We start from the raw sequence: 56,370 nt of genomic DNA on the forward strand, positions 1-56,370 counted from the left end.
GAAGTTGCCCATGATCGTTCTCTCTTTCTCTTGTCGGATTTGGTGTCCGGTAACTTGTGAGGCGCTGCCCGGGAGAACGTCGACCGCATGCGCGGTCTTCTGTGCCGGGGTCGCCGAGGTCAGGCGCACGTCTCAGTTGTGCGCCGGGCCGGGCCGAGGTGCGCCGGGGTGTGTGCGGCCTCCGGCGATGGTGATCGCGGAGGCCGCGGCGCACAGGATCGCGGTCCACGCCAGGGTGGCCTCGGTCGAGGTGTGATCGGCGACCATGCCGGCGATCCACGGCCCGGCGGTCTGCCCGGCCGCGAACACCGTGGTGAAGGCCGCCAGCGTGGCGGTCCAGTCGGCGGGCGGGACGTTGCTCTTGATGAGGGCGGTGATGGCGGCGGGAACGCCCATGAATGTCGCCCCGTAGATGATCGCGGAGGCGAGGACGACCGGTGGCGTGGGTGCTGCCAGCGCGAGCGCCGCTCCGCCGGCCAGGATCGCAAGCAGGGTGGCCAATGCTCGGGTGGCGGCCCACTCGGCGGTGGGGCGGCTCCACAGCGCGGGCGCCGCAATGACGGCCAGGCCCAGCGCCGTCCAGGTGAGCACCACCTGCCCGAGCGAGGCGTGTTGGTCGGCGAGGTAGGCGGACAGGAAAGTGATGTAGGTGATGTACCCAGCGGCGAACAGCAGGTAGGCCAGGGCGGCCCCCCACAGCGGGCGCACGCGGACCCGGCCGGCCGCGGCGGCATGCGCGTCCTCGCCCGTGCTTGCCGCGCTCCAGCTCGCCACGGTCGCCAGTGCAGCAGCGACGGCCAAGCCAACCCAGGCCAGGCGCCAGTGCTCCCCGAGCGCGGGAATGCTCACCCCGCTGACCACGATGCCCAGCCCAGTGCCGGCGAAGTACACGGTGATGGGCGCGCTGGAGGCCGCGCGGGCGGCGACGCGCGAGGCGATCACGCCGCCGGCGACGAACACCACCGCCCCCGCCGCTCCGGCTGCGGTCCGTGCGGCCAGCAGCGCCGGGTAGGCGTCGCTGGCCGCGGTGGCAGCCAGCGACACGGCCGTGAGTGCCATCCCGATGCGGAAGGCGGCGGCGGTGCCCCAGCGGCGCACGACCGCGGCGGTCACCAGCGCGCCGAGGAGGTAGCCGAGCCCGTTGGCGGTGCTCATCGCCCCCGCCTCAGCCAGGGTCCAGCGCAGGTCCTCGCGCATGGCCGGCAGGAGCAGGCCATAGGCGAAGCGCGCGAGCCCGAGCGCCGAGGCGGTGCCGAGCGCCAGCCGGCCCGCCTGCCAGGCCGCCCGAGGCTTCGCCTTCGGTGCCGTCTGCGTCATCGGTCCCATCTCTCGGCGGCACCATCGCCGCGAGGGGTCGCATCCCGCACGTCCGAGACGTTCCGGATTCGCGGGGAGGCGAAAAGGTCTGGCATGACACTCCAAAGATCGAACCGATCGGTACGAACTCGGATGCTAGCAGTAGAACGAACCGACCGGTACGATCTAGGGCATGCCCGTTCCCAAAGGCTCGACGATCGACCCAGAGCGCACCCGAGCGGCCATCCTCGAGACGGCCACCCGGGAGCTGTACGCGCGTGGCCTGGACGGCATCGGCGTTGCCGAGCTGTGCACCCGCATCGGAGTGTCCAAGGAGACGCTCTACCGGCACTTCGGCACCAAGGACGCCCTCGTGGAGTCCATGCTGCAAGCGCGCAGCGAGCGGGTCACGAGCTGGCTGGCCGAAGCCGCCGCAGCCGCCGGGGACGCCCCCGGCGAGCAACTCGCCGCGGTGTTCGACGCCCTCCAGCGGTGGTACGACGACCCGGTCTTCCGTGGCTGCGCGATACTGAACGCGGCCGCCCAGCACCACGTCGACGCCGTTCGCACTATCACCGCGCGCCACCTGGACCGCTACCTCGACCTCCTGACCGGCATCGCCAGCCGTGCCGGAGCCGTCGATCCGCCCCTTCTGGGACGACAACTGCTCATGCTGGTCGAGGGGGCGACCGTCATTGCCGCGCATCACGACGCAGCCGACGCCGGCGAGGCCGCCCGCAAGGCCGCGCTCACCTTGCTGTCCGCCGCCGCTCGCCCCAGCCTCTAAGACTGGCCTTCCTAGCTTCCTGTCTCAGCCGCCGATGCCCGGCCAAGTGGGAGAGCCGGTCGCGGGTCAGCGCCTTCGCGCCGCCGATGACCGGGGTCATCCCGACGTTGCAGCCGTGCGCCACCAGCAGCGCGGCAATCGAGATCCGCAGGTCGGCCAGCCGGGCCGCCTCCTGGTGATGGAGGTGAACGCCGCATCGGCGCCGGTCCAGGAGAACACCTCCAACACCACCTCGGGTAGATCCACCCGCGGCATCATCGCCTCCACCGCCGCCCGCAGCGCCACCAGGCTCGCCGGTTCGGCAACGGCGTCCAACGCCGCCAGGTGCAGCCGACCGTCGGTGCCCATGCTGGCGCTGGTGTTGGCCGGTAGCCGTCCGGCGACCGACAAGGACTCGACCGGCAATGCGAACCTCCACCAGGTCTATGACAAGACCTCCGAAGGTTCTGGCAATGATGATCGACCGGTCAAACCAGGAATCACCAGGACAAACGCTTAGCGCACGATCCGGTTCCGATGTTCCTTTGTTCCTCAGACCCCGAGCAGACCACGTGTGATCGCCGTGATGGACTCCGGTGGTGCGGTCGAGGTGCGCAGCGCGGCCAGTGCCGCGCGGGCAGCGGCGTGCAGATCATCGAGCACCTGGTGCACCGGTGTGAGATCGGCGCGGGTGCGCCGCGCGGCCAGCAGGGCGGTGATGGTGATGTTGACGTGGTGCTGGGCGCGCAGGAGGGGGCCGTCGGGGTCGAGGGAGACCGAGTCTGCCTCCGGCAACGGGAACAGGCAGGCGGGTGGTCCACCGCGCGGCGAGTTCTCCGGGAGGGCGAGCCCCAGATCACCGAGGTAGGGCGAGCCGGCAAGCTCGGTGCGGGTCCAGGCGTGGCGGCGTCCGCAGGCCGGACAGGCGTCCAGCAGGAGCGTGTGGTGGCGGGTACAGGCGAAGCTCCAGGCCAGTAGCGTGACAGGACAGGGCCCTGGTAGCGGTGGCCGTCGATCTCCACGCCGTAGTGCTGGATCGTGCGCCACTCGGTCTTGAGGAACTCATAGCCCAGGTCCGGATGTCGCGGGACCTCGATGTAGCCGGCCCGCGCGATACCGTGCTCGAACATCGTGGCCAGCGACATGCGCAGCTTGGGCAGATGCGGATCGAGCAGGCTCGCGTGCGGCCTGTGGTGATACACGGCCGCGACCCATTCACGGATGATCGCTTCGAGTTCGTCGAGGAAGAAGAACGCCTCCGCCTCGGGACTCAGGCCGCGGGAGTGGACATCCGGCCCTTTGCAACCCGGCAGCGCCTGCACCAGATCCTCCCGTAACGTGCGGAAGAACCGTTCCACCGGCCCCTTGTCCCGGCCCGTCCTTGACCGAACCGGCTGAATCGAGATGCCCCACCGGGCGCACGCACCTGGTCAGATGCTCCAGCACATAGATCTTGCCGTGGCCGACCACGATCGTCTCCGGCACCACCGCGGGTGACGCCGCCCCCGGCCGCTCGATCACGAAGGGGTCCAGCAGCACCGCCCGTGCTGGGGCCAGACCTATACGGCCCGGCGTTGGGCTCCACACCAACCTTTGGCGCCTGATCTCATCCAGGCGCCAAACCGAACACCGCAACGACGCGGTCAGGCAGGCTCGCATGGCCGGGGACGATCCTGCCTGACGCACGAGCCGCGGGCCGGGCAGGAGTCCCGATCATCGTTTCAGACGCGCCGTCCCGCCCGCGCGACGATGTCGGCCGCCGCCGGGTCGGCCTTGATCGCTTCGTCAAAGGTTTTCTTGGGCAGCACGGTGTTCCCGGCCACGGTCACCGTCTTGGGCGGGTCATCGTAGCCGTCGGGCCGGACGTCCCAGAAGTTGCCGATGAAGGCGACATTTTCCATCGGAGGGCCGACCTGCAGCACGATCGGGGTATCGGCCCGGCACACGACGTTCCCGATGACGGTGATCCACGCGGCGCCGTAGTCGGTGTAGAGCCCGAAGTTGTAGGACGTGAGGACATCGCGGATCACGTTGCCCCGGACCACCGCCCCGCCGGCGAACGACGAGCCCTGCGGTGCGGACAGGTAGATCCCGCCGCCGTCCATCAGCACCCCCATGCTGCGTTCGACGAGGTTCGCGACCACCTGGGTCCCGTTGGCTCGCTCGCCGCCGGTGATCACGATGCCGTTGTGCGGAACGTCGTGGATCTCGTTGTGCGCCACAGTGGTCTCTTCGGATTCGACCACCAGGATGGCGGGGGAACCGCGGTACTCGGTGCCGATGTGGTGGACGAGGTTGTCCTCGACGGTAACGCGAGTGGCACCCTGGATCGCGATCCCGCTGCCCGAGATCTCGTCGAAGACGTTCCCCCGGACCTCGACGGCGGCGCCGCCCTCGATCGCCAGTCCGCCGGCGCCGAGGCGGGTGAAGTGGTTGCCCTCCAGCACGATCCGGCTGACCCAGTCGAAGGCGACGTTGGCCGGTAGCTGGGTTGGAGCCGCCGGAACGTGGACGTAGCCCACTTCGGCACCCATGTCGATCTTCTGGAACTCGCCCTGCTCGTGACGAGCGTTGCCGTGATAGTGCAGGTAGCCGCCAGTGCGGGTGGGGCCAGACCAGTTCGCCTCGGCGAAGGTGAGGCCGCGCAGCACGATGTCGTGCACGCCCTGCCCGCTGACGAGGGTCTCCAGAACGGGCACGATCGCGGTGGTCTTGCCGATCTCCTCGCCGGGACGCGGGCGGTAGTGCAGGACGTGTCCGCCCGGTTCGGAGCGGTCGACGGCGAAGGTGCCCGGCTCATCGAGGAAGGCCACGTTGTTCTCGAGCACGGATGGCGCGGCGAGGCCGTCCCAGGTCCCGTCACCACCTGCGCCGTACCACTTCGAGTCGTAGAGGGACTTGGCATTGTCGAAGGCGGGCTGGGCCATGGTGATGGTGGTCGAGGAGCCGTCTCCGGAGATCGCGGCGACCGCCAGGCGAGCTTCGGACCACGGGTAGACGCCGGGGTAGACGAACTCCAGTCCTGAGGGATCCGGCCAAGCCTGAGGCTCCATGCTGTCCGTGACGTAACCAGTAGCTGTTTTCGTCACGCTTCCTGGGAGCCCGGTCGTGCGGGCCGCCCGGGACGCGGGGCGGCCGTCGACGGAGAGCCGTCGCGGCTCCAGTTCGCCGATCGGGGCGGTCCATGCGCCGTCGGCGCCCGCGGACCAACCGGTGATCTCGCGGCCGCCGCTGAGCACGGCCTTCTCCTGTTCGGCCGTTCCGTAGCCGTGGGCCTGGTAGACCACCCGGAAGCCGTTGGTGCCGGAATCGGCAGACGTGTCGTCGAAAGTGAGCGGTTCTTCGAGGTGGTAGACGCCGGCTCGGAAGGCGACGACGATGTCGCCGGTCATCTCGGTGGTGAGCGCACGGACGGCTCTCTGAGCCGCGTGCGGGGTGGCGAACGGCCGGTCGAAAGTGCCTGACCAGTCGTCCTGGCCGTCGGGGGACACGTAGAACCTGTTTTCGGGCATGGTGGAGCTCCCCTGCGAGATGGTTTATAGGATATACTGAGGTTTATCAGCTAAACACGAAAGAGTGACAAGCGTCAAGGGAGTAGCGGTGGCTGAAGACGACGCGCAGCCGGATCCGGAGCGTGCGATCGAGCTGCTATGGGGCGCGCACGAACCGGACCGGCCCGGGCTGAGCCTCGGCCGGATCGTCGCGGCGGCGATCGAGGTCGCGGACGCCGAGGGGCTCGGCGCGCTGTCCATGCGCAAGGTCGCGGAACGGTTCGGCACCACGACGATGTCGCTCTACCGGTACGTTCCCGGCAAGGCGGAACTGGTGGAACTCATGCGAGACGCCGTCTACGGGGAGGCGCCCCTGGAGCCCGCGGACGGGCTGGATTGGCGCGCCGGCCTCGAGCGCTGGGCGCGGCGGGCGTGGGAGATCTACCAACGGCATCCTTGGCTGGTCTACAGCGCGGGAAGCCGCCGCCTGCCCGGGCCGAACATCATGGCCGGGTACGACCACGCGCTCGACGTCGCGTCGCGCAGCGGTCTGGAGCCGGCTCAGGTGATCGCGGTCGTGAACCTCGTGGGTGGGTTCGTCGAGTCGGTCGCGCGTCAGGCGGGGGAGACCGCGGAACTTCAGCGGCGCACCGGGATCTCCCATGAGCGCTGGTGGAGCGAACGCGAGTCTCTGTTCGAGCGATTGGACGCCTATCCGGCCTTGGGAAGGCTGTGGGAGAGCGGAGGGATGGACCAGCCGCTCGATCCCTTCGAGTTCGGGCTGCAGCGCACGCTCGATGGCGTCCAGGCGCTCGTCGCAAGCCGGGGGAGTGAGGTAATGCGTGACGAAATTGGGGGAGCGGAGTGCGCGATGTGCGGGAAGCCTGTTGACGAGGGAGGGCGGGGACGGCCACGGGACTACTGCTCAAGGGCCTGTCAGCAACGTGCCTATCGCCAACGTCAGTCGACTCGGTCTTGATTCTTCGTCAGCGCCGTGGGTGAAGTAGGTCAAATCCTCGGTCAGCTGACGGAACAGAAACGCGTGACCGATGGAGGCCGGGCCGGTGGCGAGGATGCCGATGAGCTCATCGCGCACCTCCCAGCCGTGGCAGTACGGGCAGTGCACCACACTGTGCCCCCCCCGTGCTCGGCGAGCCCGCGGCGCCTCCGGCAGCACATCCGTGAGGCCGGTGGCCACCAGGATGCGGCGGGCGGTGATGCTGCGACCGTCGGCCAGGGAGACGGTGAACCGCAGATCCCCGTCCACCGACGGGGCGGCAGACTCGGCCGAGACCACCTCGCCGAAGACGATGCGCCCGCCGTACTGGCGCACCTGCTCTCGGCCCCGTCGAAGGATCGCGGGAGGCGGGGTGCCGTCCAGGACAATGAAGCCGTGCACGGCCTGCGCGGGCCCGTTGCGCGGAGAGCCGCTGTCGATCACGACGACCGAGCGTGTGACGTGCCACAGTTAGCGTCGCTATTCCTGCCACGCTTTGTCGTGTCGGGATGCCCAGGTCTCGTGGTCATAGGTCTTCGACGTAGCCGGCGGCGATGTCGTCGGGTGGGTTGGTGTACAGGCGCAGGTAGCGGTCGTTGGCGTGGCCGAGGCGGCGTTCGAGTTCGGCGCGGTTGTGGCCGGAGGCCTGCGACAGACCGAAGGCGAAGGTGTGGCGGGCGTCGTGCGGGCGCAGGGCGCCGAGTTGACGGTCGGGGTCGGTGGTCTGGGCGTCGTGCAGGCGGCCGACCTCGCTGACGATGGTGTTGATGGAGCGGGCCGAAAGGCGGCCGTCGGGGCGGCGGGCGGCGATGGAGGCGGCCGACAGCAGCAGCGCGGCCGCTGCGGTGCTGGTAGCAGCGTCGCCGGGCCGCTCCTGTTGGAGGTAGTCGGCCAGCGCTTGGCGGGCGTCGCGGCCGAGGAACACGGTGCGGCTGGTGCGGCCCTTGCCGCGCACGCCGGTCAGGCGCGCCTTCTTGGCCTGGCGCAGCCGGTGGGGGTCGGCCGGCTCCAGTTGGTCCAGGTCCAGGCCGACCACCTCGGCACGGCGTAGCCCGGTGCCGAACAGCAGGTAGACGATGGCCCGGTCGCGCAGCGGGCGGGCGTGGGCGTGCACCCGGGGGCGAGGCAACGCCGCGGTGCCGGCGGCCCTTCAGCTCGTGGAAGGTCTCGATCCGGTCCACGACGTTCTTGATGGTGCGCACCTGGGCGGCGGCCAGCGCTCGCGGCTGCGGGGCGGGCAGTGGTAGCGGGGCGACTTCTTGGTCGGGTCGCCGTGGCGCAGCAGCCCTTCGGGGGCGTGCGCGGTGATCCAGGTGAACAGCGCCGACAGGTGCGCGAGATGGTTGTTGACGGTCGCCGGCGCCATCGGCGCGGGCGTGTCGTCACGGCCGCGGTTGCCGGCGGCGGCCAGGTGGTCGCGCCAGGCGGTGACCTCGCGCACGGTGACGGCCGAGAGCCGGTCGTGCCCGAGGCCGTCGGCGATCCAGGCGCCGAAGCGTTCCAGATGCCGGGAGATCTTGGCGATGACCTCCGTCGAGCGGGCTCCGCGCACGGCCAGATCGAGGTAGCGCTCCATCCACACCGGCAGGCTGTCGTCGGCCGGATCGAGGCGTTCGGGAAGCCAGACCACCTTTCGTCAAGTGATTTCGGCGTGATCCTGCCCGGCAGGCCTGGACGCCGAGCTGGGGGTGGAGGACGGCATGGAGCCACATTACTTCACGGAAGGGTCATTTCCTGAAGTGAATGTCCTCCCGTCAGGGGCGCCGACGGGACCATCCGGGTTCGGCCCTTCGCCGCGGCGGGATAGCCGCGAAATTCTCCGCCCTGGCGCGAAATGATGGCCTGACTCCCTACATAGGCACAGATGTCCGTACATCAAAGCTATGAAGGAGGCGGCCATGGGGATGCCGAGGAGACCAGGCGCGGGACCAGCCCGTGGGTAGTGAGCCGGCCAGGTTCGAGTCCGTTTACCGGGAGACGTATGGCCGGATCACGGCGTACGCGGTCCGCCGCTGCCACTCGCCGCAGGATGCGGCGGACGTCGTGGCGGAAACCTTCGCCATCGCCTGGCGGCGGATGGGTGAAGTGCCGGATGGAGAGCAGGCCACGCTGTGGCTGTATGGGGTGGCGCGCAAGGTGCTGGCCAACCACTATCGGGTCGAGGTGCGCCGCCAGGCCCTCAATGTGGAGCTCGACGCCGAAATGGCCGACCTGTACCAGGCCGCTCCTGACAGCGGGGTCGAGCTGACGGCGATCGCGCAGATCTTCCGGGCCTTGCCGGACACCGATCGGGAGCTGTTGTCCCTGGTCGCCTGGGAGGGACTGGACCGGCAGCAGATCGCCGCCGTGCTCGGTATGTCGCGCAACGCCGTACGCATCCGACTCCACCGCGCCCGCAGGCGCTTCGCCCGCGCGCTCGCCGAGGCGGGCGTGCACTTCACATCGGAAAGCCGGTTGACCCCCGCGGAGGGACATCTGTGATGAAGAACATCGACGACATCGACGAGATCACGCGTGCGCTGGCGCGGGTGGAACCGGGCAAGCCGGGAGGGCACGCCTCCGATGCGGGGGCGCGGAAGCTGCTGGTCTCAATCGCCGCCGAGCAGCCCGGCCCATCCGCCATCCGCCTGCGCCCTGCCCGGCGCCCTGCCCAGCGGCTGGCCCTGGGGCTGGCGGGCGCGGGGCTGCTCGCCGTGGGCATCGTGGTGGGGCCGAGCCTGCTGAAGGGCAGCGGCACCCCCTCCTACGCGGTCACCAAGGAACCCGACGGTGTCGTATACGTCCAGATCCGGGATTTCCGCGACAAGGCGGGGCTGGCGAGACGGTTGAAGGAACTCAATGTCCCGGCCACCGTCGACTACGCCCCCCCGGGCAAGTGGTGCCAGGAACCGCGCGGAACCTCGGTGCAGGACATTCCCCGCGGCCTGTACTCCGTGCCGGAGAACATCCCGGGGGAGGAACACAGCCTGGGCTGGCAGATGCGGATCGACACCAAGCTCTTCAAGCCCGACCAGACGTTCGTCTGGACGATCAGCGACCACGGCACGAGCACGATCCTTATGAGCGGCCCGGTCGCCCCGTGCGTTCTCGTGCCCGACAAGTCAAACGAGCCGAAGGCGGGGGACAAGGCCGACTACCGGCTGGCAACCACGAAGGGCCGCTCACTCGCCGGCTTCCGGGTGGACGAGAAGACCGTCGGCGAGGTCCTGCCCGAGCTCAAGAGGCGCGGGTTGAAGGTCGAGTACCTGATCATGGCGGTCGCGCCGGACAACCCGGGCGGCTTCGGCGAGCTCCGCACGCAGACCGAACCCGTCGGCGACGACTGGATCGTCTGGGAGGCGGAGGAATCCATCCTCAAACCGGGGCTGATCCGCCTGCTCGTCACCGACAAGCGCTTCGACAGGAACCCTGTCTACGGTGGTCCACGCGACAACGTCGTCAAGGAATAAGTCCTGCCCGGGCAGCCATGACACATCGGCCGGCTGACACACCGGCGCTGCAGCCGCTCCCCACCCTCGACCAGGCTCGCAATGGGGAATGGCGCTGGGGCTCGAGGCCGTGAGCAAGTGCCACGGCAAGCTCGCCGGCCACCTCGATGGCACTCGCCCCGTCGGCTCCACCGGCGAGACCTCGGCCGGGCAGATCCTGGCCGCCCGCGCCGTCATGTACACCCCCAAAGTCCACAACACCCCGCACAACCTCGACAAAGAGAGCTCATTCCTGTGCGATCGCTCGGCTGGAACGTCGACTCACCGTCCGCCTCGTCGGCCAGATCGAACGCATCCTGAAAATCAACGACATGTCCACCGTCACCAAAGAAGTCGTCGAAACCGCCCGCAAGAACCTCGTCATCGGCTCGATGTGACCACCCCACACCAAGCACACCAAATCGCGCACCACCACAACAACATCGCGCAAAAGGCCGTTGCCCGGCCCCAAGGACTCGGGAGCCGGGCAACGGCCTTTGTAAGGCCCACCAGTCCATCACCAGCTGCCGAACCACCACGACAAGAGCGCGGCAGAAACAGCGTCATTAACCGTGGCACGTCACAACCGAGCGGCGGGAGCGGGCGAGCGTAAGTGCACCGTTCAGCCCCGCGGAGCCCCGCCGATCACCACCGCGTCGACGGTCCCCTCGGGCAGTGCGTCGCTCGCGTACGGAGAAGTCGTCACAGCCATGGCCTCCTGCTTTTCCTTGTGCGTGGCCGCCCCACACGTTGCGGACCATCTGCACACGACGCTAAGCCAGATATGCACTGAGGGCATACGATGTTGCCTATGACGCAAGAGGATGGAGATTTGGACAGCCTCGTACGCAAACGCCTCCGCGCTCTGCGGGTGGCACAGGGCTGGTCCCTGGAGGAGCTGGCGAAGCGGGCCAACCTCAGCCAGTCCTCACTGAGCCGCATCGAGAACGGTCAGCGCCGCCTCGCCCTGGACCAGCTCGTCACCCTCGCCCGCGCGCTGGACACCACCCTCGATCAGCTCGTGGAGACCGCCACCGACGACGTCATCACCAGCCCGACGATCGATGCCGCCCACAGCCGAATGCGCTGGACCATAAGGGCCGACCCCGGCATGAGCGTGGTGCGCCAGCGCCTGACCGAACCACCCCCCGAGAACCAGGCGCGCATGCGTGCCCACCCGGGGCGCGAATGGCTCGTCGTCCTGTCCGGCACCGCCATCCTCATGCTCGGCCACCGCCGCTTCCGCCTCGAGGCCAACCAGGCGGCCGAATTCCCCACGATGATGCCGCACGCGATCGGCGCCGAAGGCGGACCCTGCGAGATCCTGGGCATCTTCGACCGCGACGCCCGCCGCGGCCACCAGCGCGACGACGGCGACGGCGACGAGAGCACTCCCGCGTGACGGCCAGATCCGCGGCCTGCGTAGAGACGGACTCTTGCGCGTCAGGCAGCACACCCGGTCATCGCCTTGCGCGAACCGGGATATCTAGTGCCACAGACGCATAGCCGCCCTAGGGTGAAAAGCATGAGCCACGCACACGCCCACACCCCTCACCGCGGCGCCGCCCACGGCACCGACCGCGACGGCCAGGCGGAGATCCTCGACCTGGACGCCGAGGTCCTCGCCGAGCACACCGCCTCCATCACCGCATGGCTGCCGCTGAAGACCGGCCCACACCACATCGTGGATCTGGGCTGCGGCACCGGCGCGGGCACCTTCGCCCTCCTCGACCGCTTCCCCGACGCGCGCATCACCGCCGTCGACGCCTCCGCCGACCACCTTCAGCGCCTGCGCACCAAGGCATGCGCGCGCGGCCTCGAGGACCGCGTACGCACGGTGCAGGCCGACCTCGACGAAGCCACCTGGCCGGACCTCGGCTCACCCGACCTGGTGTGGGCGTCGGCCTCGATGCACCACATGGCCCAACCCGACAGCGCACTGCGCACCGTCCACGACGCGCTCGCGCCCGGCGGCCTGTTCGCCGTCGTGGAACTGGCCGGCCACCCCCGTTTTCTGCCCGAGAACGCCCCTGCGGACCGGCCCGGCCTCGAAGAGCGCGTCCACGCCGCGGCCGACCGCCGCCAAGCCGAACACCTGCCCCACCGCGGCGCCGACTGGGGCCCGATGCTGACCGCCGCAGGCTTCACCATAGAGGGCGAACGCACTATCGCCGTCAACATCGAAGGTGACCGCAGCGAGGCAATCGGCTGCTACGCCGTCGGCGTCCTGCAGCGCATCCGCAGCGTCATCGCCGACCGGCTCACCCCCGACGACCTCGCCGCGCTCGACCAACTCCTCGACACCAGCAGCCCGGACAGCATCCTGCGCCGCGATGACCTGACGGTACGCACCGAACGCACTGTCTGGGCCGCCCGGCGCGCCTGACACCGAGCGCGGCGGTGCCACGTCCGGCGCGGTCACGCGGAACCAGGCCGTCGCATCCGCGTGAGGCAAGGGCACTCTCACAAACGACCGGTTGTGACAGTTCTGCGGGTGCCACCGGAATACGGCAGAAACGGGCCGCGTAGCTAGATGATCGCTGGTCAGTGCTGTGCAAGTGCTGCGCAGGCGTGGATCTCGAGATCTTCAGCGTGCGGGCCGCCTCGGTCACCGATTTGCCATCGTCAACGAGGCGGCAGCGGGCCTGGCCGTCTCCATCCGCACGGCTCTGCGATTCCTCACAGTTTCTCAACTGAGCATGCCCCGTGCTGGTCAAGAAGACCGTCCCATACGATGATCTCTGCATGTCGTCCCGTACGTCCGCCACGCTGGCGGGCTTAGCCCTGGCGGTCCTGACCGCCGGATGCGCCGATCCGGAGGCCGACCGGGTGTCGCTCGTCAGCACGCCCCAGCCCCCGGCGTCTTCGCCACTGCCGTCGCTCACGGTGGTCCCGCCGCCCTCGCCCATGCTGTCCTCGGGTCCGGTAAAGCACCCGTTCCCGATGGCGACCTCCTTGACCGACCCCATGGCGACCGCAGCGCCCCTGACCACGACGGGCCCACCGCGGTTCTTCGTCTCTGCGCGCACTCCACTCACCCGTTTCCCCGGCCAGTCCAAGACCGCTGTCTTCACCCCGGTACCGCCGGCCGTGCACAACGCCGAGACCGGGGCGTTCATCGCCAACATCCCGCTGCCGCCCGGCATCGCCGGCTCCTGGCACCTCGCGGCCGCCGCCCGGGACAACCGCACGTTCGCCATCGCCGGCTGGACCGGGTCGACGAACCCCTCCATTCGCTTCTTCCTGGTACACCTCGATGAGAACGGGCGACCCGAGCAGCCGGTGGCCCTCACGCCAACCGACCCCGACGACCTGACTCTGGTCCACGACCTCGCCCTCAGCGCCGACGGCACCCGGCTGGCCTACTCCACACCGCTCATCGGAGGCGGCGCCAAGATCTCCGTGCTCGACGTCGCCACCGGCCGGCGCCGGGACTGGAAGACGATGACGCACCCGATGGTGAGCGGCCTGTCCTGGGCCCCGGACGGCCGCTCGCTCGCCTACGTGCTGGGTGGCCGCGCCATCGCTCTGCTCGACCTCACCGCCCCGGACGGCGCCACATCCCGGATCATCAAGGCCGCCACGGGCGCCCTGCCGATGGAGTCGCTCGCCTACACCCCCGACGGCAGCGCGCTGATCTACGCGACCGGGCACACCGTCGAACGCATCCCTCTGGCGGGCGGCCCGGCGCAGGTCCTGGCCCGGCCGGAGCTGCCGCCCGACGCCTCACTGAGCCTGCGCTTCAGCGTCGACGGGACGGGAGAGCACCTCCTGTACGTGCACGGGTGGCGCGCCTACCATGCCGACCTGGCCGACGGCGCGGTCACCTCGGTGCCGATCACGGTCCACGAGCGTCCAGGTGAGGGCAACTCTCCGCGCGCAACCTGGTGACCACCGGCTAAGCGGCCGCCAGGCCGCGCCAGCTCGGCGCGGTGCCATATTGATCCCAATCCGCCCGTGGGCTGTGCTCGGTCCTCCAGCGGACCTGTGGAACGCGATGGAACGTCAAGGACCGGGTTGGACCGCCTCTTCTGTTGAGGGAGCACGTCGAGTCCGGAGGGATTGGACGCCCGCTCGCGAATCCACCAGAAAAGGTCCGAACGGAGAACGACATGCGCATCACCATGCCCCGGGCAGCGAGCATCCGGCGAAGCGGCGCCCTGGCGCTGACCGCCATCGCCACAGGGGTGCTGCTCTGGCCCGTCGCCGCCCAGGCGGCCACCGGCAGCGAGCTGGGAACACCCGTCGCGCAGACCGACACGAGCAGGGGACTACCGCCAGGCATCACCTCCGCCCTGCCGGTGACGTTCACGGCCGGGGACTGCCGGCAGTTCGGGAACGGCACCACCGACAGCCTGAACTCATCGGTGCGCCTGGACAGGCCCGACGCGAACGGCAACTCCCGCGTAACGTGGGTGGCCCACACCGCCACGCGAAAGACCAGCAACGCCGACATCTGGCATGCCAACTTCGTCTTCAAGACCGCGTTCGGCACCCGGATCCTGACGACGGGTACGTTCGACTCGGTTCCCATGACCGCGATCAACTTCCCCTACGCGACGGTGAGAAGCGCGCCGGTGAGGGTCGACCCCGCCTTGTTCTTCGCCATCACCCAGGTCGACTGGTTCGGCGACTGCTGACGGGCCCAGGATCTCGCGGGCGCGGGACATCGTCTTGCCGGCGTCCGGGTGGACCGGAATCGTCCACCAGGCGGGCGTCGACACCGAGTTCGGCGACCACGTAGCGCAGGACGCGCACCCGCATCCGTTCACCGCGCCGGGACGGCAACAGCAACGACGGCCCGGGCCGCCAGGCTTCCGGATGAGCCGTGAAGGTCAAAGATGCCATGGGCCCCATGGTCAGCGTGGGGGAGCGGTGCCGCCACGCCCCACCCGACCCCGGCCCGGCCTGCCCGGCGGCCGGGGTGGTGCCGGCTGGAGGAGAGGCCCTGCCCCGTCTTGGTATTCGGGTGGGGCCAGGCCTGGAGCCACCCGCAGGGTCGATCTCCTCCGAGGGCAGCGCCCTATAAGGGGGTGCTACCAGTAGAGCGCTCAGTCGTGTCGGTAGCGGTCTAACTGGTATGGGTCAGGTCGAGGACGACTCACGCGGGCACCGCGTGCCGTCGCAAGCTGCACGACAATCACGACGTTGTCATTCACCCCTAGTGGAAATGCACCGGCAGCGATCGCGCCGAATTCTCCGCCATGATCCCCACAATGGCCTGAATAGCGGCCACTCCCTGACCGCTTCTCCTGCGACCGTTGTCGCGTGCCAGCCAACGACAGCAACCCAAAGGGCCCGAACGCCGTGACCGCCACCACCACCACGAGCCTCGCCGAGCCCCCGGTGCGGCGCCGCCAGAGCGACCACATCGACCTCTCCCAGACCCGCCACCCCGACATCGCCGACGCGTGCGCCGCGGCATGAGCCGATGACCGTTCTCGACACCCGCGCACTCAACCGCGCGACCCTCGCCCGCCAGTTACTGCTCGATCACGCCGACATGCCCGTCCTCGACGCCATCGCGCACCTGTGCGGCTTGCAAGCACAGGAACCGCAGGAACCGTTCGTCGGACTCTGGTCGCGGCTGCGCACGTTCGACCCGGCGACGCTCTCAGACCTGCTGACCCGGCGAAGCGTGGTACGGACCCACCTCATGCGCCGCACCGTCCACCTCCTCACCGCCGACGACACCCTGGCCTGGCGCGCCCGCCACGACCTCATGCTGCGCCAACGGGTACTCGGGACCTACCGCCGCGAGCTCACCGGGGTGGACCTCGACGAGCTCGCGACGGCAGGCCGGGCGGTGATGGCCGACGACGAGCCCCGCTCCATGACCGAACTCGCGCGGGCGCTGACCGAGCGCTGGCCCGCACCGGGACCGCGGCCACTGGGCGAAATGCTGATCGCCGCCCTCATCCCAATGGCACAGCTACCACCGCGCGGGCTGTGGCGCACCAGAGCCGGAGTGCGCAACGTCCTGCTCTCCTCCTGGCTGGGACGCGAGATCGACCCGCCGGCCCCGAAGGGCTCCGATCCGGTCGGCGAAGCGCTGGTACGGCGCTACCTAGCCGCGTTCGGCCCCGCCGCCACGGCCGACCTGCGCGCCTGGTGCGGCCTCGCCGGACTACCGGCAGCAGTGGCCGCGATACGCGAGGAACTGGTCACCTTCCGCGACGAGCATGGCCGGGAACTGCTGGACCTCCCCGACGCGCCGCGCCCCGACCCCGACACACCCGCCCCGGTGCGGTTCCTGCCGGCGTTCGACAACGCGCTCCTCGGCTACCACGACCGCAGCCGGATCGTCGACGACGCCCACCGCGGCCTGTCGGTCGCCGGCGCTCGCGTTGTCCTGGTCGACGGCCGGGTCGCCGCGACCTGGAGCGTCAACGCCGGCACCGTGGTCGTCACCCCGCTGCGCCGCTTCTCTCGAACCGACCGCACCACCGTGGCCGAGCAGGGGCGGGCGCTGGCCGCGTTCCTCTCCGACAACGACAGCCACCGCGTACAGATCGCCGCGTCTCCCCGCTGAGCGGCACACCCGCAAGCCACCGGCCACGCCGACAACCGGCCACGAACCGACGGACACCGCCGGCGCCTTGCGAACCGCCTCCGGCTCCCCAGTCGTTCGGATCGCGCCCGCGGTACTCCGGTTTGAGGTTCTCCTGACCCCATGATCCCGTCATCGACCGCTCCTTCATTTCAAGGTCGTGGTGGCGGCAGACGGTCACGCTCGCGTCACGGCGCCGTGGCGGGGGAGTGGACACCATGGGCGTGTGGCGACCCACCCCCTCGGACACACCGGGATCGGACACACCGGAAAGCCCTCACGGAAGGAACCGCCCATGGTGAGCAGACGACCCCTCGCCCTCCTCGGCCCGGCGCTGCTGTCGCTCACGCTGTGGCCCGGGGGAGCGGCCCAAGCCTCCGCCGATCCCGCGAGCACCCACACCGACACCGCACGGGCCCCAGCCGCGACACCCGGCGACCCCGTGGACTACCGCGAAGGCTTCACCGACGGCTACCAGGACGGCAGGAGAGACTGCGAGGTCAAAAGCCCCATCAGCAGAAGAGACATCGGCCTGCTCGAAGGGGACTACGAGATCGGATACACCGACGGCTACGACAGCGGCCGTACCGCCTGCCGGGACAGGTCCGACACACGCGACGAGGACGAGAGCTGACACGCACAACCCGGCCCCGACGCGGCACCGGTGCGGCCTTCACTGCGGTGCCGAACCCGGGGGAGTAGCCGGCAGGCGGTTCACCGGCAGCCGCTGCCCAGACGGCCTCGAACGCAGGACGATCCACGCGACGGCCGCCATCACCACCATCTCGCACCCCAACATGACCGCGTACAAGCCCGCACCCGGGGCGATGAAGCTCCCCGCCGCGATGTTGTGCCCCGCGTGCACGCCGATCGGCAACCACAGATCCCCACCCGCGATCCGGCACACCACCAGCAACCCGCCCATCACCGCCGCCTGCGCCACGTACAACACCCGCTCGGTCAGCGTCACCGCCTCGCTGTGAGACACGATGTGCAGCACCCCGAACACCAGCGAGCTGACCACCAACGCCGTACCCGGCCGCCACACCGCACTCAAGTTACGGAACAGATACCCCCGGAACCACAACTCCTCCGGCACCGCCTGCGCCAGCAGAGCCCCCGCGACCACGACCACCACCCGGTCGGCCGTCAGCCTGACCTCCCACCGCGCCGCGCCCAGCACCACGCACAACCCGTCGGCCACGACGATCACCAGGAAACCGGCGGCAAGTCCCACGAGCACCTGGGGGACAACCCTCGCAGTGAACCCCAAACCCGGCTCACCTCCCGGCCGGCGATCCACGAAACGCCGCGCACCGCCGACCAGCGACACCGCCAGCAGCGCCATCACCACGTCCACGCCCACCACGGCGGCGACCTCAGGAACGCCCGGAACCAGCCCCGCCGCCAGCGCCGCCACCATTCCCGCGACCACCGACGCCACCAGCCCGCCGACCGCCATCAGGCAGTACCACCCAGGCCTCAACCGCCCGCCGGTCGTACGGAAGATCCTCATACGCCAACGCTAGGAACAACGGCACCCCACGCGCACGCCAACACCACCAACAACGGCACTATCCGCGCACCCAACCTGCGATTTCTCCCACCATGCCCCAAACGCGACCGGGATCAGCCACCGACCTTGAACGTACTTGGCGACATCGAACGCCTCTGTTCGCCGGGGGAGAGGCTCTCCCTGAGCGTCCTTGGAATGCAGGTCCATGATCGCCACCATAGAACCTCACCAGGCCCGACCGGGGTCTCCCAGCGGGCGCGGACGCCCGCAATCTCCCTTGTTCACGGCGCACCCGGAAAGAGACCCGCCCAGAAAACACCTTTAACCGTACAGAAGCGCTATTCTGTCTGGTTTAGCATCTGACGCCTACGCCCGCCCTCGCCGACGTCCCCCGACCAAAATCGTTCACGGGTGAACGGCAGGACACCTCGGTCCATCCCGACACGACCACCCACCCCCTCCAGCAGGGGAGCATCCACGGCCCGGCCACACCACACCGCACAAGAGCGGCTTCGGGGGTCCTACATCATGCCGTTCTCCACGAACCGCTCCCACGGATACGGCCGGAGGTCCTTGGGCAGCGTGAAGTAGGGCCCCACGCCCAGGGACATCCCGATGGCGTTCAGCATCGAGTAGGTGTCGAAGGTGCTGGTCGCCAAGTTGCGGTCAAAGCCGTACAGCACCTCTCCATCGCGCACGCGGCGAAACCACTCGACCGACTTGTCCAGGGAAAGCCAATGAGCCGATGGACCCAGGGCGTCCAGAAGGTGGTAGTTCCAGACGCGTCCCTGCTGCTGGAAGACCACGTTTCCGCTGCCGCGCAGCGCAAGGAGCTCGCGCGAGGTCTCCGAGTACTCCCGGGTCTTGATGATGAAGTCGCCCAACGAGACGGCCAGCTCCGGATCGTGCTGCCAGGCCTGCCACAGTCTCACCATCGAGCTCCTCGGACGCGCCCGCGCCAGCAGCTCGGCGTCGAACGCCGAGGAGGCGGTCATGTCCACCCACCGGTTGCCGATCTCGCGGACGTCGGCCAGGTTCCGCTCAGCGCGCGGCGGCGGGAACCCCGTCATGAGGTCCAGGCTGCGTGCGGTGTCCAGCTTGGGCTGTACGGCTATGTGAGCCGAGAGGGTGTAACGCTCCTCGGGCAGGAAGCCGTTCTTCACGCCCAGCTCGTTCAGAACGCGCCCGGGGAAGGGGAACTCCACCCCATGGCATTGCACGGGCACCGAGTGGCCCTCACCGTAGACCGACCGCATCGTTGACAGCCGCCGCGCCAGCGACTCGGTCTGGTAGCCGGCATCGTCCCGCAATCTCTGGAGCATCCCCGGGTCGGCCAGGTGCTCGGCTCGTACCTCGGCGAGCCTCTCCGTCAGCTCCAGGTGGCGGATCTTCAGCACGACATCGGGATACTCTCGCGGGGTGTAGACGATCTGCTCGTTTCCCCTCCCGGTGAGCTCCAGGGTCATCCCTCGGAACGGCTGCTCCGAGGGGCCGAGGCGGAACACCTTCTCGATGCGTTCGACCCGTTCGGTCAGCGCCGATCTCAGTTCCTGCTTCGAAAGCGCTTCCATATACCTGTCACCGAGCCAGTGCTGGGCTCGGGGGTCGATCTGCGAAAGCCGCTTGGTCAGCTCCGAGAGCGCGTTGTCGCCCCGGCGAGCGTCTCGGACGGCTTCGCCGGCGCCCGGGCGCGGGGCCTGGGCGTGGCCCCCGCTCGCCGAGGACTCCTCGGTGAGGATGCGGCGGATCTCCCCGGGGCGTCGCCCTGTGAGGTCATCATGGCCGAACCGGCTCATTCGCCTGATCTGGGCGTCGGCGTGCGGCAGCGACTCGCCGGCCTGGCCGGTCCGCTCGTGGACGCGCGCCGGTGCGGCCGTCGGCTCGGCCTTCGCCGGCGGAGTGGGGGCAGGTTCGGCCGCGCGGCGCTCGGGGGCGGTCTCGGCGAGCGCGGTCCGGCGGGCCGCGTCGTCGAGGGCCGATCGCGGGCCGTTCGCTCCACCGGGCCGGCCGTCGGATTTTTCGACCAATCGCATGCCGGCCCGGGCGGAGCCTTCTGCTCCCAGGCCGACCAGGGCCATGCCGAAACCGGTCTCGGCGGCGTGCCGCCAGTCCCAACCGTGGCCGCTGACCCAGCCGGTCGTGGCGATCGCGGCGGTGCCGATGCCGCCGCCGACCACGAAGCGGCCGGCCATCCCGGCCGGGCCGGGCGATTGGAGCCATCCTGCCAGGGTGGTGAGAGCCGGAGAGCGCATGCCGAGCGCGGGGATGGCGGCATGTGCGCCGCCCATGAGCCCGCCGGCGATCCCGCCCTGCGCCATGGCGTTGAGCAGCCGGCGGGGGTCGAACCCTTCGTCCCTGGCGAGCCGGCCGATCGTGTCCAGGCCACCGGAGAAGGCCGCGCCCAGCGCGGCCTCCCTGATCACGCGCAACGCCACCCGCAGCGCCATTCCTTCAAGGCGGATGAAGGTGAGTGCCAGGCCCTGCGCCCACGCCCCGAGGGTGCTCGCGCTGGCGGCCAGCAGTATGACGAACAGCGCCGAGGCGATGCATTGGCGCTGGGAGGCGCGGACGGCGTCGGCGGATCGCTGGCAGTGCAGGGCGAGTGTTTCGCAGTGGCCGGCCAGTTGGAAGAGCACTCCGTGCTCACCGTGCACGTGGCGTGCGGTGCGGGTGAAGGCGTGGGTCGCTGGCCCGCTTCCGGAGCCGGCCACGCGGCCGGCGTGTTGCGCGACGTCATCGGCCACCGGGCCGATGACGGCCCGCATCGCGCGTGCGGTGTCGCGCAGCCGTTCGAGGCCGTCGCCGTCCCCGTCGGGCCAGGCGCATCCGATGCCCACCGATTGCAGCAGCCACAGGGCGCGCATCCACAGCGAGGGGGGTGGTGTGCTGGTCGGCAGGTTGCCGGCGGCGGCCGGTGGCCGGTAGACCGTGAAAGGGGCCGCCGGGCCGGAGTCGTGTGGGGCCGGGAGGGTTTGACCGTGTAGCGGGGCGATGCCGTCCAGGACCGTCTGCTCGGCCCGCTGGTAGCGTTCGCCTGATGTGACCAGTGCGTGGCCCATGCCGCGGAGCAGGTTGACGGCCAGGGACAGGTCGTGGATCGCGCTGTCTCGCATCGCCGCGAAGCCGGGGCTGCCTGCGTGGGCGTCTCCGTTGTAGGCGGCCCGCCCGAGTTCGTCACTGCCGAAGGGCTGGGTGCCGGTCAGGGCCATGCAGAAGTCGTCGACGCCTCGTCCCAGGCGTGGGAGGCGTCGTCGATTCCTTGCCCCGCCGCCAGCCACAGGGCGGGCCTGACATCCAACGCCGTCACCGCATCAACCCGCCCTCACCAGAATCGCGCTCGGAGCATTGTGGCATCGGACCCGGAAATCGTTCGGGTTTCGGTCGATTCGAGCCCTGGATCATTGGTCGATTCGGGCCGGGCGAAAGCCGGCGCGTGAGGACGCGTCGAGCCGGCGGGGCGGCTGTGCCGTTGGTGGCCGGTGATGTCCAGGCGTCGCGCCGCTCAGCCGGGCGCGGTGGCCCTCTCGGCGGGCACTCACCCATGTTTGATGCATAATCGCACTTATGCATCACTTACGCGGATGCCCCCCTGCCGCCACCCCGTAGAGCTCCAGTCCCTGCCACCCCTCCTACGGCACGCGTGCACCCATGACCGCCGCCACCGCCGCGCAGACACTCCTCAGCGAATGGCCGGTCGACCCCGAAGTGATCCCCGCAGACTGATCACCACGTTGACCGGCTGTACCCACGGCGTGTCAACACGCCCGCCTCCCCGGTCTCATGCATAATCACAGACACTTATGTCACGCTTCGAACCTGCTCCCCTGGCCCGGCGCGGAGGCCGCCATGGGTGACCGCGAGCCCCTGGTACTCATGCGCGTACCCGAAGCCATCGCCGAATACATGTCCTCGCTGCGGACCAAGAAACTCTCCCCGCACACCATCGCCGGATACCAGCGCGACCTGCACCTGGTGTCCCAGGCCGCCGCCGAGGTGGCCGGGACGCCGGTCAACGAGCTGGAGATCCGCCACCTGAGCGGACGCCTGGTACGCACCGCGTTCGCCGGCTTCGCCGAACCCCGCTCCCCCGCCAGCGTCAACCGGGCATGGAGCGCTTGGAACCAGTTCCTCACCTTCTGCGTCGCCGAAGGAATGCTGGAGGGCAATCCGATGGCGGCGGTCCCCCGCCCCAAACAGCCTGCCAAGGCCCCAAAGCCCCTGCTGGGCGACGGATCGGCGTCGGCGACCCTGCTGGAGCGGATCGCCGCCGGCGCCCGCAAGGCCCGCGACCCCTGGGTCGAGCGCGACCTGGTGGTCCTGGCGCTGGCGCTGGTCACCGGCATGCGCTCGGCGGAGCTGCTGAGCGTACGGCTCGGCTCGATCGGCGGCGCCCCCGGCGACCGCAGGATCCAGGTGGTCGGCAAGGGCGGCAAGACCCGCTCGCTGCCGATCGAACCGCCCATCGAGCACCTCATCGACGCCTACCTCGACAGCCGCCTGCGCCGCTTCGGCCTCGCCACGCTCCCCCGGTCGGCCGCCCTGCTGGTCGACACCCACAACGCCCCGCTGCAGCGGGGCGGGCTGCAGTACCTGGTGCGCCAGTGCTACCGGTACGCCGGCATCCATGACCGGGTACAGAAGGGCACCCTGGTGCACGCGCTGCGGCACGAGTTCGCCACCCGCCTGGCCGAACGCGGCGCTTCGGCGCACGAGCTGATGGAGCTGCTCGGTCACTCCTCCATCGTCACCGGACAGGCTTATGTCGCCTCCACCGCCCGCGAGGTGCGCAGTGCCGCACGGGGCAACCCGGCGTACGGCGTGCTGGACCGGCTACGGCCGGTCGGCGACGGTGACCACCCGGCTCAGGACCACACCCCGCCGTAGGCGCCGCGGTCTCTGGTGAACCGGCGGCACGGGTCAGGGGATGACGGCCGTCGCGGTGATCTGGACGAGCTGGCCGGTGTACCCGAGGTAGGAGACGCCCAGGCCGCGGGATCGCCCTCTCGGACGAGGGCGCCGTCAGCCATGTCGGCCCGTTCCGGGCTTGTCATGTCCTTTTCGGCCGGTTGAGGGGCCTGGCCGGTGCCGGTGGGAGGTGGAGTGGTTGCGGAAATGTCGGTGGCAGCCGGTACGGTCGGCGAGTTCCCGGCCGAGAGGACTGAGCTGATCGATGCGGCCCGCCGAGCTGAAACGACTCACCGTCGAGGAGTCCGCCGACCGTTATGTGGAGTTAGTGCGTGCGAAGACCGTGACGGGGGCGCTGTCTCCCGCGACGGCCGAGTTGTACGCGCGGGACGTGGCGACGTTCGTGAGCCTCGCCGGAGCCGGGAGGGTGCTCGACGACCTCACCGGTGAGGATGTGGACGCGGTGTTGCTGGGGTTCGCCCGCAAACCCGATGGGCGGCGCTCCTCCCCCGGTGGTGAGTCGCAGAGCGCTTCCTCGCAGTCGCGTTTCCGCCGGTCGGTGTCGGCGTTCTTCAAGTACGCGACGCTGGCCGGGTGGGTGCAGGTCAATCCGATGACGGCGGCGACGGTCATGGCCAAGGAGCGTGGTGGCCTGCGGGCCGAGCGGCGGGCCCTGACCAAGGAGCAGGCGCAGGGCCTGGTGGGGGCGGCCCGGTCGCTCACGGTGGCCGAGCCGGAGGGCGGGCGGCGTGACCAGCGCACCGAGGTGCGTGACGCGCTGATCGTGCTGTTGCTGTCGACGCTCGGTCCCCGGGTGTCGGAGCTGGTGCGGGCGAACGTCGAGGACTTCTACACCAACGACGGGGTGCGCTACTGGCGCATCTTCGGCAAGGGCGGCCGCACGCGTGATGTGCCGTTGCCGGCCGATGTGGCGGGGGTGCTCGATGTCTACCTGTCGGGCAGCCGCCCCGCCACGGCGGAGAAGGCGCTGTTGTTGTCGTGGCGGGGCAGGCGGCTGGCCAGGGGTGATGTCCAGGCGGTGATCGACCGGGTTCAGCGGCGGGTCGATCCGGCGCAGCGGCGTACGGTGACCCCTCATGGGTTGCGGCACACGACGGCCACTCACCTGCTCGCCGACGCGGTCGACATGGACGCGGTCCGCCGGGTGCTCGGGCACAGCGACCTGGCGACGCTGGGCCGTTACCGTGACGAGTTGCCGGGTGAGCTCGAGGTCGCTGTGCGCGCCCATCCCCTTCTTCGCCGTCAGGCGTCGAGCGAGTAGCCGGTCCGGTGTGCTTGGGCGGCTGCTCTCCCCCGTCGCGTTTCCTGCTGAGGTGGCTGCCCTGGTGGTTGCTGGGGTCTGAGGTTCCTATGTGTGTGTTTTCTCAACTCTGACCGCCTTTACATTGTAGATTGATACGGTGCCTCTAGCAGCCTTGGGTCAGCTCATCGGGGTGGACATCATCTGTTCGACCAGTGAGGTGGTGTGCTTGGCGTACCGGAAGAGCGGGTGGGCCAGCACCTCCCTCAGGAAGGCCAGGTCGGTGCAGAGCCCCGGTCCCCTGATCGTGAACTCCTCCAGTGCGCGGTGCGCCCGGGCGAGGGCTTGGGCGCGGGTCGGTGCCCACACCGACACCTTGGCGATCAGCGGGTCGTAGTCGGCGGTGATGCGCTGGTTCGGCGCCGCGTGGGTGTCGACGCGGGTGAACGGGCCGCCGGGTGGGATGAACTCCTCGATGATCCCGGGGGTCGGCAGGAATCCCCGTGCGGGGTCCTCCGCGTTCACGCGGCATTCGATGGAGACGCCGGAGCAGGCGATGTCCGACTGCTCGTACGACAGGCGTTGCCCGGCGGCGACGAGCAGCTGCTCGCGGACCAGGTCGATGCCGGTGACCATCTCGGTGATGGGGTGTTCGACCTGGAGCCGGCAGTTGACCTCGATGAAGTGGCAGGCGCCGTGCTCGTCCAGTACGTACTCGAATGTACCGGCCCCGACGTACCCGGCCAGCTGGGCGGCGCGCACGGTGATCTCGCCGAGGTGTTCGATCGTGGCGGTGGGCAGGTTGGGCGGTGGCGTCTCCTCGATGAGCTTCTGCCTGCGCCGCTGTACCGAGCAGTCGCGGGCGCCCAGGTGGATGACGTTGCCGTGGCCGTCGGCGAGGATCTGTACCTCGACGTGCCGGGCGGCGTCGAGGTACTTCTCCACGTACACCCGGGGGTCGCCGAACAGGGCGATCGCCTCGCGGCGGGTGGTGGCGAACGCGCGGGCGAAGTCGCCGGGTTCGTGTACGACCGTCATCGCTCGGCCGCCGCCTCCCGCCGAGGCTTTGATCACGACGGGGTAGCCGACGGCGTCGGCGGTGCGGGCGGCTTCGGTGGCGCCGGCGGCCGGGCCGGCTCCGCCGGGCAGGACGGGCAGTTTGGCTTGTAGGGCGAACTCGCGTGCCGAGACCTTGTCCCCCAGGCGTGCGATCACCGGTGCCGGGGGGCCGATCAGGGTCAGCCCGTGGGCCTGGCAGATCTCGGCGAATTCGGCGCTCTCGGAGAGGAAGCCGTAGCCGGGGTGGATCGCCTCGGCGCCGGTCTGCAGGGCGGCGGTGACGATCGCGGCGGGGTTGAGGTAGCTGTGTCTCGGGGCCGCCGGCCCGATCTGGATGGATTCGTCGGCCAGGCGTACCGCCGGGGAGTCGCGGTCCACGGTGGAGTGGGCGACGACCGTTCGGACTCCCATTTCGCGGCACGTCCGAAGCACGCGCAGGGCGATCTCGCCTCGGTTGGCGACCAGAACTGTGGTGAACATCGCGCTCCAGGCTCCAGGCTCCGGGGAAAGGGATGGGATCAGTGGCCGTCGGCGGGTACCAGGGCCAGCAGTGGTTCTTCGTATTGGACCGGTGCGCCGTCGGTGGCGACGATCTCGCTGACGCGTCCGCGGTGTTCGGCTTGGACGGCGTTCATGAGTTTCATCGCCTCGATGATCCCCACCTGCTGTCCCACCTCGACCAGGTCGCCGACCTCGACGAATGGTGGCGCCCCTGGTTCTTGGGCGCGGTAGAAGGTGCCGACCATGGGGGCGGTGAGCAGGATCGGGGCCGTGCCGGTGCTTTCTGCGGCCGGCGCCGGTTGGGTCTCGGAGGCGTGGGACTGCGTGCCGGGGGCCTGGGTGGCCGACCATTCGACGTCGATGGCCAGGGTGGCGGTGGAGACGGTGATCCTGCGTAGCGGGGCCGGGCTGGCGTGGCCGAGTTGGGTGGCGTGCCGGACGACCCAGTCCAGCACCTGTTCGCGCTCGTCCACGCGGGTGGATTCGGCTGTCATGCGGTTCCTCCTTCTAGGCGCTGACTCCGAAGTTCTAGGCGCTGACTCCGAAGTCGCGAAAGCGCCTCCTGCGGGCGGACACCAGGTCCGCCGGTTCCATCCGCGTGAGCTCGTACAGCGTCGCGGTGATGGCCTGTCGTACGAGGCGGATGGTGAGGGAGGGGTCGCGGTGGGCGCCGCCGTCGGGTTCGGGGATGACGGCGTCGATGATGCGGTGGTGTAGCAGGTCCCTTGTCGTCAGGCGCAGGGCGGCGGCGGCGCGGGGCGCGGCGGTGGCGTCGCGCCACAGGATGGCCGCGCAGCCTTCGGGGCTGATGACCGAGTAGACGGCGTTGCTCAGGGCCAGGACGCGGTCGGCCACGCCGAGGGCCAGGGCGCCGCCGCTGCCGCCTTCGCCGGTCACGACGGCGACGACCGGGACGCGGAGGCGGGACATCAGCCGCAGGTTGGCGGCGATGGCGTGGGCTTGGCCGCCTGCTTCGGCCTCGATGCCGGCGTAGGCGCCGGGGGTGTCGATGAGGGTGAGGATCGGCAGGCCGAGTTTGTCGGCCAGGCGCATCAGGCGGGCGGCCTTGCGGAATCCGGCCGGGGAGCCCATGCCGAAGTTGTGGGTGACCAGTTCGCGGGTGTCGTGGCCCTTCTGGTGGCCGATCAGCATGATCGGTACCTCGTCGAGGCGGCCGATGCCGGCGACGATGGCGGGGCAGTCTCCTGAGATGCGGTCTCCGCGTAGTTCGTGGAAGTCCTCGGTGAGGTAGCAGGCGTAGTCGAGGGTGGTGGGGCGTCCGGGGTCGCGGGCGAGGGCGACGGTGTGCCAGGCGTCGCGTTCGGGCAGGTCCTCGGGGCGGTGCACCAGGTGGGGGGCGGTGGCCCGCCATGCGTCGGGGACGGTGCGGCCGTTTTTGGCCCAGGTGGCCGTCGAGAGCAGGTGGGCGAGGGCGGGTGTGAGTTCGGCGCGTTTTCGCACGCCGTCGACCAGGCCGCCGGCGAGGAGCGTCTCGGCGGTCTGGAAGCCTTCGGGCAGGGTCTGCTTGAGGGTGCCGGCGATGACCCTGGGGCCGGCGAATCCCATGTGGGCGCCGGCCTCGGCGATGATGAGGTCGGTGAGGGTGGCGAAGGAGGCGGCGACGCCTCCGTAGGTGGGGTCGGTGATCACCGAGATGGTGAGCAGGCCGGCGTCGTCGAGGTCGGCGAGTGCCTGGCTGGTCTTGGCCATCTGCATCAGGGCGAGTGCGCCCTCCTGCATGCGGGCGCCGCCGGAGGCGGTGACGATGACCAGTGGCAGGCGTTGGGCCAGGGCGTGCTCGGCCGCGGCGGTGATGTGCTCGCCGACGGCGCAGCCGAGGCTGCCGCCCATGAATGCGAAGTCCATGACGGCGGCGACGGCGGGGTGGCCGAGGATCGCGGCGGTGCCGCAGGTGACGGCCTCGTGCAGGCCGGTGCGCAGGCGGGTCTGCTCCAGGCGGGTGCGGTAGGGCAGGGTGTCGGTGAACCGCAGCGGGTCGGCCGCGGTGGGCGCGGCGGTGATCGGGCGCATCGATCCGGGGTCCAGGAGCCGGTCCAGGCGGTCGTGGGAGCTCAGCCGGTCGTGGTGCCCGCAGCCTGGGCATACCCGCTGGTTCCTCTGGTAGTGCTCGCCGTACATCGGCCCCTCGCAGCCGGGGCAGCGGACCCACAGTGAGGAGGTGGCTGCGGTGGCGGTCACGCGGCGGCCTGCCTGGTCGCCGCGCAGCAGGCGTGTGCTCGCATGTGCGTTCCTCTCGGTGATGTGCCGGAGGTGCGTTGGTCGTTGGTACGCGCAGCGAACCTCCTGCTTCCGGAACCATGCCTTGAGGCGCTGGTCGATCGCTTGGGGGGCGATGGACGCGCGCTGGTCCGGGTGGGGTCGCGGGGCCTTGGGTGGCGCTGGACCGGTGCTGGGGCGGGGGCGTGGTGGTGCGGGGTTCTCGCCGCAACCTAACGCTGTAATGCCGAAATAAGCTGTTATTTCATATCAAAGCGGACAGGCGTCGGGCCGGGAGTGCACGGCCGCACCAGGACGTCACTATTCGGAAATCCCAGACCAGGTAAAGAATATAGTACTAGACCAGGACTTTTTCGGAGATTTTGTGCTCATGAGCCATTTTTCCGGACGTTCCGAGAAGCGGCACCATCTAAATTCGAGAAGTCCACCAGGAGTCGAGGTCACGCCGGCACCGTGCGCGGGCCATCTGGACGAGGTTGCCGATCAGCTGCGGAGATCACATGGAATTCCGGGTTCTGGGCTCGCTGCAAGTCGTCGACGACACCTCTGAATTGACACCTAGCGCGGCGAAGGTCCGAGCCGTACTGGCGATGCTCGTCCTGCGGCACAACCAGATAGTGTCCACCCGCGAGCTGATCGACGAGTTGTGGGGCGAACGCCCCCCGCCGACCGCCCTGCCCACGTTGCACACCTACGTCTACAAACTGCGCAAGATGCTCGGCACCAGCGGCCCCGCCACGGTCGTCACCAAACCCTACGGCTATCTGCTGGCCACCTCCCCCGAGACCATCGACGTCTACCGCTTCGAACGGCTGGTCGCCGACGGATGGAGCGCGCTGGAGCGCCAGGAACCCGAACACGCCACCGAGGCGCTCTCCCAGGCCCTCGCCCTGTGGCGGGGACCCGCCCTGGCCAACCTGGCCGCGGGGGAACTGCTGTCGGCGCAGATCACCCGCCTGGAGGAGAGCCGGCTGCGCGCCCTGCAGCTGCGCCTGGACGCCGACCTGCGGCTGGGCAGGCACCGCGAGCTCATCAGCGAGCTCAAGGAGCTCATCGCCACCTACCCGCTCAACGAGGACTTCTACGCCAAGCTGATGACCGCCCTGTACCAGGTGGGGCGGCGCGGCGAGGCGCTGGAGGTGTTCCAGAACCTGCGCCAGGTCCTGGTCGGCCAGCTCGGGCTGGAGCCCTCCCCCGCGCTGTGCCGCCTGCAGCAGCGCCTGCTGTCGGGCGACCCCGCCCTGGAGCAGCCGGACCTGGAGCCACGGCCGGAGGCCGCTCCCCGGGCCCCCGAGCGGGCGGGCGCCGCCAAACCGGCGCAGCTTCCCGGTGACATCGCCGACTTCGTGGGGCGCGAGCAAGTGGGCGACCAGATCGCCGCCGTCCTCTCCGGCCCCGCCGAGTCCGGCACCGCCGTACGGGTGATCTGCATCAGCGGGATGCCGGGCGTCGGCGGGACGGCGCTTGCGGTCCACACCGCCCACCGCGTCAGGGCCGGTTTCCCCGCCGGGCAGTTCTTCGCCGAGCTCGGCGGCGAGGGAGCCCCGGCCGATCCGGCCGAGGTGCTGGCCGGTTTCCTGCGGGCCGCGGGGATCACGCCGGGCGACATCCCCGCCGACCGCGACGAGCGCAGCAAGCTGTTCCGTACCTGGTGCAGCGACCGGCAGGTGCTGATCGTGCTCGACGACGCCGGCGGGGCCGCGCAGATCCAGCCGCTGCTGCCCGGGTCGGCCGGCTGCGCGGTGATCGTGACCAGCAGGTTCGGGCTGCACGGGTTCGCCGGCGCGCACATGGTCGAGCTGGACCCGCTGAGCGCCGGCGAGGGTCTGGAACTGCTCGCGAGGATCATCGGCCCGGCCCGGCTGGAGAGCGAGCGCATCGCGGCCGAGCAGATCGTGCGGCTGTGCGGGCGGCTCCCGCTGGCCCTTCGGTGCGCCGGGTCCCGGCTGGCGGCGAGCCAGGGGCTGACGCTCACCAAGTTCGCCGAGCGACTGGAGGACCCCCGCTCCCGGCTCTCGGACCTGTGCGTGGCCGACCTGGACGTGCGCACGGCGTTCCGCGGCACCTACGAGCGGCTGGCCGAGCCGGAGAGGAGCCTGTTCCGGCTCCTCGGCCTGCTGCAGACGCCGCACATCACCACCGGGCAGGCCGGCGCGCTGCTGGGCTGCGCGCCCGACCACGCCGAGCGGCTGCTGGCGCGCCTGGCCGACTGCTGCCTGCTGACCGCGCGGCCGGGGCCGCTGGGCGAGGTGCGGTACGCGATCCACGAGCTGGTCCGGCTGTACGCCAGGGAGTGCCTGGAGAGGGAGCTGGACACCTACGCGGAGCCGGTGGCCGACGGCCATGCCGGCGAGCATCGTATGGCCGAGCCCGCGAGAGGGCCCGCCGCGATACCGGCCCCGGCGGCCGGTGACGTCGAGCGCCATGGCGGCGCCGATGCCCTGGCGGGTGGCGGCCAGGACGGGTCCTATCCCCTGCCGGTGCCCTCCGCCGAGTGCGTCAACGGCGGCGCGGCCCGCGTGCTGGGCCCCTGAACGGCGGCCTTTCGTCCCCCGATTCACCGGCACTAGCGCTGCATCAGCGGTAATCCAGGCGTCCCGGACACCATGCTCCTAGCGACGAAAGGAGACTTGTGGTGCATCGGACACTAATCGTGGCGAGGATGGAACCCTCCGAGACGGAGGCGGTAGCCAAGATCTTCGCCGACTCGGACGCGAGCGACCTGCCGCATCTCATCGGAGTGTCGAGGCGCACGCTGTTCCGCTTCCACGACCTCTACTTCCACCTGGTCGAGGCCGACCAGGACATCACGCCCAACTTGTACAAGGCGCGCAGTCACCCGCTGTACGGGGAGATCAACCAGCGGCTGAGCGAGCACATCCGGCCCTACGACCCTGGCTGGCGCGAGCCCAAGGACGCCATGGCGGAGCCGTTCTACACCTGGGAGGCGGACAGCCGTGACTGAGATCCGCCTGACCAAGGTCACCGTCGACGAGGTCGCGCCCAACCGCCGCCGCGGCGGCGACATCCGCGTCCTGCTCAGCCCCAAGACCGTCGGCTCCACCTCAGGGTTCATGGGCGTCGCCTTCCTGCAGGCGGGCGAGCACTTCGTCGAGCACTACCACCCCTACTCCGAGGAGTTCATGTACGTGGTGCGCGGAACGGTCCTGGCCCGCATCGACGGGCGGCAGGAGATCACCCTGCACCCCGGCGACGGCCTGATGGTGCCCAAGACCGTCAAGCACCGCGTCGAGAACGTGGGCGCGGAGGAGGCCTGCATGGTCTTCCACGCCAGCCCGCTGGCGCCCAGGCCCGACCTCGGCCACGTGGACACCGAACCGGCAGCGAACGACGCCGCGGCAGGGAGCCCGCGGTGAACGTCGTGGACACCCGTCCGCCACACCGGCGCCGCACCCGGGCGCGACCCGGTCCGGGGCGCCGGTCCCGGACGCGCCACAACCGGGTCGTCATCACCGGGATCGGCGTCGCGGCGCCCGGCGGCATCGGGGTCAAGGCCTTCTGGGACCTGCTCACCGCCGGGCGCACCGCGACGCGCGCCATCACGCTGTTCGACGCGACCGGGTTCCGCTCCCGGATCGCCGCCGAATGCGACTTCGATCCCGGCGCGCACGGGCTGTCCCCGCAGGAGATCCGCCGCATGGACCGCGCCGCCCAGCTCGGCGTGGTCAGCGCGCGCGAGGCGCTGGCCGACAGCGGCCTGACCACGGCCGAGGTGGCGCCGGAGCGGCTCGGGGTCAGCATCGGCAGCGCGGTCGGGTGCACCATGGGCCTGGAGCAGGAGTACGTCGTCCTCAGCGACGGCGGCCGCAACTGGCTGGTCGACCCGGCCTACGGGGTGCCCCAGCTGTACGGGTACATGGTGCCGAGCACCATCGCCACCGAGATCGCCTGGGCCGGCGGGGCTGAGGGCCCGGTGGCGCTGATCTCCACCGGGTGCACCGCCGGGCTGGACTCCATCGGCCACGGCTACCAGCTGGTCCGGGAGGGCACCGCCTGCGCGGTGATCGCCGGGGCCGCCGACGCCCCGATCTCGCCGATCACCGTCGCGTGCTTCGACGCGATCAAGGCCACCTCGCCGAGCAACGACGAGCCCGAGCACGCCTCACGCCCGTTCGACCTGGACCGCAACGGGTTCGTGCTGGGCGAGGGCTCGGCGGTGCTGGTGCTGGAGGAGCGCCAGGCCGCGCTGCGGCGCGGGGCGCAGGTGTACGCCGAGATCGTCGGGTTCGCCAGCCGTAGCAACGCCTACCACATGACCGGCCTCAAACCGGACGGCCGCGAGATGGCCGAGGCCATCCGGGCCGCCCTGCGGCAGGCACGGCTGGCACCCGAGGACGTCGACTACATCAACGCCCACGGCTCGGGGACCCGGCAGAACGACCGGCACGAGACGGCGGCCTTCAAAAGCGCCCTGGGCGACCGGGCGTACCGGGTGCCGGTCAGCTCGATCAAATCCATGATCGGGCACTCGCTGGGCGCGATCGGGTCCATCGAGGTCGCCGCCTGCGCGCTGGCCATCAGGCACAACGTCGTCCCCCCGACCGCGAACCTGCACACCGCCGACCCCGAATGCGACCTCGACTACGTGCCGCGCACCGCAAGGGAGCAGCCCGTGGACGTGGTGCTGAGCGTGGGCAGCGGCTTCGGCGGGTTCCAGACGGCCATGCTGCTCGCCCGCGAACCGCAGGGGCGCGCCGGCCGGGGAGGCGACCGCCATGACTGAACGCACCCTCGCGGGGGGTGAGCGCCCCGTGGTGACGGGCATCGGCGTCGCCGCGCCCAACGGCCTGGGCACCCAGGCCTACTGGTCGGCCACGCTCGACGGCAAGAGCGGCCTGGGCAGGATCACCCGCTTCGACTCCGAGCGGTACCCGGTCCGGGTGGCAGGTGAGGTGTCGGAGTTCGACGACACCGAGCACGTGCCCAGCCGCCTTGCCGTGCAGACCGACCACTGGAGCCACCTGGGCCTGACCGCGGCCGACATGGCGCTGCGCGACGCGGGCGTCGAACCGGGCGAGCTGCCCGAGTACGCGATGGCCGTGGTCACCGCCAGCTCCTCCGGCGGCACCGAGTTCGGCCAGCGGGAGATCGAGAAGCTGTGGAGCCAGGGCTCGCAGTACGTGGGGGTCTACCAGTCCATCGCCTGGTTCTACGCCGCCACCACCGGCCAGATCTCCATCCGATACGGCATGCGCGGGCCGTGCGGGGTCATCTGTTCCGAGCAGGCCGGCGGCCTGGACGTCGTCGCGCAGGCCCGGCGGCTGCTGCGCCAGGACGCCACCGTGGTGGTCACCGGCGGCACCGACGCCTCGCTGTGCCCCTACGGGCTGGTCGCGCAGATCTCCACCGGGCTGCTCAGCACCCGCGACGATCCCGAGCGCGCCTACCTGCCCTTCGACGCCGAGGCCTGCGGTTACGTGCCGGGCGAGGGCGGGGCGATGCTGATCGTCGAAAGCCAGGCCGAGGCCCTGGCCCGGGGCGCACGGCCCTACGGCGCGATCGCGGGCTACGGCGCGACCTTCGACCCCCGCCCGGTGCAGGGCCAGGAGAGCAGGTCCAACCTGCAGCGGGCGATCACCTTGGCCCTGGAGGAGGCCAAGGTGATCCCCGACCAGGTCGACGTCGTGTTCGCCGACGCCCTGGGGGTGCCCGAGGCCGACCTGGCCGAGGCGCGGGCCATCTCTGCGGTCTTCGGGCCTTACGGCGTGCCGGTCACCGCCCCCAAGACCATGACCGGGCGGCTGTACGCCGGAGGGGCCGCCCTGGACCTGGCGACCGCGCTGCTCGCCATCCGCGACGGTGTCATCCCGCCCACCGTGGGGGTGCGCGCGACCGCGCCGGCCTACGAGCTGGACCTGGTGCGCAGCGCGGCCAGGGACGGCCCGGTGCGCAGGGCGCTGGTGCTCGCGCGCGGGCACGGCGGGTTCAACGCGGCCCTGCTCGTCACGGATCTGTAGTCAACCCGACCTCGCGACAACGGAGAGCGACATGACCACGTTCACCCTCGACGACATGAGACGCATCATGGGCGGCTGCGCGGGAGTGCCCGACACCGTCGACCTGGCCGACGACATCGGCGAGGTGTCGTTCGTCGAACTCGGCTACGACTCCCTGGCCGTGCTGGAGATGGCCGCGCGGATCCAGCAGCAGATCGGCGTCCGGATCCCCGACGACGCCGTCGATGAGATGAAGACCCCGCAGGCCGCGGTCGACTACGTCAACCGCCGGCTCGCCGCCTGACACCCGGAGGAACGCCACCATGGCAGGACACGCCGACAACGAGATCATCATCGCCAGTCCCATCGACCTTCTGTGGAACATGACCAACGACGTGCGGTCATGGCCCACGCTGTTCAGCGAGTACTCGGCGGCCGAGATCCTGGAGGAGCGCGGGCCGACCACCCGGTTCCGGCTCACCATGCATCCCGACGCCGACGGCAACGAGTGGAGCTGGGTGTCCGAGCGCACCCCCGACCCGGCCACAAGGACGGTGCGCGCCCACCGGGTCGAGCCGGGCTGGTTCAAGTACATGCACCTGTTCTGGGAGTACACCCAGGTGCCCGACGCGGTGCGGATGCGCTGGATCCAGGACTTCGAGATGAAGCCGGACGCGCCGCTCAGCGACAAGCAGATGACCAAGCGGCTCAACGACAACACCGTGATCCAGATGAACCGGATCCGGCAGATCGTCGAGGAGGCCGCCGACAAGTCCCCCGTCCGGACGTGAGCGTCCGGGCCACCTGTACGTCCGGGCCGACTCCGCCCGGGCCCCGGCCGGTCAGGCCCAGGCCTTGCCGGCCGGTCTCCCCCCGCACACCGCCCCCTTCGATGACAGCACGTCCGACGGAAAGAAGAGAGTGGGCATGAACGACAAGGACAACGTGTACCGCGTCATGGTGAGGATGCGGATCCACCCGGGCATGGAGCGCGACTTCGAGAAGACCTGGCGGGAAGTCGCCTCCAGCATCGCCCGCCACCCGGCGAACGTCGGCCAGTCGCTGGCCAAGAGCCCTGATGAGGACGGTGTCTACTACATCGTCAGCGACTGGGAGAACGAGGACAGGTTCCACCAGTTCGAGCACAGCCCCGAGCACGCGGCCAACCGCATGCGGCTGGACCCCTACCGCGACTCAGCCGGGACCTCCATGACCCCCATGCTGGTGTCCTCGCGCCTTGGATCGCAGCCCAGCCCCGGCCGGGTGCGCGTCGCGTTGTACCTCAACGAGCCCGAGTCGGACAAGGGGTCGATCGAGAACGCCTACCACCAGATCAGCACCACCCTGGCGGGCAGGAGCGGGCTGCGCGGCAACGAGTTGCTGCGCTCGCTGCGCGACCCGCGCCGGTTCGCGGTGCTGAGCGAGTGGGACGACATCGCCACCTACCGCGAGTGGGAGCGCAGTCCCGAGCACCTGCCGACGACCTCTCCGCTGGCGAGGTACCACGACAAGGGCCTGGGGATCTTCGGTTCCTACGAGGTCGTGGCCGCCTACTGATCGCAGGCCGCGGCCGCCCGCCCGGACGGTGACGACCGTCCGGACGGGCGGCCCCCGGTCCGCGGGTACCCGCGGCCACCCATCCGGTGCGCACCGGCGCCGGGCACGACAACGGAGGTTTCGATGCCGTACGCAATGATTACTTTTCGCATTAAACCCGGGCATGAGGAGGAGCTCGCCGAGGTCTTCGGCGCCGCCCCGGCCCTGGAGTCGCCGGTCGTCACCGACGAGAACGGCGAGGAGACGGCCCGGCTGCTGGGGACGGCGGTGTTCGTCAAGGACGACGTGCTGGTGCGCCTGATCCACTTCGAGGGCGACTTCGCCGGCATCGCCCGGCACCTGGCCGGCCAGCGGCACGTCCATGTCATCGAGGACCGCATCGTGCCGTTCCTGGCCGACGCGCGTGACACCGCCACATCCGATGGTTTCGCGGCGTTCTTCCGTAACTCGATGATGCGGTGCCTCACACAGTCGTCCAGCGAGACGCACCCCACCCGGCTGTGACATCGGCCGGCGGAGCCGGCGCTCGCCGCTCCGCCCAGCCGGGGCCCGGGCGGTCCGCACGACGCCCCGGGCCCGCCGCCGCGAATGGAGCGACACCACCATGCCCCACGACGAGAACATCGACCTGCTCGAGGCGGTCCAACGCGAGACCACCGAGCTGTTTTCCCAGGCCAACCGGCTGGTGGAGGCGCTGGCCGCGCGGGTTGGACTCGGCCCGGCACACTTCCGCTGCCTGTCGGTGCTGTGCCGCCAGGGCCCGATGCCGGCCCGCCGCCTCGCCGGGCAGGTCGGACTCACCCACCAGGCGGTCGCCGAGGTCGTCGACGACCTGGAGCGCGAGGGCTACGCCGGCCGCCGCCGCGAGGACGGCGGCCACCGCGTCCTTGTCCACCTCGACCGTGCCGCGCATCGCGTATGCGTCGAGCCGGGGCTGCGCGACCTGCGGGAGGCCTGGTATCCCCTGGTCAGGAACCGGTGCGATGACCTTGTCCTCGTCGCGGGGTTGGTGGCGGAGAGCCGCAGGCTCACCGATCTGGTCACGACGCTTCGCGTGCGGACCGACGCCTTTACAATGTAGATCAACAACATGCCGAGCGGGGCCCGTTCTAAGATCGGCGCGTGGACGTGCCCGCCGTACCCAGCCCCGGCCCCGCCCCCCTCGCCCCGGCCGGCGACCCCTACCAGGTCTACCTCGACGCTTTGACCAGCGCCGAGTCCCGCCGCACCATGCGCGGCTGCCTCGACCGGGTCGCCCGCGTCATCTCCGGCGACGAGGCCGCCACCGGCTCGGGGCAGCCCTGGCACCTGCTGCGCTACGAGCACACGGTGCGCATCCGCACGATCCTCACCGAGCAGGGGTGGTCGCCCGCCTACGTCAACAAGCACCTGGTCGCGCTGCGCCGGGTGATGCGCGAGGCCTGGCGCCTTGGCCAGATGAACGCCGAGGACTACCAGCGGGCCGCCGACCTGCCCACCTTGCGCCACACCCGGCTGCCCGCCGGGCAGCACGTGCCGCCCGAGGTGGTCGGCGCGGCGCTTGCCGTCTGCGACCGCGACGACTCCCCCGCCGGCGTGCGCGACGGCGCGCTGCTCGCCGTGCTGTACTCCACCGGCTGCCGCCGCGCCGAGGTGGCCTCGCTGACCCTGGCCGACTACGACGCCGCCGCCCGTTCCCTGCGCGTACGCGGCAAGCGCGACAAGGAGCGCCTGGTCTACCTGACGGCCGAGGCGGTGGCCCGCACCGAGGCCTGGCTGGCCGTGCGCGGCCGCGGGGCCGGCGCGCTGTTCTGCCCCATCAACAAGGCCGGGCGGCTGCGCGCCCCCGCCGGGCGGCCGGCGCCGATGACCGGGCAGGCGATCGCCGACATCCTCGCCAGGCGGCTGGCCTCGGCCGGGGCGGCCAGGCGGACCCCGCACGACTTCCGGCGCACCTTCATCGGCGAGCTTCTGGACGCCGGAGTCGACCTGGCCACCACCCAGGCGCTGGTCGGCCACGCCTCCCCCGTCACCACCTCCCGCTACGACCGCCGCCCCGAGAGCCGCCGCAGGGAGGCCGTCGACCGGCTGCGGATGCCCGACGCCCGTCCCCTGCGCCCCGGCGCCCCCTAAAGGGCCCGCCGCTCGCGCCAGGCGCCCGCCGTCAAGCGGTACAGCACGTGGGATCGCAGCGGGCTGCCCACCTCCAGCTTCGGATGGTCGAAGTCCTCACGGGGATCGCGGGTCATGCCAAGGCGCCGCATGACGGCCTGGGAACGCAGGTTGGTCCGCGCCGTCATGGAGACGATCCACCCAAGGCCCGCGGGGCCGAAACCGTGGTCCAGGGCGGCCGTCGCCGCCTCGGTCGCGTAACCGTGCCCCCAGGCCCCGCGTGCCAGCCGCCAGCCCACCTCCACCGCGGGGGTGAAGTGCGCCTCGAACCTCTGCCACACAAGGCCGGTGAACCCGGCGAACTCACCGCTCTCGCGGACCTCGACCGCCCACAGCCCGAAGCCGTGCTCGCGCAGGCCGTCACTGATGCGAGCGACCATCGCGTCACTCTGCTCGCGGGTGAGGGTCGAGGGGAAGTGCTCCATGACCTCGGGGTCGGCGTTCATCTGGGCGAAGGGGACCAGGTCCTGCTCACGCCATCCGCGCAGGATGAGCCGCTCTGTCACCAGCATGGTCCCCTATTCTGCCCCTCCCCGCCCGCCCGCCTTCCACTGGGATCGGCAGGTCTGGAATAAGAACGGCTGGGAGTGGGTTAGAGTCGAGTAGCCGATGTGGTTTGTGTCCCCCGGGCCGCAATTACCGCCTTCACGGAATACCGTTCGGCTGGAGCCGTGTTGTGCCTCTCGCCGAGGAGGCGACCGCCACATCGGCCTAAACGAAGCGCCCCGCAAGCTCGCCTTGCGGGGCGCTTCGCTGTACCCCGGACAGGGCGCTTCGCTGTACCCCGGACAGGGGGCTTCGTTGTACGACGATGTAACACTTTGTGGGCTGGCGTAGCACAAGGTTTCCTGTCCGGGTCGTATGGTTGGCATTGGCCGTCCGCACACCGGGAGAGTCCGTGCTGTATCGCATCACAAAGATCGTCAGCAGTCCCTTCCTGCGACTGCTGTGGCGCCCTCAGGTGACGGGAGCCGCGAACGTCCCCCGGTCGGGGCCCGCGCTGCTGGCCTCCAACCACCTGTCCATCCTGGACTCGGTGTTCCTGCCGCTGATGCTGCCACGCAAGGTCACCTTCGTCGCCAAGGCCGAATACTTCACCGGCAACCGGCTGATGGCCATGTTCATGCGCGGCACCGGCCAGGTGGCCATCGACAGGGAGAGCGCCTCCGCGGCGCAGACCATGCTCGACTCGGCCCTTGAGGTGCTCAACGCGGGCGAGCTGTTCGGCATCTACCCCGAGGGCACCCGCTCCCCCGACGGCCGGCTCTACCGGGGCAAGATCGGCGTCGCGTGGCTGGCGCTGACGGCGGGCGTGCCGGTGATCCCGGTGGCGATGGTCAACACCGAGCGTGTCCTGCCGCCGGGGGCCTCGGTGCCCAGGATCGCCAAGATCGGCGTCCGCATCGGCGAGCCGATGATGTTCACCGGCGACCCCGGCCGCGCGCGCGACCGGCGGGCGGTCACCGACCAGGTCATGCAGGCCATCCAGCGGCTGTCGGGCCAGGAGTACGTCCCCACCTACGCCACCAGCCAGAAAGAGCGGGACAAGGAGGCCGCCTGAGCCGCTCGCGGCCCGGTAAAGCCGCGAACTCGGCCCACCACCCGCGCTAGGCTCGTGGCGACGTCGAGACACCCGGGGGTAACGCGTGCCGCGCGGCCGTATCATCGCGATCACGTCTGTCGCGACCGTGCTGGTGGCGGGGGCCGCCGCCGGTGGCGCCTACTACGTCCTGCACACCCGAGGCAGCGCGCAGGAGACCGCCGGCCACTTCACCACCGCCTGGTCCCGCGGTGACCTGGCCGCCATGCGCGCCGACCTGGCCACGCCCGCGCCCGGGTTCGAGGCCGCCTACGCCGAGCCGGCCAAGAACCTCGGCGCCGAGAAGACCACCGTCACGCTGGGCCCGGTGACCCCCGGCGGCGACGGCAGGGCCAAGGCCGCCTACACCGCCACGCTGACGCTGAAGAACATCGGCGAGTGGACCTACACCGGCTCCCTGGACCTGGTGGTCAAGGACCGCCACTGGAAGGTCGCCTGGACCCCCCAGGCCGTCCACCCCGCGATGAACGGCTCCACCCACCTGGCCCTGAAGACCACCTGGCCGCAGCGGGCCCCCATCGAGGACGCCGACGGACGCCGCATCGACCAGGGTGATGTGGGCGGCTCGGTGCAGCAACTGGTCGGCTATCTCGACAAGGCGACCGCCAAGGACATCGCCAGGCTCGGCTCCTCCTACGACAAGGGCGACCCCGTCGGCAGGGGCGGGCTGCAGGAGACGTTCCAGAAGAAGCTCGCCGGTGTCCCGACCACCGAGATCACGGTCACCGACGGCTCGAACAAATCCGTCAAGACGCTCAAGACCATCGAAGGCTCCCCGGGAACGGCCGTGCGCACCACCTTGGACCCGCGGGCACAGCAGGCCGCCGTCGAGGCCGTGCGCTCCCTGGACAAGCCGGCCTCCCTGGTGGCCATCCGCCACTCCAGCGGCGAGATCCTCGCCGTCGTCAACAACCGCGGCGGCTTCAACCGCGCACTGGACGGGGCCTATCCGCCCGGGTCGACGTTCAAGACCGTCACCGCCGCGGGCCTGCTGGCCGAAGGGCTCACCCCCGAGCAGAAGGTCACCTGCCCCGCCAAGGCCAACATCGGCGGCCTGCCGATCCGCAACTCCGACCACGAGGCGTTCGGCTCGCTGTCGTTCCTGGACTCCTACGCCCACTCCTGCAACACCACCTTCGCCCCGCTGGCCGCGCAGCACCTCAGCGGGGGCAAGCTGTACGACATCTCCACCAAGATGGGGTTCAACCAGCCGCTGAACATCGGCGTCCCGGCGGCCAAGGGCAGCATGCCCAAGCCCACCAGCGAGGCCGACCTGGCGGCCGAGTCCTTCGGCCAGGGCCGCATCACCGCCAGCCCGCTGGTGATGGCCTCGGTCGCCGCGGCGGTGGCCGACGGCACCTGGCGGCCGCCCACCCTGGTGCCCTCGCTGAAGCAGAAGGCCGACCCCCAGCCGCTCCCGGACTCGGTCGCGCGGAACCTGCGCACGATGATGGGCGCCGTGGTCACCAAGGGCACCGCCAAGGGGGCGGGGCTGCCCAAGGGCACGGCCGGCAAGACCGGCACCGCCGAGTTCGGCACCGGCCCCAAGCTCGACTCCCACGCCTGGTTCATCGGCTACCGCGGCGAGGTGGCCTTCGCCGTGGTGGTCGAGGCAGGCGGCATGGGCGGCGAGGTCGCCGCCCCGGTCGCCGCCACCTTCCTACGCGGCCTGAACTAGCCCACCCCCGCCGCGTACTGGCCCGTGGGGAGTCTGAGCCTCGCGCACAAGGCGGTCCGGCCTGGAGTCATAGAGGATGACTCCAGGCCGGACCGCCTTCGGCTGTGAGGCCTGTGGCTACTCGTCCTCGCCATCGGCGGTCTCGTCGCCGCTGTGCGGGTCGCGCAGCGTGCCCGGCAGGAGCATACCTTTCGCCGCTGTGATGGTCGCGCAGCGTGCCCGGCAGGGGCATACCTTCCCGCTGGGTCAGTGTGCTGCCGCGTCAAGCGCGGCGGGTCTGACCGCGATGACGACGGTGGCGTTCAGCTCCTCGCAACCGGCCACCTGCGGGATCAGTCCGGTGCGGGCCGCGGCTTCGACGGTCTGCGGTGCCTGGCGCTCGCTGGTCTCGACCAGCAGGTATCCCCCCGGCGCCAGCCACTCGGACGCCGCGGCGGTCACCCGCCGTACGACGTCGAGCCCGTCCGCGCCACCGTCGAGCGCCACCCGAGGCTCGTGTTCCCGGGCCTCCGCGGGCAACAGCCTGATGGCCTCGGTCGGGACGTACGGCGGGCTGGCGACCAGGATGCCGACGCGGCCCCGCAGCGCGGCGGGCAGCGGCTCGTAGAGGTCCCCCTCGTACACATGGGCGCCCGATCCGGCCAGGTTGCGGCGCGCGCACCGCACCGCGGCGGGGTCGATGTCGACGGCGTGCAACTCGGCCGCGACCAGGGCGGCGACCAGAGCGGCGCCCAGCGCGCCCGAGCCACAGCACAGATCCACCACGACCACGTCCGGTGACACGGCGAGAGCCCGCCCACCAGACCCGGCACCCTGGGAAACCAACGCCTCACCGCGCACGGACTGGGGAACCAGCGCCTCACCAGCGAAACGCACGGGCTCTGGAACCAGCGCCTCACCAGCGGAACCCACGGACTTGGGAACCAACGCCTCAGCAGCGAGACCCACGGACTGGGGAACCAGCGCCTCATGGGCGGAACCCGCCACCTGGGGGGTCAGCGCCCGACCGGTGGAGAGCGCGGACCGGCGGGCCAGGGTCACGGCCTGCTGGAGCAGGAACTCGGTGCGGCGGCGGGGCACGAAGACGCCGGGTTCCACGGCTATGCGCAGGCCGCAGAACTCCGCCCATCCGAGGACCTGTTCAAGCGGCAGGCCCGCGACACGCCGTTCCACCATGGCGGCGAGATCGGAAGGGGTCGATGCCGTGGAGATGAGCAACCGTGCCTCGTCCTCGGCGAAGACACAGCCGGCGGCGCGGAGCATGGTGACGATGGCGGAGGAGGAAAGCGATGAAGGGGAGACCGGCATGGGAGAGCCTTTCGGGAGCCGCTGGGCGCCCCCTGGGTCACCTGTGCCGGTTGGACCGCACGACCACCAGATGGGAGCACCCGCTTGATTCAGCGGTAATCGGTCCCACCCCCTCGGTAGATCTCTGTTGGGCAGCGCAACACTACCTGAACCACACCCGGACGCGCACGCACCCGAAGCGGCCGTCCCTCCGCCTTCACCGGACCGGCCGGCCACCGTACGGCGGCGCCGACACCGCCGCACCACCCCTCACCGCGTCGGCGCCCAATACCCAACACGCGGTGCCGACCCACAGACGCGCGATCCGCCACACCCAGCACTCCAGCGGCCGACTTCCGTGACACCCATGGTGAACTGCCGGGCACCGTGGTGACCGACCAGGGCTCGCAACCGAGCACACGAGTCAGCCACCGATGACCGCAACGAAAACCGACAAAGTCGTGACCGACCAGGGCACGCGACCAGACACACGAGTCAGCCACCGGTAGCCGCGATGAAGATGCGGGCAAGCTGGTGGTCGATCAGGGCTACGGCTTCCTCCGGAGTTCGCTGTTCGAGCAGGACGGTGGTCTGGATCCCGTCGGCGGCCGCCACCAGAAACGCGGCCTCGGCGGCGGGGTCGAGGTCGCGGGGCACCTGGCCGAGTTCCTGCCCCTGGGCGATCAGGCCGGCGACCAGGCTCTCCAGCGCATGCGGCGCGTCGCGCACGACCTTGGCCAGGGCGGGGTCGGTCAGGAAGCGGACGAAGTAGGCGACGTACACCAGGTGCCGGTTGCGCCGCTCCTCGTCCAGCGGGAGCGGTTCCAGCAACACCGCCCGCGCGATCGCGCGCATACCCGGCGCTCCAGCGCGGCGGGGTGGCGATACGGGCGGGGTGGTGTGTGTGCCCTACATGGGCAGGGCCGCCGCCGCGTCGTGATGGAAGACCATGATCAGCAGTGTGGCGATCAAGGTGGCGATCAGCAGCCAGCTCACCAGGATGATGATCGTCGACCTGCTGGGGCGGCGCCTGCCGCGGCCCGCCCGGGCGACGCGCTTTTGCTGACCGGTCTCCTTGCGCTGTACGCGCTCGTTGAACGACTCCAGCCGGGCGGCGAGTCGCGGATCCTCGTCGGTGAGGTAACTCTCGATCTGGGCAAGCATTCGCTCCTCGTCCTGCGACCAGGCCACGCCGCACCTCCCGGCAACGCAAGCGGTGTGCCGACGTTCTTCCCGGCCACAAGATCTTTAGCCGTTACAGCCCTCGGTTTTGCCGCCACTTTTGCTGGGTTGCGATCTCCATCGAAAGCCTGTTCTAATCAAGGCATGCGCTGGGACAACCTGCGCCTGACCGACACAGGCCAGGGCGCTCCCGCCGCCCCACTGTTCGCCCGTGGCGCGGTCACCAGGACTTTCGACACCCCGGAGTTCCGGGGCATGACCTTCTACGAGATCCATGCCCGTTCGATCATCAACCGCGTGCCGGCGGCCACCCGCGTCCCGTTCGAATGGACCATCAACCCCTATCGGGGATGCACGCATTCGTGCACCTATTGCTTCGCCCGCAAAACCCACGAATACCTCGACCTGGATGCCGGGCACGACTTCGACTCCAAGGTCGTGGTCAAGGTGAACGCCCCCGAGCTGGTCCGCAAGGAGCTGGCCGCGCCGCGCTGGGGCGGCCATCACATCGCCATGGGCACCAACGTCGACTGTTACCAGCGCGCCGAGGGGCGTTACCGGTTGATGCGGGGCATTCTGACCGCGCTTCGGGACGCCGGGAATCCTTTCTCGATCCTCACCAAGGGGTCCCTCATCCTGCGCGACCTCGACCTGCTGACCGAGGCGGCCGAGCGCACCGAGGTCGGCACCTCGCTGTCGATCGGCTTCCTCGACGAGGAGCTGTGGCGTTCGGTGGAGTCGGGCACGCCGCGGCCCGGCAGGCGGCTGGAGGTCTGCGCCACCCTCACCGAGCACGGCCTCGGGTGCGGCGTGCTGATGGCGCCGATCCTGCCCTACCTCACCGATTCGCCGAAGGCCCTGGAGCGCACGGTCCGGCGGATCGCCGAGGCCGGTGCCACGCACATCGTGCCGATCGTGCTCCACCTGCGCCCGGGGGCACGCGAGTGGTTCCTCGGCTGGCTGGGCCGGGAGCATCCTCGCCTGGTCCCCCGCTACCTCGAGATGTACGGCCGCGGCGCCTACGCGCCCAAGGCCTACCAGGCCCGCATCGCGCGGCAGGTCAACGAGCTTGCCGTCCAGAGCGGGGTGGGCAGGTCCTCCTCGGCCCGCGCCCGCCGCATCCGTCCGCCCGCCGCACCGGTGGCCGACGCCGGGCCCGAGCAGCTGACACTGCTCTAACCCTTAAAGACACATATGGGTGATTGACTCCGCTGTTGGGTATTTAACGCGGGTGATGCGGCGAAAATGGCGCATTGTCAGTCAATGTCAACCCATGAGACAGGGGGAATCATGGCAGGAACACGGAAGAAGACCACCAAAGCAACAGGAAAAGCCAAGAAAGCAGCTATCAAGGCCACGCGTGAGACAAAACAGAATAAAGCCGGAGACGAGGACAAGCGAAACGCGGAGTCCAACGAGACCCAGTGATCCCGGCCGGGCAACAATCCCGGCAAGCCCTACAGCATGGCGGACATAGCCCATAAATTGGGCAGCTGAATATGAGCATGATCAGGCACTCGTCCTTCCGGCACCACCGGGCAGGCGGACCCCGCCCGTCAGGCCCGGCGACCCATCGGATCGCCGGGGCGCGCGGCCCTCCCCGGGACGCAACGGCGCGTTCGCGGTCTCGACGCGGGGGTCCGAGTGCCTGATCATGGAAACCCCCAGCTCGAACGCGAGGATCGATGTCCGCTTACCTGCGTTTCCCCACGATCTTCGGCGAGGCCGTCGTATTCGCCGCGGAGGACGACCTGTGGATGGTCCCCGCCGCGGGAGGCAGGGCCTTTCGCCTGACCGCCGGGGTCGGTGAGGCGGGATACCCCCGCTTCTCCCCCGACGGCACCCAGCTCGCCTTCGTCGGGCGCGAGGAAGGGCCCGAAGAGGTCTACGTCATGCCCGCCGACGGCGGCGCGGGGCGGCGCATGACCTATCACGGGGCACTGTGCACGGTCACCGGCTGGGATCCGGGCGGCGCCGTCGTCTACGCGAGCAACCACTCCCAGCCCTTCACCCGATCCAAGTGGCTGCACCGCGTCGACGCGGACGGGGTCTCCGAGCGCCTGCCCCACGGCCCGGCCAACACCATCTCCTACGGCCCCGGCGGAGCGGTCGTGCTCGGCCGCAACACCGCCGACCCGGCCCGCTGGAAGCGCTACCGGGGCGGCACCGTCGGCGACCTGTGGATCGACCGCGACGGAGGGGGCGAGTTCACGCGGCTGATCTCCCTGGCAGGCAACCTGGCCTCCCCCTGCTGGGTGGGCGAGCGCGTCTTCTTCCTGTCCGACCACGAGGGCATCGGCAACGTCTACTCGTGCACGCCGGTGGGCGGCGATCTGCGGCGCCACACCGACCACACCGACTACTACGCCCGCAACCTGTCCGGCGACGGCAGCCGCCTGGTCTACCACGCGGCGGCGGAGCTCTACGTGCTCGACCCGGCCGAGGGCGAGGCCCGGGCGATCGACGTGCGGCTGGGAAGCTCGCGCACCCAGCGCAACCGCCGGTTCGTCTCCGCCGGCCAGTACCTGCACAGCGCCACGCTCACCCCCGACGGCAGCGGCCTGGCGATCACCACACGCGGCAAGGCCTACTCCTTCGGCAACTGGGAGGGGCCGGTCCGCCAGCACGGCGAGCCGGACGGCGTGCGCTACCGCCTGCTGAGCTGGCTCGGCGACGGCGAACGGCTGGTGGCCGCGGCCAGCGACGACGGCGACCGCGAGGTGCTGGTCGTGCTGAGGGCCGACGGAAGCGCCGCCCCGGCGCGCCTGTCCGGGCTCGACACCGGGCGCGCGATCGAGCTCACCGTGTCGCCCGGCGCCGACCGGATCGCGGTGACCAACCACCGCAACGAGTTACTGATCGTCGACCTGACCGCGGAGGCGGCCGGTGAGGACACCGGCGGCGCCACGCTCACCGTGGCCGACAGCAGCCGGTACGGCCGCATAGAGGACCCCGTCTGGTCTCCCGGCGGCGACTGGCTCGCCTACACCTGCCCCGGCACCGCCCAGACGACGGCCGTCAAGCTCTACCAGGTCGCGACCGGAGAGACCTTCCACGCCACCCGGCCGGTGCTGTCCGACCGCAGGCCCGCCTTCGACCCCGAGGGCAGGTACCTCTACTTCATCGGCCGGCGCGTCTTCAACCCGGTGCACGACTCCCTGCAGTTCGACCTGGGGTTCCCGCTCGGCGACCGCCCGTACGCCATCGCGCTGCGCCTCGACGTCGGCTCGCCGTTCGTGCCCGAGCCCAAGCCGCTGTCCAGCGAGCCCTCGCCGCCGGCCAAGGACACCGCCGGGGACGAGGGCGCCGGGGAGGTGGCGGGCGCCGCGGCGGGGGCAGGCGGTGAGACGGCCGCCGGTACGCAGACGCGGGCCGGTGACGCGCCGGCCGAGCCCGCGGCCGAAGGCCTGCTGATCGAGGTGGAGGGCATCGAGCGCCGCGTCGTCCCCTTCCCCGTGGCCGAGGGCCGCTACGACCGCGTCGCCGGCATGAGGGACAAGGTCCTGTTCACCTCCTACCCGGTCCAGGGCAGCCGCGGCGACGAGTTCGCCGACACCGCCTCCGGCACCCTGCAGGCCTACGACTTCGCCAAGCAGAAGTGCGAGACCCTGGTCTCCGACGTCGCCGACTTCCGCCTGGGCCAGGACGGCACGACGCTGCTCTACCGCTCGCGCGACCGCCTGCGGGTGATCAAGGCCGGCGAGCCGCCCTCCGACGAGGACGGCCCGGGAAGGGCCTCCGGGTGGATCGACCTCGACCGGGTCAAGGTCTCGGTCCGCCCGGAGGCCGAATGGCGGCAGATGTTCCGCGAGGCGTGGCGGCTCCAGCGGGAGCACTTCTGGGTGCAGGACATGGCCGGGATCGACTGGAACGGGGTCTACGAGCGCTACCTGCCGCTGGTCGACCGGGTCGGCACCCGCGGCGAGTTCTCCGACCTGCTGTGGGAGCTGCTGGGCGAGCTCGGCACCTCGCACGCCTACGAGAGCGGCGGCGAGTACCGCACCCGGCCGCAGTACTCACAGGGCAAGCTGGGCGTCGACTGGGCCCTCGCCGACGGTGTCCACACGATCGCCGGCATCGTCACCGGTGATCCCTGGGACCCCGACGCCACCTCCCCGCTCAACCGCCCCGGGCTCGACATCCGGCCGGGCGACGCGGTGGTGGCGATCAACGGCCAGCCCGCCGGGGGGACGGTCGATCCGGCCAGGCTCCTGGTCAACCAGGCGGGCCAGGAGGTCGAGCTGACGATCAGGCGCGGGGACGGCCCCCCGCGTACGGTGACCGTCAAGGCGCTGTCCGACGAGCAGCCGGGCCGCTACCGCGACTGGGTCGAGGCCAACCGGGCACGCACCCACGAGCGCACCGGCGGCAGGGTCGGCTACATCCACATCCCCGACATGGGGCCGTCGGGATACGCCGAGTTCCACCGCGCCTTCCTCACCGAGTACGACCGGGAAGGGCTGGTGGTGGACGTCCGTTTCAACGGCGGCGGCAACGTCTCGGGGCTGCTGCTGCAGAAGCTGGCCCGCCGTCGCCTCGGCTACGACTTCCCGCGCTGGGGGGTGCCCGAGCCCTACCCCGCCGAGTCGCCGCGTGGCCCGATGGTCGCGCTCACCAACGAGTGGGCCGGGTCCGACGGTGACATCTTCAGCCACACCTTCAAGCTGCTGAAGCTGGGGCCCCTCATCGGCAAGCGCACGTGGGGCGGGGTGATCGGCATCTGGCCGCGCCACCAGCTGGCCGACGGCACGGTCACCACCCAGCCCGAGTTCTCCTTCGCCTTCGACGACGTGGGCTGGCGCGTGGAGAACTACGGCACCGATCCCGACATCGAGGTGGACATCACCCCGCAGGAGTACGGGCAGGGGGCCGACACCCAGCTCGACCGGGCGATCGGCCTGGCGCTGGAGCGCCTGGCGCAGTCTCCCCCGCACACGCCCGACCCCGCCGGCCGTCCCCGGATGAGCACGCCGCCGCTGCCCCCGCGCCGGTGATCAGGCCGGCGCCCGGCCGGCGCCGGGTTCCCGGGCCCCGTACGAGCGCAGCCGCTCGGCCAGGGCGGTGACCTCCTCGCGCAGGGCGCCGGGCGCCAGGACGGTGAACGGCATGCCCAGACCGGCGAGCATGGCGGCCATGCCGTCCAGCCGCTCGGCGCGGCCCACCATGAGCACGCCGCCCTCGGCCGGGCTCAGCGAGGCGACCGAGGGCGGCAGCCGCCGCCGGGCCTGGTCCAAGGTGGTCTCCAGGAGCACCCGCACCTCGTGCCGGTAGGGGACCGAGGCGAGGGACTCCATGACGTGGGCGACCGGGTCGAACCGCTCGGGGTCGGGGAAGCCGTCCGCGAGCGGGACCGCTGAGGCGACCCGGTCCAGGCGGAAGGTGCGGATCTGCCCCCTGAGACGGTCCAGCCCGGTGACGTACCACCGGCCCGAGTGGAAGACCAGGCCGTAGGGGTCCAGCTCGCGCTCGGTCTCCTCGCCGCGCCATGACCGGTAGCGCAGCCGCACCCGCCTCCTGCGGCGGGCCGCGGCGGCCAGGGTCAGCACCGTGTCGGCGGCCGGGCGGGGGGTGTCGGCCACCCGGGAGGTGTGGCCGATGGTGTCGGTGACCGCCTCCACCCGCTCGCGGAGCGCCGCGGGAAGCACCCGCTGGATCTTGGCCAGCGCGCTCTCACCGGCGCTCTCCCCCACCGCCAGCCCGGTACGTCGGCCGGCGAGGAGCCCGAGCACGACCGCGGCCGCCTCGTCCTCGGTGAACATCAGCGGCGGCAGCTTGTACCCGGGCATCAGGCGGTAGCCGCCGTATCTCCCGCGCCCGGCCTCGACCGGGACGCCGAGCTCGGCCAGGCGCAGCGCGTACCGGCGCACGGTGCGCTCGTCCACCTCCAGCCGCCGCGCCAGCTCCACACCGGTCAGCCCGGGACGTGCCTGAAGCAGCTCCAGCAGGGTCAGCACCCGCGTCACCGGATGAGGCATGAGATTTCCTTTTATGCGGGCCGGTTCTGTCCGGATTCGATCCTACGGTGATCTCAACGGCACAGGGATTCAAGGGAGATGGGCAATGAGCACCTTCGTATTGGTTCCGGGGTTCTGGCTCGGCGCGTGGGCCTGGAACGGCGTCACCGAGACGCTCCGCGCCGGCGGCCACACGGTCCATCCGCTGACGCCCACCGGGCTCGCCGACCGCGTCCACCTGGGCGGCCCGCAGACGGATCTGGGGACCCACATCGACGACATCGTCAACACGATCGTCTACGAGGATCTGGGCGAGGTCGTGCTGGTCGGGCACAGCGGTGCCGGGGGGCCGGTCACCGGAGCGGCCGACCGGATTCCCGAGCGGATCCGCAAGATCGTCTACCTGGACAGCGGCCCGCTGGCCGACGGCATGTCGCAGCTCGACCTGCACCCGGTGGAGTTCCGCGAGTCGGTGAAGGCCGCCCTGGCCGACGGCTGGCGCCACGAGCCGCCGGCCTGGGAGCGGCAGGAGGAGCTCGGGGCGAGCACCGCGGGTCTGGATCAGCGGGACAAGGAGCGGATCGCCGCGCGGATGACGCCCCAGCCCTACGGCACCATGACCGAGCCGCTGCGGCTCGGCGGGGCGGCGGACAAGACGCCCAAGGCGCTGATCAGCTGCTCCTTCCCCCTCGCCCAGGTAAGGGAGCTGATCGAGCAGGGCAACCCGATGTTCGCCGGGCTGGCCGGGCCGGAGTGGGAACTGCACGAGCTGCCGACCGGCCACTGGCCGATGTTCTCGCGCCCCGGGGACACGGCGCGGCTGCTCGGCTCGCTGTAGGGGTCGCATGAGGCCGGGTCGCTCGCCGAGGGGAGGTGAGACGACCCGGCGCCTTTACATTGTAGATCAACAGTACTTTTGTCCAGGAGAACCCGGGATGCACGGTCCTGGAACGCACGTGATCTCTTGCTTTGTGGTCATGAACGCGAACGCCGTCTCCCTCACCGGGCCGGCCAAGAGCTTCGGGGCGGTCCGGGCCGTGACCGGGCTGACCCTCGAGATCCCCCAGGGCCAGACCGTGGCCCTATCGAGATGCCCGGCCGCGATCGAGGCCGCCGCCCCGGCCCGCCACAACGGCCGGCTGTGACCGAGCCGCCCTCACCGGGCGAGGGCGGGGGGCGCCTGCGTCAGCGGGTCCATCACCCACGGGAAGCCCATCTTGAACGTCGTCTGGGCCAGGGCCCGCTGGCCGTCGGCGTTGGGGTGGAAGAAGTCCCACTTGCTGATGTGGTCGAGGGTGTAGGGGTAGGAGAAGACGGCGCCGCCGTCGTAGCGGCAGCCCGGGCCGTACGCCGCGCACGCGTTCGCCATCTCGGCGTTGTAGTCCTGGACCCGCTCCCTGACGCGGTTCCTGCGCGCCTGGTCCTTCTTGGCGATGGACCCGGCATCGGCCAGCATCGTGGGGCAGATGCGGCCAAGCGCCCAGAACGACTTGGCCACGGCGTTCTCCTTGCCGATGCGCCAGAGCCGCTTGATGTCGGGGATGCTCGCCGCGAAGACCTTGACGCCCGCGGGTGCGAGCACCGCCAGCGCCCGGTCGACGCGGGCGCGGTAGGTGGCGACCGGCGTCATGTGCGATTCGCGGGAGACGCAGGCGTCCTGCGCGCCGATCAGGATCGTCACGTAGGCGGCCTTGGCCGCCACGGCCTTCTGGGCCTGGGCGGCCAGGTCGGCGCTGGTGGACCCCGGGACGGCGAAGTTGAGGTTGTGCCCCTTGATGGCCGGGCCGATGGCCAGCAGGCGCAGGTAGTGGCTGTCGACCCCCACCGCGTCACCGGCCGACCAGGACCGGGAGGTGCAGGCGACGTACCAGCCGCAGGCGTTGAAGCCCGCGCTGATCGAGTCGCCGAGCGCCGCCATCACCGTGGGCACCGGATCGGCCGCGGCCGTCACGGCCGTACCCGGCACGCACACCACCGAGGCGGCGAGAACGAACGCGATCTTTCTGACCATGGCCACCTCCACCTGGGACGATCGATCCCGGGGAAGAGATCGCGAACCCAAGGTAGAGATCGGCGACGACCCGTCCTATTACCTGCGGGCGAGGCGTTGCTACCGTTGACCAACTTCCTATCGCCGCTTGACAGGGCATGACAGGTGTGTAGACGGCGTTGACACCGGATCACCCTCCGCGGGCGGCGATGTGAGACCGCTCACCTGATGTCGAACGCGTTCAGTTTCGGCATAAGGTGGGCAGAGTGAGTGTCGCGCTCGGGATAACCCGCCCCCCGCTGGTTCGCAGCATCCCCATCCATCACCCCGAAGATCTGATCGCGCGACTGCCGCAGGCCCCGCCCTACGCCTGGGTCCACCACCAAGAAGGCCTGGTCGGCTGGGGTGAGGCCGCCCGGGTGGAGGTTCCCCCGGGTCCGGGCCGCTTCGACTGGGCGCGGCGGTGGCTGGCGACGGCGTTCGGCGAGGCCCACATCGACGACGACGTGCACGTCCCCGGCTCTGGGCCCGTCGCCTTCGGCTCGTTCACCTTCGACCCCGACGCCCCCGGCTCGGTGCTGGTCGTCCCCCGGGTGGTGCTGGGCCGCAGGAACGGCCGCGCGTGGCTGACCACCGTGGGCGAGGCGCCCATCGAGCTGATGGCCCCTCCCCGCTCCCCCGGCCGCATCGTGTACGGCGACGGTTCGCTGACCGCGCCCGGATGGCAGCACGCGGTGGCCCGCGCGGTGGACGAGATCCGGTCGGGCCGGCTGGAGAAGGTCGTGCTCGCCCGCGACCTGGTGGCGACCGCCGAGCATGACATCGACGTGCGCATCCTGCTCGAGCGCCTGGCCGCGGCCTATCCCGACTGCTACACCTTCTCCTGCGCGGGCCTGGTGGGGGCCACGCCCGAGCTGCTGGTCCGGCACACCGGCGAGGCCATCGAGTCCCTGGTGCTGGCCGGCACCACCTACCGCGGGGCCGGCCCCGCGGAGGACAAGGCCAGGGCCGCGGCCCTGTTCGCCTCGGCCAAGGACCGCCACGAGCACGCCTGCGCGGTGGCGTCGGTGCGCGAGGCGCTCACGCCGCTGTGCGCCTCGCTCACGGTGCCCGACGAGCCCGAGCTGCTCGTGCTGCCCAACGTCCAGCATCTCGCCAGCCGCGTCCAGGGCCGGTTGGCCGACGGCGCGTCGGTGCTCGACGTGGTCGCGGCCATGCATCCCACCGCGGCCGTCGGCGGCACCCCCACCGGTGTCGCGCTCGAGGTGATCCGCGAGCTGGAGGGCATGGACCGCGCCGGGTACGCCGGGCCGGTGGGCTGGATCGACGCGCGGGGCGACGGCGAGTGGGGCATCGCCCTGCGCTGCGCCTACGTCGAGGGGCGGCGGGCCCGGCTGTTCGCCGGCTGCGGCATCATGGGCGGCTCCGATCCGGCGGCGGAGCTGGCCGAGGCGCAGGCCAAGCTCCGCGTGATGCGGTACGCCCTGGAGGGCTGACCCTGGCCGGCCCTTTAGGGCCGGCCCCGGCCCGGCCCTCCCCCGGCCGCCGCCCGAATCGCTACGGGGTCACCGCCCGCCCTCGCGGACCGGACCGCCCTCCGGCACCGAGCCGCCGCCGGCATCGGGCACCGGATCACCTTCGGCCACCCGACCACCGCCGGGCACCGGGCCGTCGTCGGGCACGGCCTCGGCGGGACCGTCGTGCGGCACGGCCTCCACGGGGCCGTCGCGGCCGAGCTCGTGAGCCAGCTGGTCCAGCTCCGCACCACCGGCCATCAGCGAGGTCAGCTCATCGCGGGTGATGTCGGCCTTGTCGAACTGCCCGAGGCTGGTGCCCCGGTTGAGCACCAGGAACCGGTCGCCGACGGGGAAGGCGTGGTGGGGGTTGTGGGTGATGAACACCACCCCCAGGCCCCGGTCACGCGCCCGGGCGATGTAGCGCAGCACCACGCCCGCCTGCTTGACCCCGAGCGCCGAGGTCGGCTCGTCCAGGATCAGCACCCGGGCGCCGAAGTACACCGCGCGGGCGATGGCCACCGACTGGCGCTCGCCGCCGGACAGGGTGCCGACCGGCTGGTCGACGTCCCTGATGTCGATGCCCATGTTGCGCAGTTCCTCGCGCGCGACCCGTTTGGCCCGGGCCACGTCGAAGCGGCGCAACGGCCCGGTCACCGGCTCGGACCCGAGGAAGAAGTTCCGCCACACCGACATCAGCGGGATCATCGCCAGGTCCTGGTACACCGTGGCGATCCCCCGGTCCAGGGCCTCACGCGGCCCGCTCAGCCGGACCGGGACGCCGTCGAGCAGGTACTCGCCGCTGTCCTGGCCGTGCACCCCCGAAAGGATCTTGATCAGGGTGGACTTGCCGGCGCCGTTGTCGCCCAGCACGCAGGTGACCTCGCTCGCCCGCACGAGCATCGAGACGTCCTTCAGCGCGATCACGCTGCCGAAGACCTTGCCCACCTGGCGCGCCTCGAGAAGTGGCGGGGTCATCGTCGCACCTCTTCGGCGTAGCGGCGGACCACGCGGTTGGCGAGCGTCGCCAGCAGGAGCATCCCGCCCAGGAAGAACTTGAACCAGTCGGCGTCCCAACCGGCGAACACGATGCCCTTGTCCGCCATCCCGAAGATCACCGCGCCGATGGACGCGCCGATCGCCGAGCCGTACCCGCCGGTGAGCAGGCAGCCTCCGATCACCGCCGCGATGATGTAGATGAACTCCTGCCCGATCCCGGAGTTGGCCTGGACCGAGGTGAAGCGCAGCGCCATGATCGAGCCGACCAGCCAGGCGGCGACGGCCGTGGTCATGAACAGGGCGATCTTCGTACGGGCGGCCGGGACGCCGACGGCCCTGGCCGCCTGCTCGTTCCCGCCGACCGCGAAGATCCAGTTTCCGGCCCTCGACCGCATCAGGACCCAGGTGGCCAGCGCCGTGACGCCGAGCCACCAGAAGATCGCCACGCGGAAGTCCACGCCGCCGACCGTGATCGAGCCGGCCAGCAGTGCCCGCGCGCCCTCGAAGCCCTCGGCCCTGCGCAGGCCGCTGACCTGCACGGTGCCGGTCAGCGCCTTGGTGACGCCCAGGTTGAGCCCTTGCAGCATGAGGAACGTGCCGAGGGTGACGATGAAGCTGGGCAGCTTCGTCCGCACCACCAGCAGGCCGTTGGCGAACCCGATGAGCAGGGCCAGGACGAGCCCGGCCAGCATCGCGGCCCAGACGTTCCACCCGTACTTGGTGGCCAGGGTGACCATGACCAGCCCCGTGGTGCCCGTGAGCACGCCGGCGGACAGGTCGAACTCGCCGCCGATCATGAGCAGGGCGATGGCGACGGCCATGATGCCCAGCGTGGAGGCCGGATCCAGCCAGTTCGCCACTCCGTTCGCCGACGGGAAGACCGCCGACTGGGAGGAGAAGAAGGCGAAGACGGCGATCGCGCCGACCACCGAACCGAGCTCGGGGCGGATCAGCAGGCGCCGGATCAGCCCGGCGCCCGCCATCCGCTCGTCGGCGGCGAGACTGCTCACCGCGTGCCGCTCTGCGCGAGCTTGGCGACCTGCGCGGCGTTGTCCTTGGTGACGAAGCCCGGGCCGGTGTTGACCGGAAGGCCGCCGCCCACGGTGTTGAGGTTGGACTTGTACAGGTGCAGGAAGGTGATCGGCAGCCAGCCCTGGAGGTACTGCTGCTGGTCGACGGCGAACAGGACCTCGCCCGCCTCGATCGCGTCGACGACGTCGGCCGACAGGTCGAAGGTGGCCAGCTTGGCCTTGGAGCCGCCGTCCTTGATGGCGTCGCGGGCGGCGACGGCGACGGCCGGGTTCAGGGTCAGCACGCCGTTGACCGAGGTGTCCGTCTGGAGCTTGGCCTTGATCTTGGAGGTGGCGTCGGCGAGGTTGCTGACGTCCACCTGCAGGCGCTCCACGGTGCCGCCGAGGGTCGCCGTGGCGCCGCCGCACCGCTGGTCCAGGCCGACGTTGCCCGCCTCGTGGATGACGCAGAGCAGCTTGGTGACGCCCTCGGCCTTGAGCTGCTCGCCCGCGCCGCGCCCGGCCACCTCTTCGGACTGACCGACGTGGGTGGTCGCGCCGAACTCCTTGGACTTGTCGGCGCCGGAGTTGATGGTGACGACCGGGATCTTGGCGGCCACGGCCTTGCCGATGGCCTCCTCCAGCGCGTCGGGGTTGGCCATGGAGACCACCAGGCCGTCGACCTTCTCGCTGATCGCCTGGTCGATGAGCTGGGCCTGCTTGGCGGGGTCGCCGTCGCCCTGGTAGGTCACCTTGTCGCCGTACTGCTTGCCGGCCGCCTCGGCGCCGTTCTTGACGACGTCCCAGAAGGAGTCTCCCGGCGCGCCGTGCGTGATCACCGCGAAGGTGCCGCCGCTCTGGCCTCCTCCTTCCCCTGCCGCCGACGATGCCGGGGCGCCCGCCGCGGGCGTACCCCCATCGCTGTTCGAACAACCGCTCAGCACCAGCGCTCCGAGCGCCGCCGCTGTGATCAATCGTGTGACTCGCATCATGGAAACCTCCCGTGCCGTCCCGTGGGACGGGTCGGCCGCATTCCAGGTTTGTAACCTCACGTAACCTCCCTGTCAATTGTTTGTCGTGACATCGTGATGTACTGCTTACCTTTGCCGGGCTTTGTCAGGACATATTCACCTGCCCTCGTAAGGATGGCGGAGGTCTTGACCTGGGACTTCACGCGAAGAAGCCCGGTGAGAGGGGTCTCACCGGGCTTCGCAGGATGTGACGTCAGTTCAGGCCGCGCACGATCCGCAGGATCTCCGCCAGCGTCGCCGTGTGCTCGTTGAGGATCTTCGAGTGCGTGTTGAGGATGCTCGTGTGCTCGTTCAGGATCTGTGAATGCTCGTCAAGCCTCTCCGCGTGCCGCCCCACCGTCACCACGAGCCCGTCCACCTTCGACACCAGCCCACCGACCGTCTCGGCCAGACCGTCCACCCTCTCGGTGAGG

The 56,370-nt window shown here is 70.5% G+C and carries 55 protein-coding genes and 1 pseudogene (2 of these 56 cut by a window edge); 33 read left to right on the forward strand and 23 right to left on the reverse strand.

Annotated features, from left to right (window positions below):
- Positions 1-12 carry the beginning of an alpha/beta fold hydrolase gene (locus ABD810_RS39465; protein WP_344953149.1) on the reverse strand. It extends 744 nt beyond the left edge of the window, so only the first 12 of its 756 coding nucleotides appear in the window; the start codon lies at positions 10-12; the stop codon falls past the left edge of the window.
- Between the two features lie 120 nt (positions 13-132).
- Positions 133-1,317, reverse strand: coding sequence for a YbfB/YjiJ family MFS transporter (locus tag ABD810_RS39470; protein ID WP_344953151.1), 1,185 nt, complete (start codon positions 1,315-1,317; stop codon positions 133-135).
- A gap of 172 nt (positions 1,318-1,489) precedes the next feature.
- On the opposite strand from ABD810_RS39470, the gene ABD810_RS39475 reads away from it, so the two are divergent.
- Positions 1,490-2,083: a TetR/AcrR family transcriptional regulator gene (locus ABD810_RS39475; RefSeq protein ID WP_344953153.1), complete on the forward strand. Its 594-nt coding sequence runs from the start codon at positions 1,490-1,492 to the stop codon at positions 2,081-2,083.
- 115 nt (positions 2,084-2,198) lie between these two features.
- Positions 2,199-2,582 (forward strand): hypothetical protein, encoded by a 384-nt coding sequence (locus ABD810_RS39480; protein WP_344953155.1) that lies wholly within the window; start codon positions 2,199-2,201, stop codon positions 2,580-2,582.
- A 32-nt stretch (positions 2,583-2,614) separates the two neighbouring features.
- On the opposite strand, the gene ABD810_RS39485 is transcribed toward ABD810_RS39480, so the two are convergent.
- The gene (locus ABD810_RS39485) at positions 2,615-2,857 is read right to left on the reverse strand and encodes a hypothetical protein (RefSeq protein ID WP_344953157.1); all 243 of its coding nucleotides are present in this window, start codon (positions 2,855-2,857) and stop codon (positions 2,615-2,617) included.
- Positions 2,858-3,066: 209 nt separating this feature from the next.
- Here ABD810_RS39485 and ABD810_RS39490 point away from each other — a divergent pair, with 209 nt between their 5' ends.
- Complete coding sequence (locus ABD810_RS39490) at positions 3,067-3,399, forward strand: hypothetical protein (protein ID WP_344953159.1); 333 nt, start codon at positions 3,067-3,069, stop codon at positions 3,397-3,399.
- A gap of 384 nt (positions 3,400-3,783) precedes the next feature.
- Here ABD810_RS39490 and ABD810_RS39495 read toward each other — a convergent pair whose 3' ends face one another.
- Positions 3,784-5,574 carry a right-handed parallel beta-helix repeat-containing protein gene (locus ABD810_RS39495; protein ID WP_344953161.1) on the reverse strand — a complete coding sequence of 597 codons (1,791 nt, stop codon included), beginning with the start codon at positions 5,572-5,574 and terminating at the stop codon, positions 3,784-3,786.
- Positions 5,575-5,662: 88 nt separating this feature from the next.
- Between ABD810_RS39495 and ABD810_RS39500 the strand changes: the two genes are divergently transcribed.
- Positions 5,663-6,532 (forward strand): TetR/AcrR family transcriptional regulator, encoded by an 870-nt coding sequence (locus ABD810_RS39500; protein ID WP_344953163.1) that lies wholly within the window; start codon positions 5,663-5,665, stop codon positions 6,530-6,532.
- On the opposite strand, the gene ABD810_RS39505 is transcribed toward ABD810_RS39500, so the two are convergent.
- The 3 genes from ABD810_RS39505 to ABD810_RS39515 all read right to left on the reverse strand — a co-directional run bounded on the left by ABD810_RS39505 (position 6,479) and on the right by ABD810_RS39515 (position 8,180).
- Positions 6,479-6,994, reverse strand: coding sequence for an NAD(P)/FAD-dependent oxidoreductase (locus tag ABD810_RS39505; RefSeq protein ID WP_344953165.1), 516 nt, complete (start codon positions 6,992-6,994; stop codon positions 6,479-6,481). The genes ABD810_RS39500 and ABD810_RS39505 overlap by 54 nt on opposite strands.
- An 82-nt stretch (positions 6,995-7,076) precedes the next feature.
- Positions 7,077-7,679: a tyrosine-type recombinase/integrase gene (locus tag ABD810_RS39510; RefSeq protein WP_344953167.1), complete on the reverse strand. Its 603-nt coding sequence runs from the start codon at positions 7,677-7,679 to the stop codon at positions 7,077-7,079.
- A 21-nt stretch (positions 7,680-7,700) separates the two neighbouring features.
- Positions 7,701-8,180, reverse strand: coding sequence for a hypothetical protein (locus tag ABD810_RS39515; protein WP_344953169.1), 480 nt, complete (start codon positions 8,178-8,180; stop codon positions 7,701-7,703).
- A gap of 305 nt (positions 8,181-8,485) precedes the next feature.
- On the opposite strand from ABD810_RS39515, the gene ABD810_RS39520 reads away from it, so the two are divergent.
- The 9 genes from ABD810_RS39520 to ABD810_RS39560 all read left to right on the forward strand — a co-directional run bounded on the left by ABD810_RS39520 (position 8,486) and on the right by ABD810_RS39560 (position 17,201).
- On the forward strand, positions 8,486-9,031 hold the full coding sequence (locus tag ABD810_RS39520; protein WP_344953171.1) for an RNA polymerase sigma factor: 546 nt from the start codon (positions 8,486-8,488) through the stop codon (positions 9,029-9,031).
- Complete coding sequence (locus tag ABD810_RS39525; RefSeq protein ID WP_344953173.1) at positions 9,031-9,999, forward strand: hypothetical protein; 969 nt, start codon at positions 9,031-9,033, stop codon at positions 9,997-9,999. The genes ABD810_RS39520 and ABD810_RS39525 overlap by 1 nt, the downstream gene beginning before the upstream one ends.
- Positions 10,000-10,828: 829 nt before the next feature.
- Complete coding sequence (locus tag ABD810_RS39530) at positions 10,829-11,419, forward strand: helix-turn-helix domain-containing protein (protein WP_344953175.1); 591 nt, start codon at positions 10,829-10,831, stop codon at positions 11,417-11,419.
- A 123-nt stretch (positions 11,420-11,542) separates the two neighbouring features.
- A complete protein-coding gene (locus ABD810_RS39535; protein ID WP_344953177.1) occupies positions 11,543-12,403 on the forward strand; it encodes a methyltransferase in 861 nt (286 codons plus the stop codon).
- Between the two features lie 359 nt (positions 12,404-12,762).
- Positions 12,763-13,908, forward strand: coding sequence for a WD40 repeat domain-containing protein (locus tag ABD810_RS39540; protein ID WP_344953179.1), 1,146 nt, complete (start codon positions 12,763-12,765; stop codon positions 13,906-13,908).
- Positions 13,909-14,129: 221 nt separating this feature from the next.
- Complete coding sequence (locus ABD810_RS39545; RefSeq protein WP_344953181.1) at positions 14,130-14,657, forward strand: hypothetical protein; 528 nt, start codon at positions 14,130-14,132, stop codon at positions 14,655-14,657.
- Positions 14,658-15,285: 628 nt separating this feature from the next.
- Entirely contained in the window at positions 15,286-15,444 is a 159-nt protein-coding gene (locus ABD810_RS39550) for a hypothetical protein (protein WP_344953183.1), read from the forward strand.
- A 4-nt stretch (positions 15,445-15,448) separates the two neighbouring features.
- Positions 15,449-16,549 carry a winged helix DNA-binding domain-containing protein gene (locus ABD810_RS39555; protein ID WP_344953185.1) on the forward strand — a complete coding sequence of 367 codons (1,101 nt, stop codon included), beginning with the start codon at positions 15,449-15,451 and terminating at the stop codon, positions 16,547-16,549.
- A gap of 313 nt (positions 16,550-16,862) precedes the next feature.
- Positions 16,863-17,201: a hypothetical protein gene (locus ABD810_RS39560; protein ID WP_344953187.1), complete on the forward strand. Its 339-nt coding sequence runs from the start codon at positions 16,863-16,865 to the stop codon at positions 17,199-17,201.
- A 39-nt stretch (positions 17,202-17,240) separates the two neighbouring features.
- Here ABD810_RS39560 and ABD810_RS39565 read toward each other — a convergent pair whose 3' ends face one another.
- Together ABD810_RS39565 and ABD810_RS39570 are read right to left on the reverse strand one after the other, a co-directional pair.
- Entirely contained in the window at positions 17,241-18,083 is an 843-nt protein-coding gene (locus tag ABD810_RS39565; RefSeq protein WP_344953189.1) for a CPBP family intramembrane glutamic endopeptidase, read from the reverse strand.
- A gap of 521 nt (positions 18,084-18,604) precedes the next feature.
- Complete coding sequence (locus ABD810_RS39570; protein WP_344953191.1) at positions 18,605-21,292, reverse strand: WXG100-like domain-containing protein; 2,688 nt, start codon at positions 21,290-21,292, stop codon at positions 18,605-18,607.
- A gap of 637 nt (positions 21,293-21,929) precedes the next feature.
- Between ABD810_RS39570 and ABD810_RS39575 the strand changes: the two genes are divergently transcribed.
- Both ABD810_RS39575 and ABD810_RS39580 read left to right on the forward strand, forming a co-directional pair.
- Positions 21,930-22,967, forward strand: coding sequence for a tyrosine-type recombinase/integrase (locus ABD810_RS39575; RefSeq protein WP_344953193.1), 1,038 nt, complete (start codon positions 21,930-21,932; stop codon positions 22,965-22,967).
- A 286-nt stretch (positions 22,968-23,253) separates the two neighbouring features.
- Positions 23,254-24,270: a tyrosine-type recombinase/integrase gene (locus ABD810_RS39580; protein WP_344953195.1), complete on the forward strand. Its 1,017-nt coding sequence runs from the start codon at positions 23,254-23,256 to the stop codon at positions 24,268-24,270.
- 159 nt (positions 24,271-24,429) lie between these two features.
- On the opposite strand, the gene ABD810_RS39585 is transcribed toward ABD810_RS39580, so the two are convergent.
- Genes ABD810_RS39585 through ABD810_RS39595 form a run of 3 tightly spaced genes read right to left on the reverse strand, consistent with a single transcriptional unit; the run spans position 24,430 to position 28,008 of the window.
- Positions 24,430-25,788 carry an acetyl-CoA carboxylase biotin carboxylase subunit gene (locus ABD810_RS39585; protein WP_344953198.1) on the reverse strand — a complete coding sequence of 453 codons (1,359 nt, stop codon included), beginning with the start codon at positions 25,786-25,788 and terminating at the stop codon, positions 24,430-24,432.
- Positions 25,789-25,826: 38 nt separating this feature from the next.
- The gene (locus ABD810_RS39590; protein ID WP_344953200.1) at positions 25,827-26,303 is read right to left on the reverse strand and encodes an acetyl-CoA carboxylase biotin carboxyl carrier protein; all 477 of its coding nucleotides are present in this window, start codon (positions 26,301-26,303) and stop codon (positions 25,827-25,829) included.
- A gap of 34 nt (positions 26,304-26,337) precedes the next feature.
- Positions 26,338-28,008: an acetyl-CoA carboxylase carboxyltransferase subunit alpha gene (locus ABD810_RS39595; RefSeq protein WP_344953202.1), complete on the reverse strand. Its 1,671-nt coding sequence runs from the start codon at positions 28,006-28,008 to the stop codon at positions 26,338-26,340.
- A gap of 539 nt (positions 28,009-28,547) precedes the next feature.
- On the opposite strand from ABD810_RS39595, the gene ABD810_RS39600 reads away from it, so the two are divergent.
- The 11 genes from ABD810_RS39600 to ABD810_RS39650 all read left to right on the forward strand — a co-directional run bounded on the left by ABD810_RS39600 (position 28,548) and on the right by ABD810_RS39650 (position 37,673).
- Positions 28,548-30,581, forward strand: coding sequence for an AfsR/SARP family transcriptional regulator (locus ABD810_RS39600; protein WP_344953204.1), 2,034 nt, complete (start codon positions 28,548-28,550; stop codon positions 30,579-30,581).
- Positions 30,582-30,682: 101 nt separating this feature from the next.
- On the forward strand, positions 30,683-31,012 hold the full coding sequence (locus ABD810_RS39605; RefSeq protein WP_344953206.1) for a TcmI family type II polyketide cyclase: 330 nt from the start codon (positions 30,683-30,685) through the stop codon (positions 31,010-31,012).
- Positions 31,005-31,424, forward strand: a complete 420-nt coding sequence (locus ABD810_RS39610; RefSeq protein ID WP_344953208.1) for a cupin domain-containing protein — start codon at positions 31,005-31,007, stop codon at positions 31,422-31,424. Before ABD810_RS39605 ends, ABD810_RS39610 begins: the two co-directional genes overlap by 8 nt.
- On the forward strand, positions 31,421-32,791 hold the full coding sequence (locus ABD810_RS39615) for a beta-ketoacyl-[acyl-carrier-protein] synthase family protein (RefSeq protein ID WP_344953210.1): 1,371 nt from the start codon (positions 31,421-31,423) through the stop codon (positions 32,789-32,791). Before ABD810_RS39610 ends, ABD810_RS39615 begins: the two co-directional genes overlap by 4 nt.
- Positions 32,784-34,025: a ketosynthase chain-length factor gene (locus tag ABD810_RS39620; protein ID WP_344953212.1), complete on the forward strand. Its 1,242-nt coding sequence runs from the start codon at positions 32,784-32,786 to the stop codon at positions 34,023-34,025. The genes ABD810_RS39615 and ABD810_RS39620 overlap by 8 nt, the downstream gene beginning before the upstream one ends.
- Before the next feature lie 31 nt (positions 34,026-34,056).
- Positions 34,057-34,308, forward strand: a complete 252-nt coding sequence (locus ABD810_RS39625) for an acyl carrier protein (protein WP_344953214.1) — start codon at positions 34,057-34,059, stop codon at positions 34,306-34,308.
- 19 nt (positions 34,309-34,327) lie between these two features.
- Entirely contained in the window at positions 34,328-34,795 is a 468-nt protein-coding gene (locus ABD810_RS39630) for an SRPBCC family protein (RefSeq protein ID WP_344953216.1), read from the forward strand.
- 136 nt (positions 34,796-34,931) lie between these two features.
- Entirely contained in the window at positions 34,932-35,561 is a 630-nt protein-coding gene (locus ABD810_RS39635) for an antibiotic biosynthesis monooxygenase family protein (RefSeq protein WP_344953218.1), read from the forward strand.
- A gap of 123 nt (positions 35,562-35,684) precedes the next feature.
- Positions 35,685-36,065, forward strand: coding sequence for a SchA/CurD-like domain-containing protein (locus ABD810_RS39640; protein ID WP_344953220.1), 381 nt, complete (start codon positions 35,685-35,687; stop codon positions 36,063-36,065).
- 100 nt (positions 36,066-36,165) lie between these two features.
- Positions 36,166-36,642 (forward strand): MarR family winged helix-turn-helix transcriptional regulator, encoded by a 477-nt coding sequence (locus ABD810_RS39645; RefSeq protein WP_344953223.1) that lies wholly within the window; start codon positions 36,166-36,168, stop codon positions 36,640-36,642.
- 41 nt (positions 36,643-36,683) lie between these two features.
- On the forward strand, positions 36,684-37,673 hold the full coding sequence (locus ABD810_RS39650; protein WP_344953226.1) for a tyrosine-type recombinase/integrase: 990 nt from the start codon (positions 36,684-36,686) through the stop codon (positions 37,671-37,673).
- On the opposite strand, the gene ABD810_RS39655 is transcribed toward ABD810_RS39650, so the two are convergent.
- On the reverse strand, positions 37,670-38,224 hold the full coding sequence (locus tag ABD810_RS39655; RefSeq protein WP_344953229.1) for a GNAT family N-acetyltransferase: 555 nt from the start codon (positions 38,222-38,224) through the stop codon (positions 37,670-37,672). The two genes, ABD810_RS39650 and ABD810_RS39655, sit on opposite strands and share 4 nt — an antisense overlap.
- A 386-nt stretch (positions 38,225-38,610) precedes the next feature.
- Between ABD810_RS39655 and ABD810_RS39660 the strand changes: the two genes are divergently transcribed.
- Together ABD810_RS39660 and ABD810_RS39665 are read left to right on the forward strand one after the other, a co-directional pair.
- Complete coding sequence (locus ABD810_RS39660) at positions 38,611-39,273, forward strand: lysophospholipid acyltransferase family protein (protein ID WP_344953232.1); 663 nt, start codon at positions 38,611-38,613, stop codon at positions 39,271-39,273.
- An 85-nt stretch (positions 39,274-39,358) separates the two neighbouring features.
- Positions 39,359-40,990 carry a penicillin-binding transpeptidase domain-containing protein gene (locus tag ABD810_RS39665; protein WP_344953236.1) on the forward strand — a complete coding sequence of 544 codons (1,632 nt, stop codon included), beginning with the start codon at positions 39,359-39,361 and terminating at the stop codon, positions 40,988-40,990.
- Between the two features lie 246 nt (positions 40,991-41,236).
- Here ABD810_RS39665 and ABD810_RS39670 read toward each other — a convergent pair whose 3' ends face one another.
- The 4 genes and pseudogenes from ABD810_RS39670 to ABD810_RS39680 form a co-directional block, all read right to left on the reverse strand.
- Complete coding sequence (locus ABD810_RS39670) at positions 41,237-42,031, reverse strand: putative protein N(5)-glutamine methyltransferase (protein WP_425567057.1); 795 nt, start codon at positions 42,029-42,031, stop codon at positions 41,237-41,239.
- Positions 42,023-42,298, reverse strand: a pseudogene (locus tag ABD810_RS41270) (putative protein N(5)-glutamine methyltransferase); the annotation flags it as partial. The pseudogene ABD810_RS41270 and the gene ABD810_RS39670, both read right to left, overlap by 9 nt.
- A 474-nt stretch (positions 42,299-42,772) precedes the next feature.
- Entirely contained in the window at positions 42,773-43,132 is a 360-nt protein-coding gene (locus ABD810_RS39675) for a TetR family transcriptional regulator C-terminal domain-containing protein (protein ID WP_344953242.1), read from the reverse strand.
- Between the two features lie 54 nt (positions 43,133-43,186).
- Complete coding sequence (locus tag ABD810_RS39680; protein WP_344953245.1) at positions 43,187-43,468, reverse strand: DUF3040 domain-containing protein; 282 nt, start codon at positions 43,466-43,468, stop codon at positions 43,187-43,189.
- Positions 43,469-43,603: 135 nt separating this feature from the next.
- Between ABD810_RS39680 and ABD810_RS39685 the strand changes: the two genes are divergently transcribed.
- Together ABD810_RS39685 and ABD810_RS39690 are read left to right on the forward strand one after the other, a co-directional pair.
- Positions 43,604-44,638 carry an Rv2578c family radical SAM protein gene (locus tag ABD810_RS39685; protein WP_344953248.1) on the forward strand — a complete coding sequence of 345 codons (1,035 nt, stop codon included), beginning with the start codon at positions 43,604-43,606 and terminating at the stop codon, positions 44,636-44,638.
- Positions 44,639-45,144: 506 nt separating this feature from the next.
- On the forward strand, positions 45,145-48,453 hold the full coding sequence (locus tag ABD810_RS39690; protein WP_344953251.1) for a S41 family peptidase: 3,309 nt from the start codon (positions 45,145-45,147) through the stop codon (positions 48,451-48,453).
- On the opposite strand, the gene ABD810_RS39695 is transcribed toward ABD810_RS39690, so the two are convergent.
- Positions 48,454-49,434, reverse strand: coding sequence for a helix-turn-helix transcriptional regulator (locus tag ABD810_RS39695; protein ID WP_344953254.1), 981 nt, complete (start codon positions 49,432-49,434; stop codon positions 48,454-48,456).
- An 85-nt stretch (positions 49,435-49,519) separates the two neighbouring features.
- Here ABD810_RS39695 and ABD810_RS39700 point away from each other — a divergent pair, with 85 nt between their 5' ends.
- Positions 49,520-50,251, forward strand: a complete 732-nt coding sequence (locus ABD810_RS39700; protein ID WP_344953256.1) for an alpha/beta fold hydrolase — start codon at positions 49,520-49,522, stop codon at positions 50,249-50,251.
- 139 nt (positions 50,252-50,390) lie between these two features.
- Positions 50,391-50,558: a hypothetical protein gene (locus tag ABD810_RS39705; RefSeq protein WP_344953258.1), complete on the forward strand. Its 168-nt coding sequence runs from the start codon at positions 50,391-50,393 to the stop codon at positions 50,556-50,558.
- 11 nt (positions 50,559-50,569) lie between these two features.
- Here the strand turns inward: ABD810_RS39705 and ABD810_RS39710 are convergent, their stop codons facing one another.
- Complete coding sequence (locus ABD810_RS39710; RefSeq protein WP_344953260.1) at positions 50,570-51,424, reverse strand: SGNH/GDSL hydrolase family protein; 855 nt, start codon at positions 51,422-51,424, stop codon at positions 50,570-50,572.
- Between the two features lie 245 nt (positions 51,425-51,669).
- On the opposite strand from ABD810_RS39710, the gene ABD810_RS39715 reads away from it, so the two are divergent.
- Positions 51,670-52,899: an isochorismate synthase gene (locus ABD810_RS39715; RefSeq protein WP_344953263.1), complete on the forward strand. Its 1,230-nt coding sequence runs from the start codon at positions 51,670-51,672 to the stop codon at positions 52,897-52,899.
- A gap of 69 nt (positions 52,900-52,968) precedes the next feature.
- Here ABD810_RS39715 and ABD810_RS39720 read toward each other — a convergent pair whose 3' ends face one another.
- The 4 genes from ABD810_RS39720 to ABD810_RS39735 all read right to left on the reverse strand — a co-directional run.
- Entirely contained in the window at positions 52,969-53,895 is a 927-nt protein-coding gene (locus ABD810_RS39720; RefSeq protein WP_344953266.1) for an ATP-binding cassette domain-containing protein, read from the reverse strand.
- Positions 53,892-54,899, reverse strand: coding sequence for an ABC transporter permease (locus tag ABD810_RS39725; RefSeq protein WP_344953793.1), 1,008 nt, complete (start codon positions 54,897-54,899; stop codon positions 53,892-53,894). The genes ABD810_RS39720 and ABD810_RS39725 overlap by 4 nt, the downstream gene beginning before the upstream one ends.
- Positions 54,900-54,922: 23 nt before the next feature.
- Positions 54,923-55,918 (reverse strand): sugar ABC transporter substrate-binding protein, encoded by a 996-nt coding sequence (locus ABD810_RS39730; RefSeq protein ID WP_344953269.1) that lies wholly within the window; start codon positions 55,916-55,918, stop codon positions 54,923-54,925.
- Positions 55,919-56,150: 232 nt separating this feature from the next.
- Positions 56,151-56,370, reverse strand: partial view of a hypothetical protein gene (locus tag ABD810_RS39735; RefSeq protein ID WP_344953272.1) — the 3' portion only. 452 nt of this gene lie beyond the right edge of the window; the window shows 220 of its 672 coding nt (coding positions 453-672); its start codon lies off the right edge, out of view; it ends in the stop codon at positions 56,151-56,153.

Origin of the sequence: Sphaerisporangium flaviroseum (genome assembly GCF_039537005.1) — a bacterium.
Lineage (GTDB): Bacteria > Actinomycetota > Actinomycetes > Streptosporangiales > Streptosporangiaceae > Sphaerisporangium > Sphaerisporangium flaviroseum.

Bases quoted from the DNA above. Each gene is read 5' to 3' on its own strand.
- ABD810_RS39685 (WP_344953248.1), top strand. From the start codon at position 43,604: ATGCGCTGGGACAACCTGCGCCTGACCGACACAGGCCAGGGCGCTCCC.
- ABD810_RS39655 (WP_344953229.1), bottom strand. From the start codon at position 38,224: ATGCTGGTGACAGAGCGGCTCATCCTGCGCGGATGGCGTGAGCAGGAC.
- ABD810_RS39620 (WP_344953212.1), top strand. From the start codon at position 32,784: ATGACTGAACGCACCCTCGCGGGGGGTGAGCGCCCCGTGGTGACGGGC.
- ABD810_RS39590 (WP_344953200.1), bottom strand. From the start codon at position 26,303: ATGACAGCCGAATCCACCCGCGTGGACGAGCGCGAACAGGTGCTGGAC.
- ABD810_RS39585 (WP_344953198.1), bottom strand. From the start codon at position 25,788: ATGTTCACCACAGTTCTGGTCGCCAACCGAGGCGAGATCGCCCTGCGC.
- ABD810_RS39570 (WP_344953191.1), bottom strand. From the start codon at position 21,292: ATGGCCCTGACCGGCACCCAGCCCTTCGGCAGTGACGAACTCGGGCGG.
- ABD810_RS39690 (WP_344953251.1), top strand. From the start codon at position 45,145: ATGTCCGCTTACCTGCGTTTCCCCACGATCTTCGGCGAGGCCGTCGTA.
- ABD810_RS39675 (WP_344953242.1), bottom strand. From the start codon at position 43,132: ATGCGCGCGATCGCGCGGGCGGTGTTGCTGGAACCGCTCCCGCTGGAC.
- ABD810_RS39635 (WP_344953218.1), top strand. From the start codon at position 34,932: ATGAACGACAAGGACAACGTGTACCGCGTCATGGTGAGGATGCGGATC.
- ABD810_RS39725 (WP_344953793.1), bottom strand. From the start codon at position 54,899: ATGGCGGGCGCCGGGCTGATCCGGCGCCTGCTGATCCGCCCCGAGCTC.
- ABD810_RS39700 (WP_344953256.1), top strand. From the start codon at position 49,520: ATGAGCACCTTCGTATTGGTTCCGGGGTTCTGGCTCGGCGCGTGGGCC.
- ABD810_RS39495 (WP_344953161.1), bottom strand. From the start codon at position 5,574: ATGCCCGAAAACAGGTTCTACGTGTCCCCCGACGGCCAGGACGACTGG.
- ABD810_RS39640 (WP_344953220.1), top strand. From the start codon at position 35,685: ATGCCGTACGCAATGATTACTTTTCGCATTAAACCCGGGCATGAGGAG.
- ABD810_RS39580 (WP_344953195.1), top strand. From the start codon at position 23,254: ATGCGGCCCGCCGAGCTGAAACGACTCACCGTCGAGGAGTCCGCCGAC.
- ABD810_RS39600 (WP_344953204.1), top strand. From the start codon at position 28,548: ATGGAATTCCGGGTTCTGGGCTCGCTGCAAGTCGTCGACGACACCTCT.
- ABD810_RS39645 (WP_344953223.1), top strand. From the start codon at position 36,166: ATGCCCCACGACGAGAACATCGACCTGCTCGAGGCGGTCCAACGCGAG.
- ABD810_RS39710 (WP_344953260.1), bottom strand. From the start codon at position 51,424: ATGGTCAGAAAGATCGCGTTCGTTCTCGCCGCCTCGGTGGTGTGCGTG.
- ABD810_RS39565 (WP_344953189.1), bottom strand. From the start codon at position 18,083: ATGAGGATCTTCCGTACGACCGGCGGGCGGTTGAGGCCTGGGTGGTAC.
- ABD810_RS39525 (WP_344953173.1), top strand. From the start codon at position 9,031: ATGAAGAACATCGACGACATCGACGAGATCACGCGTGCGCTGGCGCGG.
- ABD810_RS39705 (WP_344953258.1), top strand. From the start codon at position 50,391: ATGAACGCGAACGCCGTCTCCCTCACCGGGCCGGCCAAGAGCTTCGGG.
- ABD810_RS39695 (WP_344953254.1), bottom strand. From the start codon at position 49,434: ATGCCTCATCCGGTGACGCGGGTGCTGACCCTGCTGGAGCTGCTTCAG.
- ABD810_RS39630 (WP_344953216.1), top strand. From the start codon at position 34,328: ATGGCAGGACACGCCGACAACGAGATCATCATCGCCAGTCCCATCGAC.
- ABD810_RS39530 (WP_344953175.1), top strand. From the start codon at position 10,829: ATGACGCAAGAGGATGGAGATTTGGACAGCCTCGTACGCAAACGCCTC.
- ABD810_RS39720 (WP_344953266.1), bottom strand. From the start codon at position 53,895: ATGACCCCGCCACTTCTCGAGGCGCGCCAGGTGGGCAAGGTCTTCGGC.
- ABD810_RS39475 (WP_344953153.1), top strand. From the start codon at position 1,490: ATGCCCGTTCCCAAAGGCTCGACGATCGACCCAGAGCGCACCCGAGCG.
- ABD810_RS39625 (WP_344953214.1), top strand. From the start codon at position 34,057: ATGACCACGTTCACCCTCGACGACATGAGACGCATCATGGGCGGCTGC.
- ABD810_RS39555 (WP_344953185.1), top strand. From the start codon at position 15,449: ATGACCGTTCTCGACACCCGCGCACTCAACCGCGCGACCCTCGCCCGC.
- ABD810_RS39540 (WP_344953179.1), top strand. From the start codon at position 12,763: ATGTCGTCCCGTACGTCCGCCACGCTGGCGGGCTTAGCCCTGGCGGTC.
- ABD810_RS39730 (WP_344953269.1), bottom strand. From the start codon at position 55,918: ATGATGCGAGTCACACGATTGATCACAGCGGCGGCGCTCGGAGCGCTG.
- ABD810_RS39470 (WP_344953151.1), bottom strand. From the start codon at position 1,317: ATGACGCAGACGGCACCGAAGGCGAAGCCTCGGGCGGCCTGGCAGGCG.
- ABD810_RS39545 (WP_344953181.1), top strand. From the start codon at position 14,130: ATGCGCATCACCATGCCCCGGGCAGCGAGCATCCGGCGAAGCGGCGCC.
- ABD810_RS39535 (WP_344953177.1), top strand. From the start codon at position 11,543: ATGAGCCACGCACACGCCCACACCCCTCACCGCGGCGCCGCCCACGGC.
- ABD810_RS39560 (WP_344953187.1), top strand. From the start codon at position 16,863: ATGGTGAGCAGACGACCCCTCGCCCTCCTCGGCCCGGCGCTGCTGTCG.
- ABD810_RS39575 (WP_344953193.1), top strand. From the start codon at position 21,930: ATGGGTGACCGCGAGCCCCTGGTACTCATGCGCGTACCCGAAGCCATC.